We start from the raw sequence: 57671 nt of genomic DNA, 5'->3' as shown, positions 1-57671 counted from the left end.
ACGGGCGACGGCAATCTGGCCGCGCTGGATGCCAAGCTGAACTTTGATGACAACGCGTTGTTCCGTCACAAGGACATCGCTGCCATGGCCGATCCGACGCAGGAAGACGAGAAGGAGCTGGCGGCCGCCAAGCATGACCTCAACTACGTCACGCTGGATGGCGACATCGGCTGCATGGTCAATGGCGCGGGCTTGGCCATGGCGACCATGGACATCATCAAGCTGCACGGCGGGCAGCCTGCGAACTTCCTGGACGTGGGCGGCGGCGCGACGGCCGAGCGCGTCACCGAGGCCTTCAAGCTCATCACCTCCGGGGGTGACGTCAAGGCCATTCTGGTCAACATTTTCGGTGGCATCGTGCGCTGTGACCTGATCGCCGAAGGCATTATCGAGGCGGTTCGCCAGGTGGGGCTGACGATTCCTGTCGTCGCGCGTCTGGAAGGCACTAACGTCGAGCAGGGTCGCAAGCTGCTCGAAGAATCGGATTTCGAAATCATTCCCGCTGTGGATCTGACCGACGCGGCGACCAAGGTCGTGGCGGCTGCCAAGTAGAGCCCGGACCACACAAGGATTTATCAATGAGCATCTTGATTGACAAGAACACCAAGGTCGTCGTCCAGGGCTTCACGGGTCGCCAGGGCACGTTTCACTCCGAGCAGGCCATTGCCTACGGGACGCAGCTGGTCGGAGGCGTGACGCCGGGCCGCGGCGGTGAGACCCATCTGGACCGCCCCGTGTTCAACACGGTGGCCGATGCCGTGGCAGAAACCGGCGCCAATGCCAGCATGATCTACGTGCCCGCACCGTTTGCAGCAGACGCTGTGCTTGAGGCGATCGACGCAGGCATCAAGGTGATCGTCTGCATCACCGAGCATATTCCGGTGTTGGACATGGTGCGGGTGAAGTCCGCGCTCAGCGAGACCGATGCCGTGCTGATCGGGCCGAACTGCCCGGGTGTGATTACCCCCGGCGAATGCAAGATCGGCATCATGCCGGGGCATATCCACAAGCCGGGCAAGATCGGCATTGTGTCGCGTTCCGGCACCCTGACGTATGAAGCCGTGTTCCAGACCACGAACAACGGCCTGGGGCAATCCACCTGTGTCGGCATCGGCGGCGACCCGGTGCACGGGATGGGCTTTATCGATGTGATCTCCCGTTTCCAGGAAGACCCGCAGACCGAAGGCATCATCATGGTCGGCGAGATCGGTGGCTCCAAGGAAGAGGAGGCGGCCGAGTACATCAAGGCGCATGTCACCAAGCCCGTGGTGGCCTATATCGCGGGTGTGACGGCGCCTCCCGGCAAGCGCATGGGGCATGCGGGCGCGATTATTTCGGGCGGTAAGGGTACGGCCGACGACAAATTCGCCGCGCTGGAAGCAGCGGGTGTCACCACCGTGCGGTCACCGGCGGATCTCGGCGAGGCCATCGCCAAGGCCCTGGCCTGATCCGTCCTCACCCCGCGTCCTTCCGGGGATAAGACATGGCAAGAACGCTGCGGGTCTGTATGGCCCAGCTCAACCTGTGGGTGGGTGATGTCGAGGGCAACGTCGACAAGATGGTCCAGGCCGCCATCGAGGCCCGCGATACCCACCAGGCCGATCTCGTCGTGTTTCCGGAGCTGGCCGTGCTGGGCTATCCGCCTGACGATTTGCTGCTGCGGCGTGGTCTGCCCGGCAAGGTCAAGGATGGCTTGACCCGCATCCGGCGGGAGGTTTCTGGAATCGGGGTGATTGTCGGCTACCCGGAATACACGGACGGCGGCATTTACAACGCCGCTGACGTGTACCTGGGCGACAAGCGCGTGGCCAAGTACCGCAAGCAGAAGCTACCGAACTACGGTGTCTTCGACGAGGAACGGCATTTCGCGCAGGGCGATAAGACCTGCGTGTTCGAGATGGCCGGACTGACGATCGGCCTGACGATTTGCGAGGACATCTGGGAGCCGGGGCCGACGGCAGATGTTGCCAAGGCCGGCGCCAGCCTGCTGATCAACATCAACGCCTCGCCGTTCCACGAAACCAAGCACGAACAGCGCAATCAGGTGCTGGCGGAACGGGCGCGCGAAACCGGGCTGTCCATCGTCTACGTCAATTGCGTGGGCGGGCAGGACGAGTTGGTTTTCGACGGTGATTCGATGGCGGCGCGCTATGACGGGCAGATCATCGCCCGGGCGCCGACCTTCGAGGAAGGGGTGTTCTTGGCAGACGTGCCCATCGACCATGTGGCCAACGCCAAGCCGGCCAAGAAGACCGATAAGTCCATGGAGCAGCTCTGCTGGCAGGCGCTGACCATGTCAATTGCCGACTACGTCAATCGCAATCGCTTTGATGGCGTGCTGATCGGTTTGTCGGGCGGCATTGATTCTTCGCTGGTATTGGCGCTGGCAGTTGATGCGCTGGGCGCGGACCGCGTCTGGTGCGTGGCCATGCCTTCTCGCTATACCTCTGAACTCTCTCGCCGCGAGGCGCGTGCGCAGGCCGAACGCCTGGGTGTGCGCTTTTCCGACATCGGTATCGAACCGATGGTGGAGCAGTTCGGCGATGCCCTGGCCGCTGAGTTCGCTGGCTGCGAGGTGGACGTCACCGAGGAGAATATCCAGTCTCGTGTGCGCGGCACGCTGCTGATGGCCCTGTCCAACAAATTTCGCTATCTCGTGCTGGCAACGGGTAACAAGAGCGAACTGGCGACCGGTTATGCAACGCTTTACGGCGATATGGCTGGTGGCTTTGCGCCACTCAAGGATGTCTACAAGACATTGGTCTTCAAGCTGGCCAACTGGCGCAACGCCCAGGTGAAGTCGGGCGAGTCACCGGTCATACCGCAGGCTGTGATCGACCGACCGCCGTCTGCGGAACTGCGCGATGATCAGCAGGATTCCGATAGCCTGCCGCCGTACGAAACCCTCGATGCCATCATCCGCGCCTATGTCGAGGACCACGCAACCCTGGCTGAGATTGCGGAGCAGGGGTTCGATGGCGAACTGGTCAAGCGGGTGGCCCGCATGATTCGGCATAACGAATACAAGCGCCGGCAGGCACCGCCGGGGCCCAAGGTCACAGCCCGGGCCTTTGGCCGGGATCGCCGCTACCCGATTACCGCGGTCTACGAAGACATCTAGTCCGGTACGCAGGTCGGGCAGGGCGATCGATGCTGCGCGACGGTCGCCCCTGCCCATAGCGGACGACCGTGGCCACGCCAGCCGCTGCGCTAAGGCGCGCTGTCTTCCGATGCGTCGTCGCTGGTCACCGTTTCGGGGCCGGTTCGGTCGATGACCGGCGGCAGGCTGAGCTGCTCTGGCTTGGCGTGCGGACCCGACGTTTCGGTTGCTGGCGTGACAGGCGCGCCATAGTTGGCTTGCGCAAGTGACGCTGTGGCCTCGGCCAACTCGGTCAGCTCCAGCGACCGATAGGCGGATTCAAGCATGCCCAGGGTTTCCGGAATAACCGATGTGCCCTGGAACCGCTCCAGAATGTCTTCGGCACGGCGACTGGCGGCGACATAGGCCTTGCGCTTCATGTAATAGCGCGCGATCTCCAACTCATGCTGAGCCACGCGATCCCGTAGCAATACCATGCGCTGGCGGGCATCCGGTGCGTAGCGGCTGTCCGGATAGCGCTGGATGAGCTGTCCAAAGGCATCGAAGGCGCGACGTGCGTAGGTCGGGTCGTAGCTATGCGAGTCCGACCAGGGCAGCAGGTCGCCGTCGGCATTGGCGCGGCTGTAGTGGATCAGGCCGCGCAGGTAATACACGTATTCGATCTGGGGGTGCCGCGGGTGCTCGCGCAAAAACCGGTCCGCGTCGGCCAGCGCACTATCCGGTGCATAGGCCTTGTAGTTGGCGTAGATCAGTTCGAGCTGGGCCTGCGTCGCGTACTGCGAAAATGGAAAGCGCAGCAGAATGGCGCGGTACTGGCCGATGGCGCCGTCATAGTCGGCCGCATCCAGCGAACGGCGGGCCATCCGGTAGACCTGATCAGCCTGCAGGCGTAGCAAGCGCTTGGGCAGCTCGTCGCGAAACGGATTCGCGGGTGCCAGGGCATCATCGTCGCTGGCGCAGCCGCCAAGCACTAGACTCGCGCCGACCAGCAAGAGGGCCGGCAGTCGGATGGCTATCATTCGGGGTCGTGTTCTCAGAAGAGGCCGCAAGAGTATACCGATCGTGTCAACGAGTTCCGACATTCGAGTGTTTGAGGTTCCGGAAGTTCTCTCCGGCGCGCGCCTGGATCGTGCGCTGGCCGAACTGATGGTCGATGTTTCGCGCAGTCGTGTGCAGCGATGGATCCAGGACGGGCGCGTGCGTATCGACCAAGCGCTGATCACGAATCAGCGCGCTGCGGTGCAGACCGGTCAGCATATAGAGGTCGACCCAGTCTTCGAGGCAGCGGTGGAAACAGCGCCCGAAGCGATGCCGCTGGAAGTCGTGCATGAAGACGACGATTGTCTGGTAATCAATAAGCCGGCTGGGTTGGTCGTCCATCCCGGGGCGGGACAGCCCCGGGGCACCTTGCAGAACGCCCTGTTGCATCACGACCCGCAGCTGCAGCAACTGCCGCGCGCTGGTTTGATTCACCGGCTGGATAAGCTGACCAGCGGTCTGCTGATCATCGCGCGCCATCCGGAGGCGTACCACCGGCTCTCGCAGGCCATGCAGGCGCGGTCGATTCGGCGGCAGTACCAGGCCCTGGTCTGGGGGCGCGTGATTGCCGGCGACCGGATCGATGCCCCGCTGGGGCGTCACCCGCAGGATCGAACACGCTTTGCCGTCCGGCGTGACGGTCGGCATGCGGTTACTCATTACCGCGTGCGTTCCCGCTGGGCGCACCATAGCCTGCTGGACGTGCGTTTGGAGACGGGGCGCACGCATCAGATTCGGGTACATCTGCAAAGCAGGGGATTTCCGATCGTCGGTGATCCGCAGTACGGGCGACGCGGCAGTGGCCTGGCGGGGGCAACGGACAGCCTGCAAGCCGAGTTACATGGCTTTCGTCGCCAGGCGTTGCACGCGTTTGAGCTGGGTTTCGAGCAGCCCATGACGGGTGAGTCGATCCAGCTGCGTGCGCCGCTCCCCGCGGATTTTCAGGCGCTGGTTGCGGCGCTTGGTCCGCCGGAGTGAACGTCGAAGTCATCCAGCCGCAGTGGCCGGCGCCACCATGGGTGCGGGCGGCTGCCAGCACACGGTCGGGTGGCGGCAGTCGTGGCGCATACGCGTCGCTCAACCTGGCGCTGCACTGCGGTGACGATGACGCCGCCGTGCGCGCGAATCGACGCGCCTGGCAGGTCGCCTGTGGCATGCCAGCCCAGCCCGCGTGGATGCAACAAGTGCATGGCCGCAATGTGGCGCAGGAACCGGACGGACATGCAGTGCCGGTTGCCGATGCCGCCGTGTCGACCCAGCCGCGCAGACCGCTGGTCGTGATGACAGCCGATTGTCTTCCCATTCTGCTGGCGTGTCGTCGCCGGCGGTGGGTGGCGGTTGTTCATGCGGGTTGGCGGGGCTTGGCCGATGGGGTGATTGCGGCAGCCGCTGCACACGCGGCCGCTGACGCGGCGCTGGTCGCCTGGATCGGTCCCTGCATCCGCGCGGCGCACTACGAGGTCGATGCCAAGCTGCGTGATCGTTTGCTCGCGACCCCGACAGGATCGGCAGAGGATTTCGTCGAGACCCGGCCCGGACACTGGCAAGCCAACCTGCCGGCAATCGCCATGCGCCAGCTCGAAGCCCTTGATATTGCGGGATTTGATTCCCGCCTTGATACGTATTCCGACCCCGGGCGCTTTTATTCCTATCGCCGTGACAGGGGGCAAACGGGTCGCCAAGCCTGTGCGATTTGGATTGAGTAGATGCGCTAAGTGTTCGTTGCGGTGGGAATTTTTGTCTGCTTAAATACCGCCGAGAATATTAGGCGGGGCTGCAGAGGAGAGCAGGCAGCCCCTATGAAGCGTCCGGCCCGGTTGGGGTCCGCCAAGGAGAGGTGGAGCCGGGACAAGAAAACGCCTTTCGGGGGATGACGATCCATGGCGATGTTGAATGTTGTGCGTGCGACCAAGCGCGCTAAGTGGTGTATGCCGTCCGTGCGTAGTGCACTACTGGGCAGTGCGGCAGCGATGCTGGTGGGGGTGAGCTCCACGGCCACCGCAGTCCAGTTCGAGATCGGTCCGTTCGAGGGCAGTGTCGATAGCTTGCTGACCGCCGGCGCCGCTTGGCGTGTGCAGGATCGGGCGCAACACCTGATCGGCAAGTCCAACCTGAATCCCGGCCTTTGTGTTCGGACCAACCGAACCGGTAATCCGGACGCCGCCGGTCCGTTGACCTACGAACCCGGTGCGATCAACGGCGCCTGTTCGGCGACCGCAGAATCGAATGATCCCCGGTTCGCCGACGCCAACGAGGAATTCGTTGCTGCTCCGGGGTCGTTTTCGCCGAACTCGGACAACGGCAACCTGAACTACGACAAGGGCGATGTCGTGTCGGCTGCGGTGAAGCTGAACTCGGAGATCAGCTTTGACATGCCGTTCCCGATTGGTGGCTCGCTGAGCTTCTACGCCAACCCGATCTTTTTGTTCGACGCCGATTCCGTCAATTTCGACCAAACGCATCCGGATACGACCTTGCAGCCTGCCTCCACGCCGCGGCCGGCCGCCGTGGATCGTCTGGCAGGGTCCAGCTTCGATTGGTCGAGCTACCACGTCAGTGGTTACCTGCCGTTCTTTGGTGATCGCGAGATTCTCTTGCGCGTCGGCCGCCAGGGTGTGAACTGGGGTGAGTCCACCGCGCTGGTCTTCAACAGCATCAACGCGGTGAATCCGCCGCATGGCGTGCGTGCTCGCCTACCGGGCTTCCAGCTGGAAGAAGCGTTCCAGGCCGTGGGCATGGCTTTCATTAGCACCGACTTGACCGCCGACCTGTTCATGGAGGCCTTCTACCAGTACGAGTGGAAGCCGGCGATTGCCGACCCCGTGGGCACCTTCTTCTCGGTTAGCGATACCGTGGGCGCAGGCGGAACCTACGCCATGCTGTCCTTCTCTAAGGCGCCAGAAGATCCGGAGAATATTTATTCGTCTGCGGACAACAGCGCCAATGATTCGTCCGGCGCCTTGACCGATTCAGGCCGCACCGTGATGCGAGTCGATGACGTGCGTCCCAAGGACGATGGTCAGTATGGTGTGGCGCTGAAGTACTTCGCCAGCTGGCTGAACAACGGCACCGAACTGGCGTTGTATTACTCCAACTACCATGCCCGCATTCCAAGCGTGTCCGCCTATGCGGCGGACCCCACCTGCATCAGCGGCAGCAGCACCACGGCCTTGGAAGCGGCCATCGACTGCAACGGCTTCATTGCCGCTGGCGGCGACAGCGCCCTGCCGGTCGATACGCTGCAGCTGTTCGTGGAGTATCCGGAAGACATCAAGCTCTACGGTTTCTCGTTCAACACCACCGTGGGTGATCTGGCGTTCTCGGGCGAGTATTCCTTCCGCGAAAACCTGCCCACCCAGGTGCACTCGACCGATCTGGTCTACGCAGCCCTGCAGCCAGCCTTCCCGGAGAACTCGATCGAGATTCCGGGCGTGGCCACGGTGCCAGGTCGTCGTGCAGCGGTTCCGGACTTCGTGAACACGCTTTATCGTGATAATCCGGTGGATCCCGACGGCACCATGGATGGTGTGGAGAACTACTACATCCGCGGTTGGGAGCCCCAGAAGGTCCACCAGATGCAGTTCACACTGCTGAATACCTGGGGTGGTGCGAACTGGTTTGATGCCTCGCAGATCATCGGCATCTTCGAGTTCGGCGGGACGTTGTTCCCAGACATGCCAGAGCTGAGCGAATTGCAGTTCAATGGGGCCGAAGTGAATACCCACGCCTCGGTTGGTGCTGACAGCACGACGAACGGCTTCGATAGCGCCAACCTGGGTGTCTGTGACGATACGTGCCGACAGAACCCGACCGCTCAGCCGCTGGATCAATTCCCGACGCGTTTCTCATGGGGTATCCGCGCCGTGGCGTTGTTCCGCTACCAGAACGCCTTGTTCGGCGCCAACATCGAGCCGCTGCTGGGCTTCTTCTGGGACGTCAACGGCATCGCGCCGGGTCTGGGGCAGAACTTCGTCGAAGGCAACAAGCAGATCCTGACGGGGCTGCGCTTCGATTATCTGAACAAGTGGATCGGCGAAGTGCGGCTGACCACGTTCACCGGCGGGTCGGACTACAACTCGCGTCGAGACAGGGACAACGTGTCGGTTTATCTCGGTTACACGTTCTAGTCTCAATCGATATAACAACAGCGCCGCGGGCGCGATAAGGGGAGATTGCATGCGTCACTGGATCGCAGGCTTGGCCATGGGTGGCCTTAGCGTAGGGGCGGCGACTGCCGGCGTCTCCCAGGAAGAAGCCGACGAGCTTAGCAAGTCGCTGACACCGGTCGGTGCCGTCCAGGCGGGCGATGAGGCCCTGGGTTTGCCGCCTTGGGAGGGCGGGCTCCAGGAAGCTCCACGGTCATACAAGGGGGCGGGTCGTCGATACACCGACCCGTTCCCTGACGACAAGCCGCAGTTCGTCATCACCGCCGACAACCTCGACGAGTACCGAGACAAGCTGACGGTGGGCCAGCTCGCCCTGTTCGAGCGTTACCCGGAAACCTATGTCATGCCGGTGTACGAAACCCGGCGGACCTTCGCCAATCCGCAGTTCATCTACGACGCCACCAAGGAAAACGCGCTCAACGCGGAGTTAAGCGGCGGTGGCGATACGGTGACCGGCGCTGTGACCGGCGTGCCGTTTCCGATTCCCAAGAACGGCCATGAGGTCATCTGGAACCACAAGACGCGCTATCGCGACTTTTCCGTGCGCCGGTGGAACAATCAGGCGGCCGTGACATCCAGTGGTGCGTATAACCTCGTCAAGCTCCGTGAGGATGTGACCTTCCGGTACAGCCAGCCCGGTATCGAGCCGGAAGATCTGGATAACGTGTTGTTGTATTTCCTCCAGGTGACGACCGAGCCGCCGCGTCTGGCCGGTCAGATCCTGCTGGTGCACGAAACCATGGACCAGCTTAGGGAGCCGCGTGCTGCCTGGTTGTACAACCCGGGCCAGCGTCGTTTGCGACGTGCGCCCAACGTGGCTTACGACAATCCCGGCACTGGCTCTGACGGCCTGAGAACCAACGACCAGACGGACACCTTCAACGGTGCCATGGATCGTTACGACTGGAAGCTGGTGGGCAAGACTGAAATCTACGCGCCCTACAATAGCTACAAGATTCATTCGGACGAGTACGACTACGATGACATCATCCAGCGTGGGCATATCGATCAGGATTTGACGCGCTACGAGTTGCACCGCGTCTGGATTGTCGATGCCACGCTTAAGGCCGGTACCAGCCACATCTACAAGCGGCGCACGTTCTACGTGGACGAAGACTCGTGGCAGATTGTTGCGGTGGATATCTACGACAAGCGTGATGAGCTGTGGCGTGTTCAGGAAAGCCATACCGCAATGGCCTACGATGTGCCGTACTTGGCACCGGTGCTTGAATCGGTTTACGACCTGCTTGCGAATCGGTATCTGGTGCAGGCAATGAACAACGAAGACGACGAGACTTATTCGATCGACGTGGACTGGGAAACCTACTTCAACCCGTCCAACGTCAAGAAGCTCGCACGTCGTTAACACTTAGCTCGGTTTGCAGGATCGTGGGCGCAGTGCGGCGCACACGCGGACAAAGGAGACACACTATGGTGCGATGCACCGTTGCCCTGGCGGCCGTCTTGGCCGCAACCGGGCTGGCCAACGCCGCTGAGATTGACAATCACCCGGCGCAGATGATGCCGCTGGCCTCGGAAAGCCTGTTGCTCGATGCCGTTAACGCGGGCCCCCGGTTTGTCGCCGTCGGGGAACGTGGCCATGTGCTGGCCTCTTTGGATGGCCATGACTGGGTGCAGGCCGAGGTGCCGACACGGGCAACGCTAACCGCCGTCACCTTTGCGGATGACGAGCATGGCTGGGCCGTTGGCCACGATGCCGTCATCGTGCATACCGACGACGGCGGGCAGACTTGGTCCTTGCAAAACTTTGAACCTGAGTTGGAGCGCCCGTTTCTCGACGTGCTGTTCCTGACGCCGCAGCGCGGGTTTGCCATCGGCGCCTACAGCCTCTTTTACGAAACCTCGGATGGGGGGCAGACCTGGACAGAACACGAGACACCGGTGCGCGAAGACGAGTGGCATTTCAACGCCATCACCCGTCTCGATAATGGTCATCTGGTCATCGTTGGCGAAAGCGGTACGGTCGCCGTATCCAGTGACGCGGGTGAAACCTGGACCTCGGCGCCGTCGCCCTATGCGGGCTCGTACTTCGATGCCGTTCCCTTCGGTGATGCCGGCTTTATGATCATCGGTCTACGCGGCAATGCGTACTGGACGACCTCGGCTGAGGACATTGTCTGGACCCAGGTCGAGACAGGGACCGGTCAGACCCTGCTGGGCGGCGCTGCCCTGCCAGGCGGCGGTGCGGTCATCGTCGGTTTGAATGGCACGGTGCTGAAAACCGTCAACAACGGCCGTGCCATGGAGCGCCTGCCTAACGGCGTGGGTGTCAGCCTCAACAGCGTGCTCGTGAATAACGGGCGTCTTCTGGCCGTGGGTGACCGCGGCAGTCACATCATCGAGCTTCGCTAGTCGACGACGGCCAATCGGCGCGCCCTAAAGGAATTCCCCATGCGAATGATCACTACCGACGACATTCTTCGAGTCGTTGAACCCCTCGTCTACGCTCGTCGCGGCCTCGGCATGTTGGTGCTGGTGCTGCTCACGGCTTTCTTCGGTTATCAGGCGGCGCTGATCAAGCCAGACGCCGGTTTCGAGAAGTCGATCCCGCTTCAACATCCGTACATGAAGGTGCTGAAGCAGTACCAATCCGCCTTCGGAGGCGGCAACCTCATCAAGGTGGCGCTCATCCAGGAAGAGGGGGAGCTCTACAACGAAGAGTTCCTCGATACGCTGCGCAAGGTGACCGATGAGGTCTTCTTCATCCCGGGGGTGGATCGCTCTCGTGTGTCCTCGCTGTTCACGCCGGATGTGCGTTACACCGAGGTGGTCGAGGGCGGATTCGCGGGTGGCAACGTCATCCCGGCCGAATACCAGCCCAATGAGGAGATGTTCGACCTGATCAAGACCAATGTCGGCAAGGCCGGCATTATCGGACGTCTGGTGACGCAGGATCAGACCGGGGCGATGGTCAATGCCGAGCTGCTCGAGTTCGACCCGATTACCGGCGAGAAGCTCGACTACCGCAAGGTGTCGCACCAGCTTGAAGAGATCCGTAAAACCTACGAAACCGAGAACATCAAGATCCACATCATCGGTTTCGCCAAGGTGGTGGGCGATGTCACCGATGCAACGCTGGAAGTGGTGGGCTTCTTCCTGCTGACATTGCTGATGACGCTGGTGCTGCTGTGGTTCTACACCGGCTCGTTCAAGCTGGCGGTCCTGCCCTTGGTCTGTTCTATCGTGGCCGTGATCTGGGAGTTCGGTCTGCTCAGACTATTCGGCTACGGATTGGACCCGTTTGCGATTCTCGTGCCGTTCCTGGTGTTGTCGGTGTCGGTCTCGCATGGTGTGCAGTACGCCAACGCCTGGGTGGCAGAGGTCGCGCATAACGGACGTGACAGCTTTGATGCATCGCTGCAGACCTTCCGGCGCCTTGCGATTCCTGGCACCACCGCCCTGATCACCGATGTGGCGGGCTTTGCAACGATCTACCTGATTCCGATCGACATTATTCGTGAGATGTCGCTCAACGCCGCCTTTGGTGTGGCCGCGATCATCGTGACCAACAAGGTGATGATGCCGATCTGGCTGACCTGGATCAAAATCGGGAACGTCGAGGAGTTCAAGCGCAAGCAGGCCGTTCGTGATCGGTTTGGCGATGGCCTATGGCGCCTGATTGCCAAGAACACACGCCGTACCCCGGCGATCGTGACCCTGCTGATCTGCTCAATCCTGCTGGGGTGGTCGATCTGGAAGTACGACGACCTGCTGGTGGGTGATTCGCAGGCTGGCGTGCCGGAGTTGCGGCCGGATTCGCGCTATAACCAGGATTCACGGGCGATCGTCGATAATTTCTCCATCGGCGTGGATATCCTCAAAGTCATTGCCGAAACGGCCCCCGAAGCCTGTATTCGCTACGAGCAGATGGAAACCATCGACCGGTTCGCCTGGGAGATGAGCAATCTCACGGATGAGGTCCAGTCGGTTATCTCGCTGCCGCAGGTCGCCAAAATCATCAACGCGGGCTGGAATGAAGGCTCATTGGCCTGGCGGGTCTTGCCTCGCAACCGCTATGTCATCGTGCAGGCGATCACGCCGGTGGATACCTCGTCGGGCCTGCTGAACCCGGATTGCTCGGCCATGCCGGTGCTGATCTTCACCAAGGATCACAAGGCGACGACGATCCATACCATCACCGATGCGGTCAAAGCGTTTAACGAGGCCAATCGGGAGGCTTTCTACGAGGAGCATCCCGAGGTCACGCGCGAGTACTGTGCCGAGAAAAGCGCCAAGCGTGATCAGTTGGGCCGTATGCGCATGGAACGCGACAATCTCGCCGCATTGCAGACCGCGGAGCCCAACGCCACGCGCGCCGAGGAACTGGAAGCGCTGAACACGCGCTACGGGGAAGTCGAGGACGAGTTCGCCGCGATGGAGCAGTTCTGTCCGGTGAACTTTGCGCTGGCGTCCGGGAACGTCGGTGTGATGGCTGCCACCAATGAGGTGGTCGAAGCCCAGGAAATCCAGGTGGTGTTCTGGGTGTACGTCGTGGTCGTGACCTTCCTGTGGCTGTCGTTCCGATCGATCTCCGGCGTGCTTTGTGTCGTGCTGCCGCTGTCGCTCGTCTCGGTGATGGCCTATGCCGTGATGGCGCAGCTGGGTATCGGTCTGAAGGTGGCGACGCTGCCGGTGGTCGCGCTGGCCGTGGGGATTGGCGTGGACTACGGGATTTATGTCTACAGTCAGCTCGCCGATGGCGTGAATCGCGGTATGACGCTGGAAGAGTCGTTCTACCGGACGCTGTCACAGACCGGTAAGGCCGTGGTGTTTACCGGTGTCGCGCTGGGGCTGGGCGTGGGGACCTGGCTATTCTCCGCCCTGCAGTTCCAGGCCGATATGGGCATTCTGCTGGTCTTCATGTTCACCGCGAACATGTTCGGGGCCATTCTGGTGATGCCTGCGCTAGCCCATTTCCTTGTCACCAAGGAGAGCGCGGCCAAGACGGGGCTTACCAGTCACTAGCGCTTGCCGTTAGACCAACAACGCCCGGCTCGTCCGGGCGTTGTTGGTTCTAGTCGCCCGGTTGTCGGTGCAAAGGACAGGACACCGAGGCCAGGTGACCGTCTTCCAGGCGCAGTGCTGTGAGCGAGCCGCCCCAGACGCAGCCGGTATCCAGGCCAACGACGTTGTGCTCCGGCCAGCGGACCGTGCCTAGGGTTGACCAATGGCCGAACACGATTTGGGTGTCACGGCTGCGACGTCCCGCCACAGCAAACCATGGAACGGCAGACTGGTCTGTGCCGGGCTGTCCCTTGGCGGACAGGTCCAGGCGCCCGTCGGGGCGACAGAAGCGCATGCGCGTCAGACAATTCACGATGAGCCTCAGTCTGTCCGCCTCTTGATGCGCCGGGTCCCAGTGGTCTGGTTCGTTGCCGTACATGGCGGAGAGAAACGCTGAGCGGCCCTCCCCCAGCAATTGCGACTGCACTGTTCGGGCATGGGCGAGCACTTCGTCCACCGACCAGTCCCGGTACACACCGGCATGCACGATCAGGGTGTTAAAGGCGGGGAGGTGAATGGCGAGCGGTCGACTCGCCAGCCATTGCAGTAGCGCGTCGCCATCGGCCGCCTCCAGAATCGGAACCAGGTCGGGCTGGGCTTTGGGCGCAACGCCGAAGGCTTGCGCCAGCAAGTGCAGGTCGTGATTGCCCAGGACGCAGTCGACTTGCGCCCGTAGGTTGTAGACCGCCCGCAGGGTTTGCAGCGAGTCGGGGCCCCGATTCACGAGGTCACCTGCAATCCAAAGTCGGTCGCTGGCTGGATCAAATTGGATGTGTTCCAGCAGGCGCATGAAATCGTCGTAGCAACCCTGCAGATCCCCGACAATCCAATGACTCATCCGGTGCTTCCCTTTCTGCCATGAGTGATCACCGACAAGCGGTGGCAGCCAGCCGGCTCACCGTTGTTGCGGCCAACCGGCGCGGTGTTAACAATACCGTTACAAAAAATGATTCTCGCGTGTACGAGAAAGGAACCCCGCAATGCTCAGTTACGTCTTGACTCTCTACAAACTCTGGCGTGATGACGAGGCGGCCAGTGCGGTTGAATACGGATTGGTCATCGGACTGATTGCGGTGGCTCTCATCGTCATTCTTGGGTCGCTGGGCGAAGGCCTAGAGGCCTTGTTCAAGGAGGCCTGCGACGAGGTGGTCGACGGCGGTTGTTCCTCCGGCAGCTAACGCTGTCCGCTGGTGTCCGGCACGCTGCTCGCCTTGGCTTGGGCCGGCTGGGCAATACTCATTGCTTGGATCGACTGGCGCCATCGTCGCGTGAATAACCGCTGGTGGCTGGTCGCGTTGCCACTGGCCATACTGACGCCCTTCGCACTCCATGATGGATGGGCGTGGGCTGTGTTTCTCAGCCTGACGGGCTTGCTGCTGGCGCTGGTGCTGCACCTGGGCGTGTGGAGCCGAGGCTGGATTGGTGGCGCTGACGTGAAGGCCTATGCCATTGTCGGCTGGTCGTTCGGGGCGCTGGTTTGGCTGGAAGTGTTCGCGATTGCATCACTCATGCTGGCGGTCGCCGCATGCTTGCAGCGGCGACGGGCCGAACAGCGTCATCGGCGTATTCCCATGCTGCCGGCATTGTCCGCCAGTGTGCTGGCATGGATATTCACTGGCCCCTGGTGGGTTGGAGGACAAGGGTTTTGACCATCGGCCGCTTCAGCCCCGCCCGACCGCGTCAACGCGGCGCCACCGCGCTGGAGTTTGCGTTCGTATTCCCGCTGCTATTCCTGTTGATGTACGGCATTCTGGTTTATGCCTACATCTTCTTGCTGAAAGAGTCGTTGGCCTTTGTCGCGCAGGAGGCTGCGGAGTCAGCCGTGGCCGTCGACCCATTCGATAATCAGAATTACGTTGACCAGGTCCGCCAGCGTGCGCAACAAACCGCGTCGAGCCTGCTACAGTGGCTGCCAAACGACCAGCGAGAGTTGGTGGTTGGCTCGAATGGAGAACTGGTGGATGTCGACCTGGTTCCAAGTGGGGAGCAGCGGTTTGTCCGCGTACGGCTAGAATTCGTGGTGGGCGATTTGTTTCCGTCCATACCGCTCCCATTGGTTGGGCAGGCTCCACCGATGCCGGATGTGCTGAGAGCCGAGGCCTCTGCGCTGGTCGATGCCACCCGTGCCGAATCTGAGGGTGGGTGACGAAAACAGTCCTGGGTGCGGACACCGCCAGGCCGGCTATGAATAGCGAGATGAAACGAGTGGGGAGTTCAGCTTGAGCAGCTCAGCGATGAAGATCCTGGCCATCGTCATGCTGGTGATCGCCGGCTTGGCGGGGCTTGTGGCCTATCGCATCAGCGTGGAGTACGCCCGCACGCCCCAGCCTTTGCCGGAAGCGTCTGAGCAGGAAGAGGTCGCCCCCACCACGCTGGTTGTGGTGGCGTTGCAGCCGCTGGCGGCCAATGTCCAGATCCGGCGTGATGACGTCGCGCTGACGCCGGTTACGATTGCCCCCGCACATTACTTTGCCAATGTCGATGATGTCGTCGGGCGCGTACCGCTCGTGGATATCGACGCGGGTGCGCCCGTCACTCCGCGATACTTCCGTGACGCCAACGTGCTGGCCCGCATTATTCCCGCCGGCAGCAAGGCCATGTCACTGCAGATTGATGAGGTCGTCGCAGTCGGGGGCTTCGTGCGCCCAGGCGATACCGTGGATGTGCTGGTGTTCCTGCGAGGCAGCGGGACACAGGACGCCCAGGCGCGGTATTTGCTCAGGAGCGCGTTGGTATTGGGCTATGAAGAGCGCGTGATTGACCGACCCGAAGGCGTGGATGAGAGTAGCAGTACGCGGCGCCAGCGCATCCGTACCGCGGTAGTCGCCGTGCCGGAGGCCGACGTGACGCGTGTGATGCTCGGCGCCAATCTGGGCGAACTGCGCTTGGCCTTGCACGGTCAGGCGGCGACAGATGAGGGTGGCCAGACCACCGGACTGCCGCTGGCACCTGACGCGGTGAAGGCCGTTGCAGATCAAACCGCCGATGTGATCACCCGAGAGGAGCTGATTGGTATCGACAAGAAAACGCCCGCCACGGAGAGAAGGGTGCGACCACCGGTTTATGTCTACCGAGCCAACGAACTGGAGTCGGTGCGGCCATGATGATGCACAGGGGTCTGAGCATGGGGCGACTGGTCTTGGCGGTCATCTTCAGTCTGACGGCGGGACTGGCGGTCGCGTACCTGCCAGACAGCCAAGTCTTGCAGGTCGACAAAGGGACCCATGAATTGCTACGCCAGTCGGCAGATATCGAACGCGTGGCTGTTGGCGATCCCAGCGTGGCCGACGTCAATGTGATCAATCGCCGCGAAGTGCTGGTGACCGGCAAGGCGATGGGGATTACCAGTCTGTTGATCTGGGGGCGCAATGCAGGTGCGCCGCAAGAGTATCGGGTGATGGTGGGCCAACCCCCGAATCCTGCGGGTGAACTACCTGAGGATCCGGATCTCGCGCAGGCGCGCGTTGTGCCGGGTCAGGGGGTGGCGGGGCAGGTGCCCAGCCTGGGGGCCCATCGCAGGGCGCGCGCCCAGAGTGCGGAAGGCGACGCGGCCGAAGCGGTCGATGCGTCCACCGTCGCCGTGGATACCCAGGTGCATGCCGCGATCAAGATCGTCGAAGTCAGCCGCACCACGCTGGAGCAGTTTGGGTTCAACTTCATCAAGAACTCGCTGAACACCACGGTCACGGTGTCGCCACCGGGCGCCTTGTCGGGTATCGCGCAGAATCAGGAGCTGGGGAGCTTTGACCTGGCGTCGGGCTCCGGATTTCGGGCGGTTCAGGATGCGTTTCAGCTGGCGATCGGTGACGCGACCAACAGCGTATTGGGTGTCATCAGCCTGCTCGAACGCAGAGGGCTGGCTCGGACGCTGGCCGAACCCAGCCTGGTGGCGGCCAGTGGTCAGCAGGCCAGTTTCTTGGCCGGTGGCGAATTTCCAATCCCCGTGGTCCAGGGCAATAGCAATGCGGTATCCGTCGAGTTCAAGGAATTTGGCGTCCGGTTGACCATGAGTCCCACCGTATTGTCAGCGGACCGGATTGCACTGAAGGTGGCGCCGGAAGTCAGCGAATTGGATTTCAACTCCGGATTCCAGTCCGGTGGTGTTGCCGTCCCGGGGCTGGCTGTGCGTCGCACGGATACCACCATTGAACTGGGCGATGGCGAGAGCTTCGTGATCAGCGGCTTGATCAGCAACCGCCTGCAGTCCAGTGTCGACAAAATTCCCTTCCTGGGGGACGTCCCGATTCTTGGCGCTTTCTTCCGAAGCAGTCAGTACACGCGAGACGAGCGGGAGCTGATCATGGTCGTCACCCCGACGATCGTTCGTCCGTTGTCCGCCGGCGCGCAAACTCCGCCGTTGCCTGGCGCGGAACTCGACGGTTATCGCCCGGGTTTCGGAGAGTTGCTGCTGTTTGAGAACGGGCGGTTCGATACCGGCAGCGGATTCTCGGAGTAGGCCCGCTCATGAAGACGCAAGCCATACTTGTTGCGGCCGATCCGGTTTACGCCCACTGGTTGACTGAATCGCTGGGCGGCGGGGTCGAGGTGCACCTGGTCCGCGATCTAACCTCGCTGCCCGAAGTGGGGCATATCGGTCTTGCTTTTGTGGAGATCGACCCGGAGAACCCTTCCAGTGGTGCCCAGACGGTGGATCACCTGCTGGCCCGCCAGCCGGAATTGCCCGTGTTCGCAGTGGGGCTTGATTCATCCTCGGAGGCCGTGCTGAGTGCGGTGCGCGCCGGGGCACGCGATTATTTCGTACTCAACAAAGACAACGACAACCTGGCCGGATTGGTGGGCAAGGTTTTGCGCCGGGCCAGCTCGACGACCCGCGGGCAGGATCATGCACGTCTCTACACGCTGCTCAGCGCGTCGCCGAGCGACGGATTGGCGTTTCTTGGCGGACACCTCGCGCTGGCCCTGGCCGAACGCAGCGGGCCCAGCGAACGGGTGTTGCTAATCGACATGGCCAGTCCAGTCGGTGCCTCGTTGGTGTATTTCAACGTCAATCAAACCTACACGTTGGTTGATGCGCTGCATGATGTTTATCGCTGCGATCAGACCTTGATCGACACGGCCTTCGCGCGGCATGAGTCAGGCCTGTTCGTGCTGTCGCTCAGCGAGGAGACACTGGGTTTCCCAGAGCTGGATCAGCAGAATGTGGTCGCGCTCGTCGAGACCTTGCGCGCGCATTTTGGCGCCATCGTGCTGGCGGCCGATGCCCATACCTCGGTACCGGTATTGGGTACATTGGTGAGCCAGTCGACGCGTACCTTGCTGCTGTCGGATCAGTCCATTCTGCGGAGTCGCCAGAACAAGACGCTGTTGCAACGCCTGCGCGTCGAGGAGTGCGCGCTGGATCGCGCTGGACTGCTCATCGAAAACTACCGTGCGCGTCTGGGGCTGACCGCCGAAAACCTGTCCGAGCTGCTGGATCTGCCGATCTACGGCACCCTGGGCGGGCAACCCACCCAGCGCATCCATGCCATGAATGCGGGTGAACCCCTGTTTACGGTCGCGCCGCGAGATCCCTACGCACGGAGCGTGGTCGATCTTGCCGATCGTCTGGACCGATCCGGTGAAGCGGGTGAGTTGCAGCCGGCGTCCGGAGACAGCTGGGTTTCGCGACTCTTCACCAGCTAAGGGCTCTCATGAGTGCGCAGGACGACCAGCGTTTCCGCCTCAGCGAGCAGTACCAGACGCTGAAGTCGGCGATTCACCGCCATTTGATCGGGCTGATCGACGAGCGCAATCTGGATGTGGACCGATTGACTGCACAGCAGGTGCAGCAGCTCTGCCTCGATCAGGTCAGGCGCTACGTGCTCGACCAGAAGCTGCCGGTCAATCAACGCGAGGTGGAGATACTGTCTCGCGACGCGCGCCACGAACTCATCGGCTACGGGCCGATCCAGGAGCTGGTCGACGATGACGCCGTAGATGACATCGTGGTCAATGGCCCCGCTCAGGTCTTTGTTGAGCGGGCGGGCCGTCTGGCCGAGGTGCCGGTCCGGTTCATGGACGATGCCCATGTGGTGCGCGTGATTCAGCGCATCCTCGCGCCGTTGGGGCGGCGGGTCGACGAATCCACGCCGATGGTGGATGCGCGCTTGCCGGATGGCTCGCGTGTGAACGCCATCATTCCTCCGATCGCGCTCAACGGGCCCTGCGTCTCGATCCGAAAATTTCGCAAGCGACCGCTGACCAGCACGGAGCTGCTGGCCAACGGCACCGTCAGCGAGCCGGTGCTGGACTACCTGCAGATGCGCGTGCAAAACCGCGCGAATTTGCTGGTCGTGGGTGGCACAGGGTCGGGTAAGACCACGTTGTTGAATCTGCTGTCGGGCTGGATTCCCGATGCAGAGCGTGTCGTGACCATTGAGGACGCCGCCGAGCTGCGCCTAGACCATGCGCATACCGTGCGTCTGGAATCACGACCGCCCAACCTGGAGGGTGAACGGGCCGTCACCACGCGCGATCTGGTCCGCAACGCGCTGCGAATGCGACCGGACCGAATCATTGTTGGCGAGGTGCGCGGGGACGAGGTGCTCGACATGCTGCAGGCCATGAACACCGGGCATGACGGCTCCATGACCACCTTGCATGCCAACAGTTGTGCCGATGCTATCCACCGCTTGGAGCTGCTGGCAGGTTTCGCAGGGTTTACCGGAACCGAAGTGACGCTGCGCGGACAAGTGGTTAGCGCCATTGACTTGATGGTGCATGTTTCTCGCCTACCTGATGGCGCCCGGCGCCTGATGTCCATCACCGAAATTCGAGGCATCCAGGACGGCCACGTGGAGCTGGCCGATGTGTTTCGGTTCGATGCCGCCGCGGCGGCGCACATCGATTTGCGTGGGCAGTCCGCGTGATCGGTCTCATCGTCGGATTGGTGTTTGCGATCGTCTGCGTTGCCGCAGCCCTGTGGCTGTACGCTGCCGCAAGCCAGCGACAAGAGCGAGAGGACGTCTTGTTGCGGCTGCGTGCCATGGGCGCCGCGCCCGCTGAGGCACGGCGTCTGCGACTGCGCACGAGCGACATTCGAAACCCGCTATCGCGCTGGGTGCTGCATCAGTTCTGGCGGGCTGGCGTCCAGTTGGATCCTGCGCGGCTGCGTCTGGTCTGGATCGGCTTACCGTTGTCCGCCCTGTTAATCGCGCTGCTTTTCGGCGTTTCGATGATGCTGTTGGTGCTGATGATCGCCGGGCTGCTGTTGCATTTGTACCTGGGTCGTCGCGCTGCGGCTCGACGCAACGACATCATGGAACAGCTGCCTGATTTTCTGGATCAGATTCTCCGGGCCTTGTCCGCTGGCAACTCCCTGGAGGATGCATTGGCCGAATCGGCACGGGATGCGCGTAATCCCGTGCGCGAGGTTTTTCTGACCATTAGCCGACAGGTTCGTCTTGGCGCCCCCGTGGAGGAAGCGCTGGCCCGTCAGGCAGACATCCACGAATTAACCGATCTCCACGTCCTGGCCATGGCAGCCAGTGTGAATCGTCAATATGGCGGCAGTCTGCGTCGTATCGTCAAGAGCCTGGTGCATGCCATTCGCAGCAGGGACTCCGCGGCCCGCGAGCTGCGGGCCTTGACCGCCGAAACGCGTCTGTCGGCCACGGCGTTGGTGGTGATCACCGTGGGACTGACCCTCTACGTCTGGACCCAGAATCCTGACTACTACGCTGAGATGTGGTCCGGCTTCGGGACGCGGCTCATGCTGCTCGCCTCGGTGCTGCTTCAGGCATCGGGCATTGCCATCATCTACTCCATGGTCCGCTCATCCTGGGGGGCGGATTGATGTTCCCGACGCTGGTCATGATTGCGGTGGTCGGCTTGATGCTTGGCGCCGGCTTGCTTCTGCTGAGCGCGATCTCGGGGCGGCGCATGCAGCGGCTGGAGTCACGGGTCACCGGTCTGGCGCCCGCCGATGATGGTGAGGCCGGGCAGGGCGTTTTGCTGTCGCAGTTGGCCAGGGGCGGGCGCCGGGTCGAGCAGTGGATGGACACCCAGGAAGAAACGGCGCGGCTATTCGTGCAGGCAGGCTGGCGACGCCCCCAGTCCCGGGTGCTCTTCTACGCCACGCAGGCTGGCCTGCCGCTGGCAGCGGGCGCCGGTGTCATCGTGGCCTGGGCCAGTGGGGCGAGCGGCTGGTCACTGGGTGAATTCGCGATGGCCTTGTTTGCTGCGGTGGCGATCGCTTTGCTGCTGCCCAAGTATCTGCTCAAGCGTCGGGCCGAACGCCGGCGTCGCCGCATGCGGCACGAGGTGCCGATGTTTATTCACCTGCTCATGCTGCTGTTCGAAGCCGGACTGTCGACCCGCCAGGCGCTGCAAAGCCTGATTCGTGAGGCACAAGGCGTCTTGCCGGTGTTGAATGAGGAGATGGCGATTGTCCTTCGACAGATCGAGGCGGGCGGAGACACGGCACAGATTCTCAAACAGCTGGGCGCTACCATGGAGGTGGGTGAGCTCGAAACCGTCTTGTCGGTTCTCCGGCAAGCCGATCGCTATGGCGGCGAGCTACGCGAGCCATTGTCCGAGGCGCTGGCGGTAATGGAAGAGCGACGCGTGTTCGAGATGCGCGAGGCCGTCAACAGGCTGTCCGGCCGCATGACGGTGGTGATGGTCCTGTTTTTTCTCCCGGCCTTGTTGATCTTCGTCGCGGGCCCACCGTTTGTGTCCATCTTCCATGTGCTGGGGGCTGCGCAATGAGCCGTACCGGGCTTGTCTTGCTGGGCCTGGCCTGTCTTGTCGGTTGTCAGTCGACTCCCAAAACACCTGACGAGGCCGTGCGGGTCGCGAATCAGGACGACACCGAACAGGTCCATACTGAGCTGGTCCGGCAGATGATTGCGCAGCGCAAGTACTTTGCGGCTCGCGCACATGTCGACGCATTGGCGCTCGAGCATGGAGAGACGCCCGAAATCCGCCTGCTACGTGCGGATTGCATGCGCCATCTCGGGGAGTTCGAGGCGGCCCAAGCGGGCTATCAATCGCTACTGAACGGACCGTACGCGGCCGAGGCAGCGCACGGCATGGGCCTGTTGCTGGCGAGCCGTCACCTCACGGCGGCCATCTCCTATCTGCAACGTGCGGTGTTTCTCAGGCCGACGCACGCTGCCGCCCGCAATGACCTCGGTTATGCGATGATGCTCATGGGTCAATATGATAAGGCCCTGCGCGAGTTGTCGACGGCGCTTGAATTGGCGCCGGGCGATGACCGTCCGTTGCGCAACTTGGTGTTGCTCCACCATTTGCGGGGTGATCACGCCCGGGCCGCGACACTGGGGCACAACGGAGGCTTGTCGGACACGAGCCTCGCGCAACTGCGGCGTCAGGCCGAGGAGCTTGCGCTCGATCAGGCGCATGACGCGAATGGACAGTAGGCGGGAGGACAGCATGAACACTGTTCGAGGTTTCTGGATGGCGACGTTGCTCATGGCAGCGACGAGCGCCTATGCACAGCCCCCGGCGCCGGCGTCGGGCGAGGCCACCCGCGCCTGGCTTGATCTCCAAACGTCAGGTCGTCAGGCAACCCAGGCCGAGCGTCCCATGGAGGGCGAAGTGGCCGATCGCGTTTATCAGCGTTATCTCGACAGCTACACGCATCCCATCCCCTTGCAGTTTCCGCGGGAACAGTTCGCTGCGGAGAGTGGCGGGTCGTGATGAGCTGGCAGCGTCAGCGTGGCGCTGCAGCGGTGTTTGCAGCGCTTGCCATTGTGGCGGCTGTATCGGCGTTCAGTCTGGTGTTCCATGCCGCCCAGCTCTACCTGGCCAAGCGTGATTTGCAGCGCATGACCAACATGGCCGCCCTGGATGCCGCCATGGTCGTGGGTGGCTGTGTGGATGGCCGGCTTGAGGATGTTGCGGCGCTGGCCCGGGAGCAGGCGCGCCAGTCGGTTCTCCGCAACGGGAACCTCGCGGCCGTGAATTGGCTGCAAGATGGCGAAGTCGTCATCGGCGAGCTGACCCGGGAAGGCGGGCTGCGCAGCGTGACTTCGCCGCGTCGGAGCGATCGAACGCCCGCGGTCCGGGTGACGATGAGCCGTCCGCAGCCAGGCTTTCTGACCCAGGCCTTCGGCGAACCGTCGGGGGCCCGTGTCGTGGCCTCGGCCAGTGCGGTGGCCGGTCCGGCTGTGACCCCGCGTGTCGGCAGCTACGTGTTCCAGGCGGACAGTGGGGAGGAGTCCACGGTCGGCCGTTTTCTGTATGCGAGTTTTCTTGGTGGTGGCACCCGAGCCGAACTCAGCGTTGCAGGCTACCAGGGGTTGTTCGACACCCAGGTACAGGTCGGCCAGCTGGTGCGCAACGGAACGACCCTGCTGGATGGTGAGGACATCCTGACGTCCAACGTGGAGTTCTTGCTGGGCGACTTTGTCAACGCGGTGTACCAGACGGTGGCTGGCGAGCTGCCGGCCATGGTGGATCGGGTTCTCAGCGATATCGTCACCGGACTGGATCCGGCACTTACTGTCGTGCCGGCCGAGGTCTTCGACATTGTCGGTGACCCGAATGCGATCGACGATGCACTGTTCTTAAACGTGGGCAATATTGTCGAGACGGCTGTGTTGGTGGCGAACAGCAACATCCCGATTGACCTTGCGCCCATCCTCGGGCTGCCGGGTGTTGCGACCGTTGTCCCGCGGATTCGCGTGATCGATCCGGGGGCGGTGACGGTCGGTGGCGACTTGTTCTCCGAGGAAGGCGAGCCGCTGACGCGTGCCAGCACGGCGCAGGTCACCCTGGATGCCGACATCTCGCTGCTGGGGACCACGCCTGGCAATGCGCTGCTGGATCTGAAGTTGCATGCGGCGCTGGCGCGCGCGTCCGCGGCGGTCACCGACATCCGTTGTGCCACCACGGCCCGGCCGTACCACGAGGTCGATGTGGAGACCGTGTCAACGCTGGCGGCAGTTGAACTTCGTGATGTCAGCCTGAACCTACCGGCCTTGCTCGGCGGGGTGCAATCCCTTGGTGGGACCGTGGTCTCGGTCGATTCAACGCATACCGAGCCACTGACCTTCGGCGGCCCTGGTGTGACCTATCCGCAGACGCTGTCGGCACCGGCCGTCAGCGATGATCTGGTCCCGGCCGTTGGCGCTGCACTGGGCGATCTGGTTCGCCGTGCGGAGATACCGTTGCTACCCGGGCCGTTGCAGGGACAGTTGGAGGTCTTGCTCCGCGATGTCGTGGTCGGGCTGGCTGATGCGACCTTGGAGGATTCGCTCACACGGGCGTTCGGTGAGTTGGGTCTTCGGGTCGCGGGTGCGGATGTCACCATCGAGTCCGTCTCGGTGCAGCGGCCCACCTTGCTGACGCATCAGCAGCCCAGCTAGCCACAGGATTCATCAGCGCGTCAGGGTTGCGGCAGGCGACCAGCAGCAGAGGGAGAGGGACTATTACGGATCAACCCGTTGCGGCGGCAGGGGGCGAGCATCGCTGGGCCAGGTCCGGTCGTACGGAGCGTTCGGCAAGGCGAAGGTGGCGCGGCGCGCGCTGCTGTTGGGCTAAGGCCGGTCAGCTCCTTTGCGGGCGACCAGCCTGGCGCAGCATGAAACGGTCGGCTTAACCCGATGGCGTGGTTTCGTCTCACAGCGTTGGTACTGGCCGCTGCCCTGTTGCTGGTGATCTACCAGGCGATGGGCCAGCTGCAACAACTCCATGCCGAGCGCCTGAACCGGGTCGAAGCGCAGCTAACGGTGGCCGCTACCCGACTGAATCAACTGCTGAGCGTCGGTGACCAAAGTGCTGTTCAGGTCCGGCTCCATCGCCTGGTCGGTGGCAGCGAGGGTGCCGTGCTCGCCGCACGTGTCATCGATATCCGGGGGCGGCCGATCGCGCAGGTGCAGCCAGACGCTTCGCACCGGCCAAGCATCTGGCCCGCCTGGGCGGTCGAGCCGGTTCAGGATCAGTTACACGCTTGGCTGACGACGCCGAGGCGTTTGCGATTGGCGACGGCGGACAGCGGTCTTGGCTACCTGATTGCCGATGTCACCGACGCCTGGTTCTGGCCGCCGGGGCATCCGGTCGATCAATTGACCTATCTGCGGGCTGTTATTGCGGCACTGGTTGCCGCCGCGGCGGCCATCTGGTTGTTCCTGGCGGCGTGGTTGCCTGTTGGGAGCAAGGCGGGCGCGCGAACCCTGGAGGCGGCTCCGGGGTCGATGGAGAGCGCAGCATCCGACCCGATCATGCCCACCTCGCGCAGGCTGGCGCAGTGGTTCGAATTATTGGGCTACGCCGTGATTGTCACGGATACGCGCCACCGCGTGCGCTGGATGAACGAGCGGGCAACAACACTGACCGCATGGCGTCTGGAGGATGCGCGTCGACAGCTGGTGTATTCGGTGTTTCGTCCGGCTTCCGGCGAAGACGGGGTCGAGGCGACGCCGGGGGAGCTTGCCCTGCAAACAGGCCAGGATGTCGGTCGCCTAGTGATGGATATGATCGACCGGCAGGGGCAGGTGTTGTCGGTGGAGGCCGGGGCTTCGCGGCTGATGCAACAGGATCGCGTCATTGGCGTCGTGCTGTTTTTCCGCGAAGCCACGATGCGTGGGCAGCAAGCCCGCGTGGTTCAGGATACGCAGGATCTCATCCTGTCCCGATTGGGTGAGGGGGTCGTGACCGTCACCCGGGCCGGCACGGTGGATTATGCGAACCCGCATGCGGCCCGCATGTTCGGCTACGCGCCCGATGATTTGCCGGGGACCGCACTGAGTAAGCTGCTGCCGGTTCCGTTCCTCAATTCGCCCGACATCCAGCTGGAGCACTATGTCGGGACCGACGATGGCAGCCGTCCGCGTGTGGTGGGCTGGCGCAAGGACGCCACGACGTTTGCAATTGATCTCAGTGTCAGCCGGCTCCCCGCGTCAGGCGCTGCGCAGTACTTGCTGGTCTTGCGAGAACGGCCTGCGGATTCCGGTGCGGCGGAGCTATCTCAGCGGCTGGGTCGACTGTTCGACAGCGCTGGCGAAGAGGTCTACATCTTCGATGCCCAAACGCTTTACTTTCTCGATGCCAATCGGGGTGCCCGGGCAATGCTCGGGTATGACCGGGAGCGGCTGCTACGCATGACCCCGCTGGATCTCGCCCCCGGCCTGGACGAGCAGCAGTTCCATGCGCACCTATCCAGCCTGCAGTCTGGAGACGTGGAATCGGTGACCTACCAGACGGAGCATCGCCGTGCGGATGGTGCTAGCTACCCGGTGGAAATCACGTTGTCATACTCGCAGGGCGAGCAGCCGCCGGTGTTTCTTGCGATTGCCGAGGAGATCACGGCCCGCCGCGAAGCCGAAGCGCGACTGCAATTCATTGCCCACCATGATGTCTTGACCGAACTGCCCAACCGGCTCCTGTTCATGGATCGGCTCGACCAGGGCATGCGTCGTTGTGACCGCACGGGCCGGCTGCTGGCGCTGGTCTTCGTTGATCTTGATTTGTTCAAGCGGGTGAACGACACCCTCGGCCATGAAATCGGTGACGGCCTGCTGCATGCCGTCGGCCAGCGTTTGCTCGAGAACGTCCGGGTGACCGACACCGTGGCACGGCTGGCAGGCGACGAGTTCACGTTGCTGCTCAACGGGGTCGTCGATCAGGCCGATGTGGAGCGCATCGCCGACAAGTTGCTGCATGCCTTCGAAGCACCCTTCCAGATCGACCAGCACGCGATCACGATTGGCATCAGCATGGGCATTGCGATTTATCCGCTGGACCCGGTGGATGCCAAGACGCTACTGCGCCACGCGGACGAGGCCATGTATGCGGTCAAACGCGCCGGGCGCGGCAACTACCGCGTCTTTGACGCTGCGGTGACGCCGGATGCCGAGCGGACGCTGCACATCGAACAAGTCCTGCGTAATGCCATCGCCCTGGACGAGATCGAGATACTCGCCGAACCGGTGGTGCGGCTTGCCGACCGGCAACTGGCCGGGGTGCGCGTGCGGGTGGAGTGGACGCCGCCAGATATCGGCCGCGTCGAACAGGCCGAGCTCTACGATGCAGCCCAGCGCACGGGCGTGCTGGAACAACTGGAACTTCGGTTGTTACGTGGCGCATGCGAGTTGTACCAGGGCCTGAACCAGGACAGTCGCGCGGGGACCTGGCCGTTTCTGGTCAGCCTGTCGACCTGGCAACTGCGTAGACGAGACTTCGCCATCAAGGTTGCCGACCTCTTGCAGCGTCACGAGATGCCGGGCACGCGACTGGTGTTGGGACTGGAGGAGGGCGGGTTACTCGATGTGCTGGAGGGCGCGACCGGAGGGTTTTCCGTCTTGCGTGAACTGGGCGTCGAGTTCGATATTCTCTCGTTTGGCGCGGGCTACCAGCGTTTGGGGCGCATGGCCCAGTGCCCGATCCGCTTTGCGAGTTTGCCGGACGACGTGGTTCACGCACTGCCCGATCCTGCGGCCATGGCAACCGTCGGGACATTGCTGGCAACTGCGCGGGGCTTCGGTGCCGATGTGCTCGCCGGGGGCGTGTCGAGCGAGTCGGTCGTCGAACACCTGAGCACGGCAGGTGTGGTCCTGGGCCATGGGCCGGCACTGGCGCCCGTTGTGCGTGAGGCCGAGTTCCAGACCCTGGTCAAGGCGCTGCCCTCGGGATAAGGCGCCGCCGGGTATTGGTTAGTCGGTGGGCAGATGGACCGCCAGAATGTCGCAGGTCGCCGAGTGCAACACCCGGTCCTCGGTGCGACTGAACAACACCCCAATGCCGTGTCGTTCGTGGTTGCCGATTACGATGAGATCAGCCTGCTGCTCCTTCGCGACTTCCACAATCTCGTCTTGGGTGGCGCCGATCCGCACGATCTGGTGCTGGGGCTGGATCGACAGTTCCTCGCACAGCTCGGCCAGTCGACTTTCCGCCTGCTTGGCCAGTTCATCGGTCACTTCCATCGGGGTCGGAGACAACGTATCTCCGACCGGATCCAGCGGGAGATACTCCACCACATGCAACACCGTCATCCGCGCCTTATGTAGCGCTGCGGTGAACGCAGCCCGCTTCAGGACGATGTGGCTGTGCTGGCGCAGGTCGACTGGTACCAGAATGTGCGTGTACTCGCTCATGGGTCTCCTCTCCTCGACACCGTTGTTTCGACGTTAGCGTGTTTGCTCCGAGGCTGCCACCGCTGCACCCAGCGCGGCGAACTCGGCCGGTTCGATGGTCTCCGGGCGGGCAGACGGATTGACACCACAGGCCTCGATCTGGTCTCGAGTCAGCACGGACTTGAGGCCGTTGGCCAGTGTCTTGCGGCGTGCTGAGAAAGCCAGTCGCACCACGGTTTCGAAGGCGTCGGGGGCCGCGACGGGAAACGCCGGCTGTCGCGGCACCAAACGAACCACGGCGGAGTCGACCTTGGGCGGTGGTGAAAATGCGCCCGGCCCAATCTTCAATACGGACTGGGCCGACGCCTTGGCTGCACGCATGACGCTCAGGCGCCCATAAGCAGCCGTGCCTGCGGTGGCCGCCAGACGGTCCACCACCTCTTTTTGCAGCATGAAATGCATGTCGACCACGCCGGGCAGCGCCAGCAGCCGGAAGATCAACGGCGTGGAGATGTTGTAGGGCAGATTGCCGACCAGCCGGAGTGGCGTCGGCTGCAAACAATCCAGCGGTGCCTTGAGAACATCATCCTCGATCAGCGTAAATCGCGGATGTGCGGCGTATCGCGCCCGCAAGCTGGCAGCTAGGTCGCGGTCGATTTCCACCGCGGTGAGCTGCGCACCGGTCGCCAGCAAGGGCTCGGTAATCGCGCCCTGGCCCGGGCCGATCTCCACCAGGTGGTCGCCAGGTTCCGGCCGGATGGCGTCGACGATACGTGCGATGGTGTTGCGGTCGTGCAAAAAATGCTGACCGAATCGCTTACGGGCGCGATGGCTCATGGCGCCAGTGTGGCGGCCAGGCGCATGGCCACGCCCAGGCTGTGCGGGTCTGCCTTACCGGTACCGGCCACGTCCAGCGCGGTGCCGTGATCGACGGAGGTGCGGACAATCGGTAGACCCAGGGTGACGTTCACGACCTCTCCGAAATCCAACGCTTTGATCACCGGGAGCCCCTGGTCGTGATACATGGCCACGAATGCATCGGTATCGGCACGGTAATGGGTATTGAACAGCGTGTCGGCCGGGTAGGGCCCGGACACGTCCAGTCCCTGCTCACGGCAGGTTTCGATGGCAGGACGGATGATCGCATCATCCTCATGGCCCAGGTGGCCGTCTTCGCCTGCATGGGGATTGAGTCCGGCGACGCGGATACGCGGCGTGCTGATGCGGAATCGTGACTGCAAGTCCTCTGCGGTGATCCGAATCACGGCCTCCACAGATGCCGTCGTGATCGCGTCAGGCACCTGACGCAGGGGCAGATGGGTGGTGGCCAACGCCACACGCAGCGTGGGGCCCGCCAACATCATCACCGGCCGCATGCCGCCGAGCTGGCGCGCCACCGCTTCGGTGTGCCCCGTAAAGGCGATGCCCGCCTCGTTAATGATGCTTTTCTGAATGGGGCCCGTGACCACGCCGCCGCAACGCTGCTCAGCCGCCCAGGCCACCGCTTGCTCCAGCGCGCCTAGCACATGCCGTGCCGTGGCGGGGTTGGGGTGGCCTGGCGTCACGGGGGTGCCGGCACGACGGGGAAACACCTGTAACACGCCAGCCTCGGGCGCCGTGGCCTGCTCGGGCGCATCGATGAGCCGACAGCGCACGGGCAGTCCAATCTGCTCGGCGCGGGCGGTGAGTACTTCAGGGTCGGCGATCACGAACCAGGGGCGGCCCGGGTCTTCGCCACAGGCCGCCAGGGTCAGGACGATGTCTGGCCCGATCCCCGCCGGCTCGCCGGGTGTGACGACCAGAGGGCGCACAGCCAAATGGTCCGGGTTCAGGACGGCTGCGAGCTGGCCTCGGAGCGCTCGCCCAGATTCAGGTCGGGCGCACTGCGCAGTTCCACATAGGCCTCGGCCCGCTGGCGTCGCAGCCAGTCTTCGTATTCCTCGGCAATCTTGCGCTGGCGAATGGCCATGCGTGCCTGATTGCGGGCAATGTCTTCGGCGCTGTCACGGGTGCGGCGCTCCAGCAGCTGCACAATGTGGATGCCGAACTGCGTTTCGAAGGGCTCGCTGATCTCCTTGGCCTCCAACTCGGCCAGCCGCTGTTCAAACTCGGGCACAAAGCTACCCGGTCCCTGCCAGCCCAGGTCCCCGCCCTGGTTGGCCGAGCCTGAATCATCGGAGTACTCGCGGGCGGCTTCGGCGAAGTCGCGCCCGCCCTTCAGCTCATCCAACAGTTCGGCTGCACGTTCTCGCGTTTCGTACTCGTCCCGAATTGCGTTGGGCTGTAACAAGATATGCCGTGCGCGGGTTTCGGTAATCAGCTGTGCGGCCTGACCACCACGCTGGTCAGCCAGTCGAATCAGGTTGTAGCCGCTGCCTGTTTCGATCACCGGGCTGACGCTGCCGACGCTCATGTCGTCGACCTCGTCGGCAAACAGTGTCGGCAATGCGCCGGCCGTCCGCCAACCCAGGTCGCCACCGTCCAGGGCCGTGGTCGCGTCGGAACGACTGATCGCCATCTGCGAAAAGCTGGCCCCGTCGATCACGGCCTGACGAATTTGCTCGGCTTCCGCGCGGGCCGCGACCCGGACATCATCCGTGCTGCCGTCCGGAACGGCGATCAGGATGTGCTCCAGCCGGTACTCGGTGGCCTGGTCGTTCTTGCGGGTCTTGGCCAGAAACGCGTCGATTTCACGATCGGTCACGCTGACGCGGGCATCGATCTCGCGCTGGCGCAGACTATTGGTCAGCAACTCGTTGCGAACCTGCTCCCGCACCATCAGAAAGTCCACGCCCTCGCTGCGCAGCGCGCGTGCGAATTCGCGGAGGTTCATGCCGTTCTGACGGGCAATGCCCTCCAATGCCTGGTTCAGTTCCTCATCACCGATACGGATGCCGCGCTGGGCCGCGCGTTGCGACTGGATCTCCTGCATGATCAGACGTTCACGCATCTGCTCCCGCAGTTCCGTGTCCGTCGGTGGCGTATTCCCCGAAGCGCGGATCTGGCGCTTGATCGAGTCCACGGCCTCTTCGAGCTGGCTATTGAGAATGACGTCTTCGTTGACGACAGCGACGACATAGTCGACCAGCTGCGCGGCTCGGGCCGGTGTCGATAGCGCGATGGTCAGCGCCACTGCGCTCATCAGATATTTCATGGTCGTTCGACTCTTGGCGGATTGCACATTATAGAGGGTGGACCGCGGGATGAGCGGTCCGGTTCGCCTACTCAGGCAGGAACTCACGGATACCCGCACCAATTCGCGACAGGCCAGTCAGTTCGAGCTGCAGGTAGAGGCTGGTATTAAACTCGCCTCGGGTGTTGGCGATATAACGTCGCCAGGCGATACGGCCCGTCCAGCAGCAGGCCTTGTACTCGGCCCCGATGACGGCCTCTCGGGTGCTGGCATCATCCAGGGCATAGTTCCAGCGACCCACGACCGACCACGTCTGGTTCAGCGGGAGCTGGACCACCAAGTCGGTTTGTTCCAGCAGATCGCGACGGAAGCGGTACCCGAGATCGAATCGGTAGCCGGGAATGGGCCGGAACTTCACCGAAGTATTGGCGCGATTGAGCTGGGCGCGGGCCGGGTCCCACTGTGCGCCCACTGCCAAGCGTAACCAGTCCATGGGCAACCAGCGCATGGTACCGACAATGTCCGAGTTCTCGTCGCCGCTGGTCTGAGGCTGATCGGGTAGCGTCACCTCCGACGGTTGGAAGCGGTAAATCTGGCCCAGCGCGGCTTCGAACCGTGTCTTGCCTGTGCCCAGTTCCAGCATGCGTGTTGTGAACGCCGCCGTAATTTGATTGGCGTCGGCAATGCGGTCGCGGCCCGAGAAACGGTTGCGTGAAAACAGCTGGACGAAGCTGAAATCCGGGTCGTCAGTTTCGAATAGCGGGATGGCGTCCTGGTCACGATAGGGCGTGTACAGGTAATAAATCCGCGGTTCCAGGGTTTGCACCAGGCCCGGGCTGGCAATGCGGTCAAAGCGCAGGCCTGCGTCCAGGCTGGCCGACGGCAACTGGCGCGTGATACTGCGAGGGCGGCCGTCGTTCCGATTGCGCAAATCGTAGGCGGTGTAGCGATAGTCCACCTGGCTGGCCACAAACCAGCCCACGGCATCGTGTCGAAGCCGCAGGAACGGCTTCACATCCAGACGCGTTCCTTCGATGGCATTGTCCCGCTCGAAGTTGACGTACTCGGTCTCCAGGCCCACGCGCATCTGGTACCAGTCGTTGGGTGACAGCGCATGCAGCTGCAGGCGGGGGAGTCGGCGGTAGGGCTCATCCGAGCGGGCCACCGTCCGGTCGATGGTCTGATAATCCTCGATGGTTAGCGCGGTAGAGAACCAAGCCGGTGCTTGGTAGGCGATGCGCCCTTCCCGTTTCAGGTGGGAAATGGCCGCCAGATCCAGCGTCGTGCCCAGGTCCTCGAAGTATCCCCGGTCGCTAACCTCCGTGAAGTCAGCGGCGATTTCCCAGCGGTCGGACAACACCCCCTGGTGCTCAAACCCGAACAGGGTGCGCCGTAGCTGCGCGGATTCATCATTCGGCAGGTATTCGTACTGCAGCTCACCGCGGCCGTGATCGAGCAGATAGCGACCCTGGGTCTGTAGCTGGGCGCCGCGTCGCGCCATGTAGCGTGGCGTGATCAGCGCGTCGTACCACGAGGCGATGTTCCAGTAGAACGGGGTGGATACATCGAAGCCGGTTTCGGCCGAGTCCCCGATGTCCGGCATCAAAAAGCCGGTGCGCCGACGGTCATCAATCGGGAAGTAGAAGTACGGCGCGTAAAGGATGGGCATGCCGAGAAAGTTCAGCCGGGCATGGCTGGCGGTGCCGAGGCCGGCCTCCGGGTCCAGCGTGATCTCCGATGCCTTCATCGTCCAGCCCTGGGCGGGCTGGGCACAGGTGGTGTACTCGACCCCCGTCATGGCGACACTGAGGTCGGCATCTAGATCGATCCGCTCCGCCTGGCCGCGGGCTCCGCGCTCGTACACGGTGAACTCGGCCTGCTCAAAGCGGGCCGTGGACTGGTCGATGTCCACCGATGCGTGCTCCGCGCCGATGGCATACTCGCTGTTCGCAAACTCGGCACCGCCTTCGGTCCGGGCCTCGCCTGTGCTGCGATCGTACTCGACGGCTGGCGCGCGAATGCGCTTGTCCTGAAAGCGCAGCGTGACATTGCCCTCCAACCGCGTGGTGCCGTCGGTACGCGCATCCAGCTGGTCGGCGCTGAGTTGCACGGTTGGTTCCGCGCGCAGTTCCGGCGCGGAGTCGGCGAAAATGGGACATCCCTCGGGAGCGGCATTCGCCGAGCCGGCTAACACGAGCCATCCGATGGCAATAAGTCTGGAGGGAGCCAATGAAACGGGCCAAGTGCCGGGGCAACGGGCTGCACAGTATACGGAGTGCTTGGAGTGAGTGACGACACGCAGGACAGGCGGCTGGCCGCACTGCGGACCTGGCTGCAGACGATTCGACCCAATCGAGAGTGGTCGATCTCTGTGGCCTCGGCCGATGCAAGCTTCCGCCGCTACTTTCGCGCGCAAGCGCAGCGGCAGCGGTTCATCGTCATGGATGCGCCCCCGGACAAGGAGCCGGTGCAGGACTTTGTCCGCGTAGCGGGTTGGCTGGCGGACTGGGGCGTGGCAGCCCCGCGGGTGCATGCCGTCGATGCCCAGTCCGGATTCGTGTTGCTGGATGACCTGGGCGATACGGTTTTGCTGGACCGGGTCGGTGCTGACGATGCCGTGCCGTTGCTGGAGCAATCCATCGATGCCCTGGTGCAGCTCCAGGCTCGGGCGGCCGGCAGTCGCCAGCTTGATGCGCTACCCGCCTATGACGTGTCGTTTCTGGCCGATGAGATGGCGCTTTGTCCGCAGTGGTTTCTGCAGGTCCATTTCGGCGTGTCACTCAGTGGCGATCAACAGACCATGATCGCGCAGCAGTTCGAGCTGATTACCCGTGCGGTGGCGGCCCAGCCACGCGGTTTTGTACACCGCGACTACCACTCCCGCAATTTGATGGTGGGCGAAGGTCGCTTGCGAGGCATGCTGGATTTTCAGGATGCCATGCACGGGCCGCTGAGCTACGACATCGTCTCCTTGCTGCGGGACTGCTACGTGATCTGGCCGGAGCATGTGCAGCGCAATGGTCTGGAGCGTTGGGCGACGGGTCTGGCGGATGCTGGCGTTTGGGCTGCGGTGCCAGGGGATTTGCAGCGCTGGTTCGATTTCACCGGCATGCAACGTCACCTCAAGGTGTTGGGCATCTTCTGCCGCCTGCATCATCGTGACGGCAAGGCGGGTTACCTACCGGATCTGCCCCGCGTCATGGATCACCTGCTGACCGTCATGGCGCGCTACTCCGAGCTGGATGCGCTGCGCGCGCTGCTAACACCCTTCCGGTCCCGACTACAGGCGGAGGTCGATTCTTGATCCGCCACGCCGTCATCCTGGCTGCCGGCCGCGGACAGCGACTGCGACCCCTGACCGATCGCCTACCCAAGCCGCTGGTTCAGGTTCGTGGACGGGCGCTGATTGACTGGCGACTCCAGGCACTGGCCGATGCGGGCATTGAGCAGGTCGTGATCAACCTGGCGTGGTTGGGTGAGCAGATCCGGACGGCCGTCGGGAATGGAGACCGCTGGGGACTACGGATCCGATACTCCGATGAGGGTGATTCGGCGTTGGAAACGGGCGGTGGCCTGGCGCGGGCGCGGGCCCTGCTGCCGGCCGATCAGCCGTTTGTGGTCTGTAATGCGGATGTCTGGAGCGATTATTCGCTACGCGCGCTGGTTGAGCGGCCTTGGGCAGACGGCCAGCTTGCGCATTTGGTGCTGGTTCCACCGCCTGCCGGCATGCGCGGAGACTTTGCGCTGGCGGGTGACCGGGTGGTCGATCGGCCCCGGCTCACGTTCAGCGGTATCAGCCTGATTCACCCGGATCTGGTCGAGCCGCGAGGCCAGACTGCATTCGCGTTAGCTCCGCGGTTACGTGAGGCGATGGCGCAGCAACGGGTCACTGGAGAGTGCTACCACGGAGTGTGGAGCGACATCGGAACGCCCGAGCGGCTGGCGGCGGCCAACGGGGAGGGAGCACGCGCCGAAGAGCCGGCGTCGGGCTTAGGTCGATAGTCGATGGCGGGGTAAGGCGGGCGCGCGGTCCGGCAATAACTCGGGCGGATTCAGCGCCAAACGCTCGTCGATGGCACGTTGCGCATCCTTGGCGACGGCGCTGCGATCTGCCGCGACGGTAGGTACTGGCTCCAGAAACCAGACATCGACGATGATTCGGGGCCGCTGCAGCATGCGCAGCAGATGCGGCACGAACACGTCATCGCCGACGTAGGGTGCCAGCGTCGCTGTTTCGGGGTCTGGGCCATAGCGCAGCAACACGGGTACCACCGGACGACGCGATTCAATGGCCGCTGCAAACAGGCGGGGCTGGAATCGCCGCGTCGTCGCCCCGAGGGTTGTGGTGCCTTCTGGAAACACGGTGACGGACTGACCGTTTTCAAGATGGCCGGTCAGCCGGGCAATGAGTTTGCGCGTGCCCTGACTGCCACCTCCGCGGCGATGAAATTCGGTGCCGCCCGCGCGGGCCAGCCGCCCGATTAGTGGCCAGTCGGCGACCTCGGATTTGGAGACAAAGCGCGTGGCCACGAGCGCGCCCAGCACGGGGATATCCAGCCAGGACACATGGTTGCTCACCAGCATTACCGGCGCCTTGGGTGCTGTGCCATGCACGCGCAATTCCACGCGCATGCAACGGCACAGCTGCCGGTGCCACCAGCGAACAATGCGCTCGCGGGATGGCCCGATGGCGGCCAGCAGGTCGATAACGAGACTGAGTAGGGCGCCGAGCAACAAATGGGCGGCGACCAGCAGGCCCCTATACGTGGGTCGGAAGATGGTCGTCCCTCTGCGTCACGGTTGGTGTCGATGGCAGAAAGCGACGGGCATAGCGGGGCGCCAACTCGTCGATGTCCAGCAGCATCAGCACGTCACAGCAGTTGAAAGCCTGATCCCAAAACGGTGCACCGCAGGCCTTGGCACCCAGGCTGACATACGCCTTGAGCAGTGGTGGCATGCGCATGGCAATTTCTGCAGGGGGGCGCTGCGCCGGGTAGGGACGGCGTGGCGTAACATGGAGGGTTTCCGCAGCCATATAGCGCCGAGCAATCTTGTCCAGAATCGCGCTCGCCTGAGCGCCGCCATCCTCCAGGCCAATGCTGGCGCAACCGAAGAGGTAGCGGTAGTTGTGATTTGTCACAAAGGCCGTCAAGCCCTGCCACAGCTTGCTGATCACCGCGCCGGAGCGAAATGCGGCATCGACACAGGTCCGTCCGACTTCCACCTTGCGGTCCGGCAAGCGGGCGATCGTACCCATGTCGAATTCGCCCGCCGAGTAGAACCCACCCGCCTGTGCTGCCGCCTCGCAGGTCAGCAGGCGCGTGCAGGCGATGATCCGATCCTGTTCGGTATCGCGCACCACAAGGTGGTGGCAGTAGGCGTCAAAGCGATCGATATCCAGCCTTTCGGGGCCGCCGTCAATCTGTGCGCCCATCTCCTCGGCGAAGATGCGGTAACGCAGTTGCTGGCAGGCCTTGATGTCAGCCTCGGTTACGGCAAACGCATGAACAAACCGTCCGCTCGGTTCGTTGGCTTGCTGGGTTTCTCGCGATGTTACGGCCATGCGTCACCTGCCGGCTTATAGAGTGGTCTCAGGCTAGGACCGGTCTATTGTCACGACATTAACGCATCGTGAAGCTTCTATGACAGGACGTCGGTCACGGAAGCGTCCGTCGTGCCGCCGGTCGCGGCTTCGAAAATCGGTTGGAACTGGTTGACGATCTGGCAGAACAGGTCGGCAGTCTGCTCGGTGTCATAGCGCGCTGAGTGCGCGGCCGCGTCATCGTAGCTCAGGCCAGCAGCCAGCAAGGCGCGCTTGAGTACGGTCTGGCCATAGGCCACCCCGCCCAGCGTTGCGGTGTCGAACGCCGAAAACGGGTGAAAGGGATTGCGCTTGATGCCGGTGCGCTGGACCGCGGCATTCAGAAATCCGAGGTCAAAATGCGCGTTATGCCCGACCAGAACCGCCTTGGTGCAGCCGGTTGCCCGGATTTCTGCCCGGACTTCCTTGAATAGGCGAGACAACGCGTCGGCCTCGCCCAGCGCCGGGCGCAGCGGGTGGTAGGGGTCGATGCCATTGACCTCCAGCGAGGCCGGTTCCATGTTGGCGCCTTCGAACGGCTTGACGTGATAGGCCGCCGTCTCGTGCCGGTAAAGACGGCCCGCATCGTCCATGCGAACCAGCACGATCGCAATTTCTAGCAAGGCGTCGGTGGCGGCGTTGAACCCGCCTGTTTCGACATCGACCACGACAGGTAGAAAGCCACGAAAGCGCTTGGCAATGGCAGGGTTCGCGGCAGGGGTTTCGGACACGGTGCGACCAGTAGCGGCTGAAGAGCGGGGAGTCTATCAGGCTATACTCTCGCGCCTTTGGCCCGGCCCGTAGTGGGTCGACGACACCGAGCAAGGACATGAGTCAACCCAGCAAGATCGTACTCGCGTATTCCGGCGGTCTGGACACGTCGGTGATTCTCAAATGGCTGCAGGATCGCTACCAGTGCCCGGTCGTGACCTTTACGGCAGACCTCGGTCAGGGCGAGGAGGTTGAATCGGTACGGCCCAAGGCAGAGGCCCTGGGCGTCGAGGAGATCTTCATCGAAGACCTGCGCGAGACCTTCGTGCGCGATTACGTATTCCCGATGTTCCGCGCCAATGCGATTTACGAGGGCGAGTATCTGCTGGGGACTTCGATTGCCCGCCCATTGATCGCGCGTCGGTTGGTCGAGATTGCCGAGCAGACCGGTGGTGATGCCATTTCGCATGGCGCAACCGGCAAGGGCAACGACCAGGTGCGCTTCGAGCTGGGTGCTTACGCGCTCAAGCCGGACATCCAGGTCATTGCGCCGTGGCGGTTCTGGGATCTGAACTCGCGCGAAAAGCTCATCGCCTATGCCGAGTCCAATGGCATTCCGATCACACGCAAGCAGGACGGTGGTTCGCCGTACTCCATGGATGCCAACGCACTGCACATCTCCTATGAGGGCGGTGAGCTGGAAGATCCCTGGGCCGAGCCCGAAGCGGCGATGTGGCGCTGGACACGTGACCCGCGCGAAGCGCCGGATACGCCGCTGGAGCTGACGCTCACCTTCGCGCATGGCGACGTGGTGGCCATCGACGGGGAGGCCATGACGCCTTACCAGGTGCTGGCGCGGCTGAACGCGGTCGGCGGTGAGCACGGTATTGGCCGCATCGACATCGTCGAAAACCGCTACGTGGGGATCAAGTCACGCGGTTGCTACGAAACGCCTGGGGGCACGATTTTGCTCAAGGCGCATCGCGCCATTGAGTCCATCACGCTGGACCGCGAGGTTGCCCACCTCAAGGACGAGTTGATGCCCCGCTATGCCAAGCTGATCTACAACGGCTACTGGTTCGCGCCGGAGCGCAAGCTGCTGCAGAAGGTCATCGACGATAGCCAGCGGCCGGTGAACGGCGAGGTCCGCCTGCGGCTGTACAAGGGGAACGTCGAGGTTCTGGGCCGCCGCTCGGAGTTCGACAGCCTGTTTGATCCCCGCATTGCCACCTTCGAGGACGATGCCGGTGCTTATTCCCAGGCGGATGCGGCCGGCTTTATCAAGCTCAATGCACTGCGCCTGCGCCTTGGCGCCCATCTGACGGGGCGCGACTAGGATGCAGTGAGGACGCTCTGCCGCGCAGTTGCCGCCTGAATAAAGGCGAGGCAAGGCGTGAGCAGAACGGTGCCGTTGTACCAAATGCACGCCGCATGGCCATCGGGAAACGCCGATGGCCATGCGGTGCAGCGAGCTAGCTGGCCGCGACCTCGGCTGCGGGAGCCTCGCTCACCAGATGCACGGTCCGTTGGGGGAACGGAATCTCGATGTCGTGCTCGTCGAAGCTCAGCTTGATGCGTTCGACCAGGTCGCAGCGGGTGGCCCACCAGTCGGCTGAGGCCGCCCAGCCACGCACCGCAAAATCCACCGAGTTATCCCCCAGATTGGAGACCACAACACTTGGCGCCGGATCGTCGAGGATCCGGGGCTCGTCCTTTAGCATTGCGACCAGAAGCTCTTTGGCCTTCTTCAGGTCGGAGCCATAACCAATGCCGATGGTCAGGTCGACGCGGCGTGTCGGCAGGGCGCTGAAGTTGGTGATCTTGTTACCCCAAACACTGGAGTTCGGCAGCCAGACCAATTGATTGTCGAAGGTCTTGAGAATCGTCGAGGTGATCTTGATCTCCTCGACAATGCCCATCTGGCCACCAATGTCGACGACATTGCCCTTGGCGAAGGGGCGGAACAAGATCAGCATGACACCGGCTGCGAACGAGGACAGCTGGTTTTGCAGGGCCAGGCCAATGGCCAGTGCAGCACCACCGAGCAACGCAGCGGCGGACGTTGTGTCCACGCCGAGTTGGCCCAGTGCCGAGATAATGACCATCGCGAGCAGCAAGCCGTAGCCCACATTGCCCAGGAAGGCGATCAGGGTTTCATCCAGCTTGGCCTTGGTCATGGCCTTCTTGGCGAGTCCAATGACCAGCTGCGCGACCCAGCGGCCGATGAAGAAGATCGCCACGGCAGACACGACGGCCTTGATCAGTGGAACAATGAGCGTCCACAACGCCATGGGATCGCTCAGCAGTTCGTTGATTAGCTCCATAAACCGGCTATTCCTCGTGAAGTGAGCGTGAACCGTACCGCCTTGCACGTCAGAATTCCGTGAAAACCACTGGTGAACAGATGATTCGATGCTGTCTACTCGCTCTGCTGGGTGGGCCGCTGGTGGCCCTGGCAGCCCCGGCTGGCGCGGACTCGGCGCCACCGGCGCCGGCCGAGATCGATGCCTGCGTGCAAGACCTCGTGCTTGCCGCGGATGCCGACCTGGAGGTTGGCCTGTTGCGCACTGCCTGCATCGAACAGCTGGCCAGCGGACTGCCGACAGCCGCCATCACCGAAGCCGAGCGGCGGGACGCTGCCACCGCCTTGCGTCGCCGCTTGCGTCTGGAGCGAGTGACGCAGTCCAACCCGTTCGTCCTCACCCCATACCGGCCGAACTACGTGCTGCCGCTGGCGTACCAGGACAGCCCCAATCTGACGAGCACACAGGGCAATGGCCTCGCGCAGCGCATGGAGGTGAAGTTTCAACTGAGCTTCAGGATTCCGCTGCTACAGGATGTCCTGGGGACCGAGGCCGATCTGTCCATCGCCTACACCGGCAAGTCGTTCTGGCAGGCCTACGATGCTTCACGGTCGCGTCCATTTCGCGAAACCAACCACGAACCGGAAATCTTTCTGAGCGTCCCGGTGGACTGGCCATGGTGGGGCACGCGGCTGGACCGGGTGCTGCTGGGTGTCAATCACCAGTCCAACGGCCAGGATCTGCCGACATCGCGGAGCTGGAACCGTGTCTACGCCACATTCATCTGGGAAGTGCAGGACATGCTGGTCTCCCTGCAGCCCTGGTGGCGTATTCCCGAGGAGCCCAAGAGCGGGCCTGACGACCCGCGCGGCGATGACAACCCCGATATCGAACGCTACGCGGGCCAATTTGAGCTGGTCGTCGCCTGGCGCAACGACAACGACACGTATTCGGCCGTCTGGCGTAACAATGCACGGGCGGACAACCGGGGCAGCCTGGAGCTGGGCTGGAGCTTCCCCATGACCGGCCGTGCCCGTGGTTATGTCCAGTATTTCACGGGGTATGCGGAGAGTTTGATCGACTACCAGGATCACCACAATCGCATCAGTATCGGCATTCTGATGACCGATTGGTTGTGAAGGTGTGAGGTGTGAGGCCATCCGGGGTGTCCTCGGCCGGGCCGCAACATTTTCCCGGTTTGATGGTCGGACTTTAAGGGCGGAGGACAGGTCGCGGGATGCGGCCAATCGACGACAGGGAGTCGCCATGCAGGTCCACATGTCGCCAGTACGGGGTTTTGGCGGGCTTCGATCCCGAAACCGCAGCCTGCCCCGCGCGGGGCGGATGCTCCGTGTGATGGTTGCGTGGGCGATCTGGCTGCTGGTGGCGGGTTGCGCGTCTACCCCGGTGGATCCAGGGGACGCTTCGTCCACGCCATCCGTCATCGCCGAAACCCAGCCCGACGGCACGCCGGTGCCGGAGACGGCCAAGGCCATCGAGCCCACGGTGGTCAGCTTCGAGCCCCCATCCGATCCGCTGATGGGGTTTAATCGGGCGGTCTTTGCGTTCAATGACGTGACCTATCGGTACGCTTTTGCGCCGCTATCCCGGGGCTATGAAGCGGCCGTGCCGCAACCGGTTCGACAAAGCATCGGCAATGCGTTCGACAACATCAAAATGCCGATCCGCACCGTTAATTTCCTGCTCCAGGGTAAGTTTCGTAGCGCCGGCATTGATACTGCACGGTTTGTTGTGAATTCCACCTTAGGTCTGGCGGGGTTGTTCGATCCGGCGGCGTCTCTATTCGGCCTGGAGGCACAGCAGACCGGGTTTGCTCAGACCTTGCAGCGCTATGGCAGCGGACAGGGCACCTTTATCGTGCTGCCGTTCTACGGGCCGTCGGATCTACGAAGCGGATCCGGGCTGTTGGTGGACTATCTGCTCAATCCGATTCCGTATCTGGTCGATCAGCCCGAGGCCACGGCGCTCAACGTGTTCGACGCCTTTCAAGACAACGGGCCGCGCGTACAGCAGTACGTGAAGCTGCGGGAGCAGGCGGAAGATCCCTACCTGTTCATGCGGGATCTCTACTGGCAAGGCGAACTTCGAAACGCCGCCTATCCAGAAGAGGCGCAGCCGTGAGCGTTGCCGAGCAGCTCGTGCACCGCCGTGGTTGGGTGGTGGGGGCCTTCGCGGTGTTGGCAGCAGTGCTGCTGGTCTTCGTGCCCCGCTTTGAGATCAATGCCTCAGCTGACACCTTGTTGTCCGAAGGGAACCGTGACTACCTGCAGGCACGGCTGGTGCAACAGCGCTTTCCGTCAGAGGCATTCGTGCTGGTGGCCTATGCGCCCCGCGATCATGGCCTGTTCGATGCCCGGTCCATACGCGATATCCGATCGCTGACAGACGAGCTGGCCGAGTTGCCATCCGTGGCTTCGGTGCGATCCCTGGTCAACGTCCCGTTGATCCCGGCTGACGCCAGCGCGCGATTGCGTGACGATTTCGATCCGGATGCCTGGCTGCTCGATCGTCGGGACAGCAGCCCGGCGGCACTGCGTCAGACGCTGGATCACCACCCCATCTACGAAGGACTCCTGGTGAACCAGGAGCTGACCGCCACCGCACTGCAGGTGCTGTTTCGGAGCGACCCGCGCTTGGACCGACTGCAGGCCGAGCAAGTCCGCATCGAGGCCAAGCGACTCGATGGCGAGCTGTCACCCGACCAAGAGCAGGCGTTGGCGCGTCTGCGTGCCCAGGCCCGCCCATTGGAGCAGGCACAGCGTCGACAGCGGGTGGCGGATATCGCGCAGATGCGAAAGCTCGCCGACCCATACCGTGATCACGCCGATGTCTACCTGGGCGGCGCCGAAGTGCTCGGTGTGGATTTGATCCGCATGGTGCGTAGCGATCTACAGGTCTTCGGTCTGGCGGTGCTGGGCATGATTAGCCTGGTCCTGCTGCTGGTGTTCCGCCGCCTGCGCTGGGTGGTGCTGCCCTTGCTGTGCTGCGCGGTCAGCGTCGGCATGACCATGGGGCTGTTCGGCCTGTTGGGTCTCAAGGCGACGGTCATCTCGGCCAATTTCATCGCTCTGCAGCTCGTGTTGACGCTGGCGGTTGTGGTGCACCTGGTGGTCCAGTACCGCGAGGAAGCCCAGGCCGACGCCCAAGCCGACCAAGCTGCGTTGGTCGCCCGGACGCTGCGGGCCAAGCTTGCGCCTTGCCTGTATGCCGGGCTGACGACGTCGGTGGGGTTTGCGTCGCTGACGCTGACGGACATCGAGCCGGTCCGTGCGTTTGGCTGGATGATGATGCTGGCCATGGGGATCTCGATACTGACCAGCCTGGTGTTGTTCCCGGCGGTGCTCCTGATGATGCGCCGCGGATCAGCCCAGGCCGACCCGCGCTGGGTTCGCGGGCTGGTCGAGAGGCTCGGCTCGCTGGCCACACGAGGCGGCGGGTGGGTGTTGCTCGCCGCTGTGCTGGTGATGACGGTGGTGGTCGTCGGCACCCTGCGACTGGATGTCGAGAACAGTTTTATCGATTACTTCGCAGACGACACGCGCATTCACCAGGAACTGCGCTTTATCGATCGGCAGTTCGGCGGCTCCACGCCGCTGGATGTGGTGTACCGCATCCCCGGCGGTGGCCCCGCCTCCGGCAACCGGGTCATCCGGGCCGAAACCGTGCAACAGCTGCAGCGTATGCAGGCCGTCATGGAGGACCAGCCCGCGATGGGAACGGTCCTGTCACTGGTGAATTTCACCGAGCTGGCTCGGGCGCTGAACAGCCATCGACCCCTGACCGAAACCGAGCTCACAGCCGTCTACTGGCTGCTGGATGAGTCCATGCGCAAGAATCTGGTGCGCAGCTATTTCTCGGAATCTGCAGGGGAGTTACGGCTGTCGGCCCGCATCATCGATACCACCGCTGATCTGGATCGTGGCGACCTGCTCGCCCGGCTGCATGCGGGCTTTGCCGACCAGGGGCTGACACGCGACGACTATTTGCTCACGGGCCTGTTCGTGCTCTACCAGGATCTATTGGAGCAGCTCTTCACGTCCCAGGCCCTGACGCTGGCAGTGGTGTTCGTGGTCCTCGGGCTGGCCTTCGCGGTCATTTTCCGCTCCCTGCGTATCGCGCTGATCGCCTTGGTGCCGAACCTGTTGTGCGCCTTTTCGGTGCTGGGCGTCATGGGCTGGTTGGGCATTTCCCTGGATTTCATGACCATCACCATCGCCTCCGTGGCCATGGGCATCGCAGTGGATGACACCATCCACTACGTCCACCGGTTTCGCGAGCAGGATCAGTCGGGTGCCGCGGTGGACCAAGCCATTGCCCACAGTCACCGGACCGTCGGGGCGGCATTGGTCTATACCACGCTGATCATCGTCTGCGGCTTTAGCCTGTTGGCATTCTCCGACTTTGTGCCCAGCGTGCTGTTCGGCCTGCTATCAGCCTTGGCCATGCTGGTCGCGCTGATCACCGATTTGACGCTGCTGCCGGCCATGCTTCGGCGTTGGGCGCCGGCGTCAAACCGCTGATCGTCGCAGGTCCAGCGTGGTCGGATAATCCGGCGAAGCGCCACCACCGCTCCACTCGAATCGGCCGGGTGTATGACCCTGCGGTTCGAAACGGGACAGGCGCCGTGATTCGGCCTCATACGCATTGACCGGGAAGCTGTCGTAATTGCGGCCCGCCGGATGCGCGACATGGTAGGTCAGGCCGCCCACCGACCGCTGGTTCCAGGTGTCGACCAGATCGAAGACCAGTGGCGAGTCGGCCTCCAGGGTCGGGTGTAGCGCAGACCAGGGCTTCCAGGCCCGGAAACGGACGCCGGCGACGGCTTCGCCAGCCACCCCGGTGGGCGTCAGCGGAACCTGTTGGCCGTTGCAGGCCAGTGCATAGCGGTGACCACTGAGACCCTGCAGCTTGACCTGAACGCGCTCGGTGGAGGAATCCACGTAGCGTGCAGTGCCGCCGCCACCGGGTTCCTCGCCCAGCGTGATCCAGGGTTCCAGGGCATGGCGCAGTTCCAGATGGACGCCGCGGTAGGTCACGCTGCCATGGGCCGGGAAACGGAACTCGAAGTGGGGGGCAAACCAGTCATCTTCAAACTCGAAGCCGGCGGCGCGCAAATCCCCCAGCACGTCGAGAAAATCGTTCCAACAAAATTCCGGCAGCAGGAATCGGTCATGCAGCGTGGTGCCGAAACGGTTGAGCGGCGCCTCGTAGGGGGCGTCCCAGAACCAGGCGATCAGGGCTCTCAACAACAGTTGTTGCACCAGACTCATCTGCGCGTGCGGCGGCATTTCGAATCCGCGGAACTCGACCAGGCCCAACCGGCCGGTGGCCGAGTCCGGGGAGTAGAGTTTGTCGATGCAGATTTCGCTGCGGTGCGTGTTGCCGGTGAGATCGGTGAGCAGGTGACGCAGGATGCGGTCCACCAGCCAGGGTGGGGCGCTGTCGCCCTGACGGGGTAGCTGGGATAGGGCGATCTCGAGTTCATAGAGGGCGTCATCGCGCGCCTCATCCACCCGCGGAGACTGCGAGGTGGGGCCAATGAACAACCCGGAGAATAGGTAAGACAGGCTTGGATGGTTCTGCCAGTAGCGAATCAGACTGCCCAGCAGGTCGGGGCGTCGTATGAACGGGCTGTCCTGGGTTGTCGGCCCGCCCAGGACCATGTGATTGCCACCGCCGGTTCCCACGGCCCGGCCATCGATGAGGAATTTTTCGGTCCCCAGCCGGCATTGCCTTGCGTCCTCGTAGAGCCCGAAGGTTTGCGCCTTCATGTCCTGCCAGTTGGCCACCGGCTGCACGTTGACCTCGATGACACCCGGATCCGGGGTCACGGATAGCTTGTCCAGGCGCGGGTCAGACGGGGGCGGGTAGCCCTCGATGCGGACGGGCACATCCAGCGCCCGAGCGGTGGATTCCACCGCGCGGACCAGGTCCAGGTAGTCCTGAGCGTTCTGCGTCGGTGGCATGAAAATTTGCAGGCGGCCGTCGCGTGGCTCGATGGTCAGCGCCGTACGCACAGGCCCGGTTTCACGGGCTGCCGGCTGCGGGCTGGGTTCCGCGCTGCGTTCTTCAACACGCCGGCCAGGCTGGACGGGCTGCCGGGCGTCGGTGAGTGGCGGCTTCTCGGCCGTCGGGTCATCCGGCGTGACATGCGGGTAATCGTCTTCCGGGACCCACGGCAGGGATTGCAGGGGCAGCCGGAATCCGGCCGGCGAATCACCCGGCAACAGGAACAAATGGCGGGTGCGCGTCTTCCAGAGCTCGGAGATCCACGGTTTCCCCGCCCGGCTGTTCTGGCGCTGAATCGGCAAGACATAGCCTGTTGGCGTGCCCAGGCCACGTTCGAAGACCCGGGTGAGCCGTCGTCGCGCCTCGGGGTCATCGAGTTTGGGGTCGCTCGGATCGAGGTTCTCGGGCAGGTTGCGCTCCTGCTCAAGGTAGTGCCACGGGTCTTCGTACAGTGGTTGCGCGTACTCGGGGTTTAGCGCCAGCGCTTCGGCCAGCTGGGCACCGAATGCCTGCGCTTTGCCGACCCACTCGGACTCGGGCAGGTCCGCGGGTGTATCCGACAGCCCGGCGTCCAGAATGGCTTGGCCATCGCGTCGCAGGTACAGCGAGTAGGCCCAGCGCGGGAGCGATTCGCCCGGATACCACTTGCCCTGCCCGAAGGTCATCAGGCCACCGGGGGCGATGCGCTCGGCCAGGCGACCGATGAGTTCGCGAGCCCGGCCCTGCTTGGTCGGGCCGACGGCGGCCGTGTTCCACTCCGGCGCCTCGAAATCGTCGATCGACACAAAGGTCGGTTCGCCACCCTGGGTCAGTCGTACATCGCCGGCATCCAGGATGGAGTCCAGCTTGCCGCCCAGCGCATCGATGGCCGACCACTGGGATTCGGTATACGGCTTGGTGACGCGAGGGGTCTCCAGCATGCGCTGGATCGACATGTCGTGCTCGAATTCGACCTCGCAGGGGTCTACACCGCCGGTGACCGGGGCTGCTGCCGAGGGTTCCGGCGTGGCGGTTAAGGGGATATGCCCCTCGCCGCAGAACAGGCCGGAGGTGGAATCCAGGCCCACCCAACCGGCGCCGGGGATATACACCTCGCACCAGGCATGCAGGTCGGTGAAGTCCACATCGGTGCCACTGGGCCCGTCCAACGACTTGACGTCGGGCTTGAGCTGGATCAGGTACCCCGAGCAGAAGCGGGTGGCGTAGCCCATGTGACGTAACAGCTGCGCCAACAGCCAGGCGGAGTCACGGCAAGACCCTCGGCCCTTGGCCAGCGTCTCCTCCGGTGTTTGGACGCCCGGCTCCATGCGAATCACATAGTCGATCTCATTGGCGATGTGCTGGTTCAGGCCAACCAGAAAATCGATGGTGCGCACGGGCTTGCGCGGCTCCATCGCATTGAGCAGGCCGGCAAACCGGCGGCCCAGGTGTGAGGCGGGCAGCGGCGTTTCCAGGTAGGGCGCCAGGTCCTCGGCCAGCCCGTCCGGGTAGACGAAGGGAACGTCTTCGGCCCAGTCCTCAATAAAGAAGTCGAAGGGATTGAAGACTGCGAGGTCGGCGTGGAGGTCGACCTCGATCTCGAAGTGCCTGACCTGTTCGGGAAAGACGACCCGCGCCTGCCAGTTGTTATGCGGATCCTGTTGCCAGTTCAGGAAATGCGGCTCCGGCCGAATCTTCAGCGAGTAACTCTGGATGGCCGTGCGCGTATGCGGCGCGGGGCGGAGCCGAATGATTTGCGGGGTCAGCGAAACGGGTCGGTCGTATCGGTACGTGGTGCGGTGATTCAGCGCAACAACGATGCTCATGAACGATCCAGTCTGTAGGCGGCGAGGAATATGGTCTACGAAGCCTCAACATGATGCACAATTTGCACCTATGCAAACCTTCCACTGTGTCTGCGGCAATACGATCTTCTTCAAGAACACGCGCTGCGAGTCGTGTCAGCGGCGTTTGGCCTTTCTGCCAGACCAGCGTCGGATGTCCGCAGTGGAGAGCGTCGGGGGCGGCCGATGGAAATCACCGGATGGCGCCCTGTACCGGCGCTGCCGCAACTATCGCCGCCATGACATCTGTAACTGGATGGTCCCGGCCGCGGAGTCTGACCCGTACTGCCTGTCCTGCCGGCTGACCGAGCAGGCGCCGGATCTGAACGATCCCCGGCAAAGCCTGTATGTCTACAGGCTGGAATCCGCCAAGCGACATCTGCTGTACACCATTCTTCAGCTGGGTCTGCCGGTGCGCACCAAGGCGGATGACCCCGACTGGGGCCTGGCGTTTCGTTTCGAAACCGATCGTGATCCCGATACGGAGTTCGTCCATCCGGTCGAGGATGCCGAAACCGTCTGGACCGGCCACGCCAACGGCACGATCACAATCAATCTGGCCGAGGCCGACCACGTGGCACGCGAGCGCATGCGCGTGCAAATGAAAGAGCGGTACCGCACGCTGCTAGGTCATTTTCGACACGAGGTGGGACACTACTACTGGGCCTTGCTGGTGGATGGCACGGATCTGCACGCCTCGTATCGCGAACTGTTCGGCGATGAGCGTCAGGACTATGGCAAGACGCTTGCGCGCTACTACAAGCGCGGAGCGCCGCGTGACTGGAACAACCGTTTCATCAGCCCCTATGCCAGTTCTCACCCTTGGGAAGACTGGGCGGAGACGTTTGCCCACTATCTGCACATGATCGACACCCTCGGAACTGCCAACGACTTCGGGTTCGTCGTGCAGGGACGGCAGATACCGCCGGCGCCGTATCCCGACACGGTGCTGGCCGAGGTGCCCTTTGATGAGATTCTGGACCTGTTCATTCACCTGAGCATCGGGCTGAACGCAATCAGCCGCTCCATGGGCGTGGCGGATCTCTATCCCTTTGTGCTGTGTCAGCCAGCCAAGGACAAGCTGCGCTTTGTGCACGAAGTCATCCATGCACGATCCAGTCATCGCGGTGTCGATCAAATGTCGTTGTTCGACGCCCGGAATGCGCTGGACAAGGCGGTCGCCGAGGCCTGAATGCTGTTCAAATTCGTCGAAGATCCCGCTCAGAACCTGGCGTTGAACATGATCAACACCGCCAGCCGTTCGATTGCGCAGGGGATCGAGGCGACGCTGCTCAAGTACAAATGGGAGCAGGCCGGTTTTGACGACGAATCCTTATCGGTCGCATTGGCCGAACTCCTGGCGGACGACCTGCTGGAGATTCACCATGCCGGGGACACGCCGATGCTGCGATTCTCGGCGCAGGCCTACGAGTCATTCGTCCGCGCCAACGTCTATGGTGCGCTGGAACAGGCCGCGCAACTCCCCGACCGACCCCACGAACCCAGCGCCCGGCCGCTCACCGAACATGAACTGCGGCTGGCCGTGCTGGAGATCTACCGCGAGTTGTCGCTCGGCCAGCAGGGGCTGATTCCATCGTCCACGCTGGCTCGCTTCTGGCGGGAAGCCGAGCGTCGCGCCGAGGATCTGCGCCTGGCCGTGGATATCCTGCTTCGGGATCGTTTCCTGGAGATCGTGCGCCGCGAGTTCGATCCACAGTTCCGTCTCACCGCGGCCGGCGCCGCCTATCTGGCGGGTCCCAGTGCGCCCGCGGCGCTGATTGATCGGCTCGGCCCGGCGGATAAGGGGGTGAGCCGCTGCGACCGGTTGTCCGATCGCTCGCTGACCCGCCACCTGATCACGCTGGTCGACGCCCCGGAGACCGACTACCCCTACGCCTTGCTCGCCCAGCGTTGGCAAGACAGCGGTTTGCATGGCGATTGGCTGGTATTGGGCTGCGACCTGTTGCTGAAGCGCGGCTACCTGGTGCTGGAAAGCGAGACACCGCTGCGGCTGCGGCTGACCCCCAGAGGACAGGATTTTCGCGAGCATGCCGGCAAGCGATTGCGGCGGCTGGGGACGCGGCTGGCCGTGCGTGAATCAGCCGATGCGCTGCGCAAGCTGCGGGCACGCTCGTAGGGCTTGACACCCATGCGATAATCCGCGGCCGTTTTTGCTCCCGGTGCAGGCGCTATGTCCGTGTTTGACCATCCCGAATTCGACCAGCACGAATGCGTGCATTTCGTCCAGGACGAGCGTTCGGGCCTGCGGGCGATTATCGCGGTTCACAACACGGTGCGTGGACCGGCGCTGGGCGGCTGCCGAATGTGGCCTTACGCCTCCAGTGCCGATGCCCTCACCGATGTGTTGCGTCTGTCACGAGGCATGACCTACAAATCGGCGATGGCCAACATCGATCTGGGTGGTGGCAAGTCGGTCATCATCGGTGATCCGCGGCAGGTCAAGACCGATGCGCTGATCCGCGCTATGGGTCAGGCCGTGGACCGGCTCGGCGGCCTGTATGTGGCGGCAGAAGATTCGGGCACGTCGGTTGACGATTTGCGGCGCATGGGTGAGGTCACCAGTCATGTCGGTGGCGTGATCGAGCGTCCCGGGCCCGGCGGCGAGCCGCACAGCGGCGACCCCTCACCGGCCACCGCGCTGGGCGTGTTCCACGGACTGGCCGCGGCCGTTCGTTTTCAGCTGGACCGTGATGACCTGCAGGGCGTGCGCGTGGCGATTCAGGGCGTGGGCAACGTCGGCTATCGGCTGGCCGGACACCTGCACGCGGCCGGGGCCGAGTTGGTGGTGGCGGATATCCATGCGCCCAATGTCGAACGCGCGGTGCAGGCGTTCGGCGCCCAGGCCGTCCCGGTTGCAGACATCGATGCCCAGGATGTGGACGTGTTTGCACCCTGCGCACTGGGGTCGGCCATCAATGCATCGACGCTGCCGCGGCTCAAGGCCAAGGTGGTGGCCGGCGCGGCGAACAACCAGTTGGATCGCACCGCCTATGATGCCGCGCTCATGGAGCGGGGCATTCTTTATGCCCCGGATTACGTGATTAATGCCGGCGGCATCATCGACATCTTCTACGAGCGCACCGGGTACACCTGGGAGAAAGTCGAGCGCCATCTCAAGGGGATTGGCGACACGGTGACGCAGGTCTTCGAGCGCGCCCGCAGCGAGGGCCTGCCAACAGGGCAGGTGGCGGATCTCATCGCCGAGTCGCGCTTTCGGCGCGCCTGAGGCTGATGCGCCTGCAGGTCGCCGACGCGAGGTGACCGCGTGGGGCGGTGAACCACCCCGTTGCGGCTAGGGTCGGAGAGCCGTCGGCGCGACTTTTAGCACCTCGTCGAGGCTGGTCTGCCCTTCAGCGACCTTGACCGCGCCGCTCATGCGCAGCGGCCGCGTGCCCCTGCGAATGGCCAGGGCGCGCAGTTGCTCCAGGTCCATGTCATCGCGAATGGCTTCGGTCAGCGCCTCGTCCATTTCCATGACCTCGTACAGACCCACGCGGCCCTGGTAGCCGGTTTTACGGCATTCGGGACAGCCCACGGGCTCGAAGACCTGATCCGGCATGGCCAGGCGCTGGCCGCCGGCCAAGGCATCCCACTTGCGTGGGTCGGGTTCGGCGGGGCGCTTGCATTCCGGACAGAGTTGACGGGCCAGTCGTTGGGCCACAACGCCGAGCAGGGTCGCGCGGATCAGATATGCCGGAATTCCGAGCTCGGTCAGTCGGGTGACCGCGGAGGGTGCGTCGTTGGTATGCAGTGTTGAGAGCACCAAGTGCCCGGTCAAGGCAGCCTGGATCGCGATTTCTGCGGTCTCGAGGTCTCGAATCTCGCCAACCATGACGATATCCGGGTCTTGGCGAAGCACGGTGCGCACGCCAGAGGCGAAGGTCACATCGATCTTCGGCTGGACCTGCATTTGATTGAAGCTGGGCTCGACCAGCTCGATCGGGTCCTCGATGGTGCAGATGTTCACCTCAGGCGTGGCCAGGTGCTTGAGGGTGGAATAAAGCGTCGTGGTCTTGCCCGAGCCGGTGGGGCCGGTCACCAGCACGATGCCGTTCGGGCGAGTCGTCATCCGCTGCCAGGCGGCCTGGTCGTCTGGCTCGAACCCCAGCGCATCGAAGTCGCGGACCAGGATGTCCGGATCGAACACCCGCATCACCAATTTCTCGCCGAACGCCGTCGGCATTGTGGACAGTCGCAGCTCGACCTCGCGGCCTTCGGGGCTGCGGGTCTTAATGCGACCATCCTGCGGCCGGCGCTTCTCGGCGACGTTCATGCGGCCCAGAATCTTGACCCGGCTGGTCACCGCAGTCATAACCGATGGCGGAATCTCGTAAACCGCATGCAGTACGCCGTCGATCCGAAAGCGAATGCGGCCACCGCTGCGCCGCGGCTCCATATGGATGTCACTGGCGCGTTGCTCGAAGGCGTATTGGAGCAGCCAGTCGACAATGTTGACGACATGGCTATCGTTGGCATCGAGCTGGCCCCGACGGCCCAGGTCCATGAGCTGTTCGAGACTGTGGAAGGCCGGATTGCTGCCCTGGCCTGAGCGTTCTTGTTCACTGGCGGTGACCGAGTGGGAGAGGGCGTAGAACTCGACCAAATAGCGGTCGATATCCTCGGGATTGGCGACAACCCGTCGGACCCGCCGCCCGGACACCTTCGCCAGGTCGGATTCCCAGTCTCGGACGCTGGGGTCAGCCGTGGCGACCGTGATCTGCTCATCATCCACCCGCAGCGGCAGAATGCCGGCGCGCGCGGCGTAGGCATAGGGCACCACCGACGTGACCTGCCGGCTGTCGATGCGCAGCGGGTCAATTCGGTAGTACTCGAGGTCGTAGCGGTCGGCAGTCCAGTGAGTCAGCGCTTCCAGTGTCAGCAAGCGTTCCGGGTCGTCATGTCGTTGCAGGTTGGCCTGAGCGATGAGCGACAGGGGGTGCTGCGTGCCGGGTTCGGAGGCCTGATCATGCAAGATTTGCTCGGCATCGTCGCGCGTGACGATGCCGTCATCGACCAGTGCCCGTAGCGTGGCCTGCAGGCTCGTGCGGTCGGTGCGCGTGCGGCGAGCGACAGAAGAGTTCATGTCGCAACGCTACCATTGCTGCCGCTGTCTGCCTACGCTGCGCAATATCCATGGACGCAGTGGATTCGCGCCCTGATTCCACGGGTTCCGGGTGGAATTCGGCAGGCGTGTCGGGTACCGTTTTCCCATGCTTGGGAAATCGTCTGGTGCCTTCATTCGTGCGGCCGCGTCGCTGTGCCTGTTGCTGTCTGCAGCCGGGTGCGGCCTGATGAAAACCGTACCCGAACCTGAGGACGTCCGTATCTCGGAGGTCCGGCGGTCCATTCACTGTGGCACCGAGCAGCGACATGCCGCCTTGTCGTATTTCCCCACGCCCGAAGATTGGTTGGGTTGGCAGGCAGATCGCGGGCTGCAAATCGTGTCGGCCGACAAGTTGCCTGACGGGCCACTGTTGTTGCTGGAGATGGGGCAGCGTCGCACAGGCGGGTACTTCATCGAGCCGAAACCGGATGCCACGATCGATCGGGATCGGGTGATGTGGCTGGCGGGGGAATGGACCCGCCCCGGCAAGGATCGAATGGTCACCCAGATGCTGACCAGTCCCTGTGTCTTGTTGTCGATACCGCCACGCGATTACCGCGGGTTCCGAATCATCGATCAGAATGAGGAACTGCGCTCCAGTCTGGATCTGAGTTAAGCGCAGGCCAACTGGCATTATCAGCGGTCCGGCGCGTCAGCAGTCAGCTGCGCCATCCGCATGGGGAAGGCGAGGAGTCCCGAATGAATCGAATCCTGGGTCCGGTGAGGGGCGTGTTGCTCGCCCTGTTGGTGTGTCTGCACACCCTGTTCTTCGGCGCCATCATCTTCGCCATCATGCCGCTGAAGTTCCTCACCTGGGGGCGCGTGCGCTCCCGCGTGGTGCAGGCCATGGAGTGGGTCGCCCACCGCTGTTGGTGTGCCTTTAACGGTTGGTTGCTCCGACACCTGACGCCCACACGCTGGACGATTCGTGGAACGGACAACCTGCGCCGGGATCGCAGCTATCTGCTGATCGCAAACCATCTGAGCTGGAATGACCTCTTTGCCATGATGGTGGCCTTTACCGACCGCGTGCCGCCCTACAAGATTTTCATCAAGCAACAGCTGATCTGGTTGCCCGTTGTCGGACAGGTGGTCTGGGCTATCGATTTCCCCTTCATGAAGCGTTACACCCGGGAGCAAATCGCAGCGGATCCCAGCCTGGTGGGTCGCGATGTGGAGACGACGCGACGGATGTTCGCACGCTACGGCGACCGTCAGGTCACGATCTTCAACTTTGTCGAAGGCACGCGGCGTACACCGGCCAAGCACGCAGCGCAGCAGTCCCCCTACAAGCATCTGCTCAAGCCGCGTGCCGGCGGCGTTTCCTACGCCATTCGCGCCATCGGCGAAAAGCTCGATGCCGTGCTCGATGTGACCTTCTACTACGTTAATGGTCCCTGGACCACCTGGGATTTATTCTGCGGTCGCATTCCGGAAATCATTGTCGATGCCCGTGAACTGCAGGCGCCGGAGGCGTTGGCGGCGGGTGATTACAGCAGCGACCTGGGTACGCGCAAGGCGGCCCAGCGCTGGGTGGCTGCGATCTGGGAGGAGAAGGACGCCCTGATCGACACGCTGGAGCAGCAGACGCGCGGCCAGCGTTAGTCGCAGTGGTGATCCGCGATCTGGCGGGTCGCCCGAGCCAGGCGTTCCGCCTGGATGCTGTTGAGATTGCGATAGACCAGTGCAGCCACCCGAGGGTGACGCTGGCGTAGGCGCTCGAGATCGTCGGTATCGAAATCCAGAACCCGGAGATTCGTCTCGGCCGTGACGCTGGCTGTGCGCCGCGACGCGAAGTAGCCCGTTTCGCCCAGTGTCGTGCCGCGAGCCACGGTGTTGATGGTCACCGCTTCACCCTGGCGATCGACCCAAACCCGTGCGCGCCCTTCCACGATGACGTAGATGTCATGCGCCAGATCCCCTTCTCGGATGAACTGGGTGCCCGCGGGGATGGTGCGTAGATTCGACAACAAGGCGAACAGGCGGGCCTGGCGCGGCGACATGCCGTCGAGTAGCGGGATGCTGTCCTGCGGGGCCTTGCCGAGGTCGACACGCAGCACATCCCACAGCGTGACCAGGTCGGCGCGCAGCCCGACGGCAGGTGCCACGGTCAGATCGCAAAGCCAGGCAATGGCCAGGGTCGCGGCCGCCAGCCAGCCGAACAGCACCTGAGACTCGAAGGGGCTGATGCTGAGGGTCAGAAAGCCGAGGCAGGTGGCCACCGTGGTCAGGGTGATCGGTCGGATCACGTCGCGCAGCGTTTGTTGTGTGGCGTCGCGGGCATCCGCCATTTCACGCGCCCGCTCGTTGAAGCGCACCAGGTAGTGCAGCGTATCGTCGACCGCGATCCCCAGCACGATGCAGGCCACGAGCGCCGTGGTGGGGCCGAGTGGCAGCCCCATCCAGCCGATGAGGCCGAAGAACAAGGCGACCGGCACGATATTGGGCAGGATGGCAAAGGCCGCGGCTCGCGCTGAGGCAAAGACCACGGCAAGAATCACGAAGATCGCCGCAAACGCGGCGAGAAACGACACCGCCTGCCCGCCCGTGAGCTTGTTAACCGTCCGCGAAAACGTGATGGGCGTGCCTGTTAGCTGCGCATCCAGGCCGGCTGGCAGCGCTGCCAGGCGACGCTCGATGCGCTCCACCAACGCCGTGATCTGACGCGTGTTCTGAACGGCGGTACCGATGTGCAGGCGCGAGGTCGAGAACTTCAGATTGGTGTAGTCGTACACATCGTCCGGGGCTGCTGCGATCAGCAATTGCTTGGCGAGTATCGGGTTGTCGGGCAATGCGTTGGTCTGTCCACTGAACAACCCATTGAGCTCGCGGAGAATATTGGTCAGGCCGTAGCTGCCATCGATTTCGGGCTGGGTTGCCAGCCATTGCTGCAGGGCGTCCAGCGCTTGCAGCAGGTCGGGTTGGAGCGCGGCCCCGGGTGTGGCGCTGCGCACTTGCAGCGAGAAGCCATGCGTACTCCACAGCGCCTGGGTGACGGTGGCGAACTCTTGCCGGACTGGATTATCTGCCGGCAGGTCGTCCACCAGGTTGGCTTCGGTTCGCAGTTGCAGCGCCCCGGCCGCGCCGAAGATCACAGACAGCACCGCAATCCGGAGGATCCAGCGGCCGTGGCGTGCGCTCCAGCCTGCCGTGGTCTTGGCGAGGGCCTCCAGCCACTGATCCAGCAGGCCTTGGCTGCGCGGGCAGGCACCCAGGGCGGAGAGCGCCTGGGGCGACCAGTACCGCGTGATCAATGCGCTGGCGAGCACGCCCATGGCCGAGGCCAGCGCAAAGGATCGAATGGCTGGCGTCGGATGGACGGCCAGGGCCAGGAGCCCGAGCGCCGTGGTGAGCGCGGTGACCAGCAGCGGCAGGGCGATGGCCCGCGCTGCCTGTTGCGGCGAGGCGTGTGCTTCGGCCGCTGACAGCAAATGCATCTGGTAGGCCACGGTCAATGTGGCGATAAGCGGAACAATGAGCGTGGTGACCAGATTCAACGTGCCACCGATGGCCGCCAGCGCGGCAAGGCCGGCTATTACGGCCAGTGCAACCGACCCGACCGCGACCAGCACCAGGCGGATGCAGCGAAAGGCCAGCAGCAACACCGCCACAAAAGCCAGTGCCAGCAGCGGCAGGCTTTGCTGAAGCTGTAAGCGGAGCCCGTCGGTGACGGCGGCGGCGATCAGCGGCGTACCGGTCGCGGCGAAGCCCAGGCCCGTCGCCTCAGTGGCCCGACGCGCCGTGTCGACCAGCCGTGCGGCCTCATCGCGCGCCTCGCTAGGGGACAGCTCGCTCGCCAGCGTCACCAGCACACCCGCAGATTGTTGGTTCTCGGAGACCAGGCGTCCGACGACCAGCGGGTGGGTCAGAAGCGCATCGAGTGCGATGCGAGCCTGAATGGGTGGGGACGTCAGCCAGTCGCGAATGGACACCAGCTCCACGCTATCGGCCAGGTCAACGGGGATCTGCACCGTGGTCAGGGCGCGGACCTGGGCCTGCTGACCCGCCGCCTCGATCTGCCGGGTGATCTGATCGATGGCGGTGAGCTGCTCCCGGTGCAGTCCGCTGTCGGCCGACAGCAACATCATCAACTCTTCTGCAGCCGGTCCGTCAGCCTGCAGGTCCTCCGGTGCGATGAGCGCATCGGTGCTCGGGTCGAAATGAAGTCCCCCGGGGCCCATGCCGAGCCAGATCGCCACCGCTAAGGCCACCAGCGCCCCGAACGCGGCGGGCAGCAGGCCTTGGCCCGCGGGCATGGCGGGTGACGCAAGCGGTCTGTTCAATCCACCGACTCGTAACCGCGGGGATGAAAGGCGCGACGGGGGATGGACTCGTCAAATTCCACGCGTGATAGCTCCACCCGAGTCCGGCTCTGAGTCTGCCGGTTGTACATGGTCATACGACGGGCGAAATGCCGCTCTCCGGCCTGCTCGATACTAGTCGGGTCGACTTCCAGTTCCCGGATCACGGCATCTGCATGGTTGATGAATCGGACATGTACGGGGACGCAGTTCGCTGGCTCCAGCGCCATGATGATGCGTGCGTAATCGACCTCGGCTGTTGCGGCAGGCACCAGATCCAGAACATGGACCGGCTCG

General features: G+C 63.3%; 48 protein-coding genes (2 of these 48 cut by a window edge). 33 read left to right on the top strand and 15 right to left on the bottom strand.

Annotated features, from left to right (window positions below):
• The 3 genes in view from sucC to DEH80_RS00520 are tightly spaced (at most 35 nt apart) and all read left to right on the top strand, a layout consistent with a single transcriptional unit that may run on beyond the window.
• Positions 1–552, top strand: partial view of an ADP-forming succinate--CoA ligase subunit beta gene (sucC, locus tag DEH80_RS00530; protein WP_109718517.1) — the end only. The gene continues 609 nt to the left of window position 1, outside the view; the window shows 552 of its 1161 coding nt (coding positions 610–1161); its start codon lies beyond the left edge, outside the window; it ends in the stop codon at positions 550–552.
• A gap of 26 nt (positions 553–578) precedes the next feature.
• Entirely contained in the window at positions 579–1448 is an 870-nt protein-coding gene (sucD, locus tag DEH80_RS00525; protein WP_109718516.1) for a succinate--CoA ligase subunit alpha, read from the top strand.
• Between the two features lie 35 nt (positions 1449–1483).
• A complete protein-coding gene (locus DEH80_RS00520; RefSeq protein WP_109718515.1) occupies positions 1484–3121 on the top strand; it encodes an NAD+ synthase in 1638 nt (545 codons plus the stop codon).
• Between the two features lie 89 nt (positions 3122–3210).
• Here the strand turns inward: DEH80_RS00520 and DEH80_RS00515 are convergent, their stop codons facing one another.
• Positions 3211–4119, bottom strand: coding sequence for an outer membrane protein assembly factor BamD (locus tag DEH80_RS00515; RefSeq protein WP_165831199.1), 909 nt, complete (start codon positions 4117–4119; stop codon positions 3211–3213).
• A 43-nt stretch (positions 4120–4162) separates the two neighbouring features.
• Here DEH80_RS00515 and DEH80_RS00510 point away from each other — a divergent pair, with 43 nt between their 5' ends.
• The 6 genes from DEH80_RS00510 (at position 4163) to DEH80_RS00485 (ending at position 13290) form a co-directional block, all read left to right on the top strand.
• Positions 4163–5116 (top strand): RluA family pseudouridine synthase, encoded by a 954-nt coding sequence (locus DEH80_RS00510; RefSeq protein WP_207774353.1) that lies wholly within the window; start codon positions 4163–4165, stop codon positions 5114–5116.
• The gene (pgeF, locus tag DEH80_RS00505; RefSeq protein WP_109718513.1) at positions 5113–5844 is read left to right on the top strand and encodes a peptidoglycan editing factor PgeF; all 732 of its coding nucleotides are present in this window, start codon (positions 5113–5115) and stop codon (positions 5842–5844) included. Before DEH80_RS00510 ends, pgeF begins: the two co-directional genes overlap by 4 nt.
• Before the next feature lie 174 nt (positions 5845–6018).
• Positions 6019–8265, top strand: a complete 2247-nt coding sequence (locus tag DEH80_RS00500; protein ID WP_109718512.1) for a DUF1302 domain-containing protein — start codon at positions 6019–6021, stop codon at positions 8263–8265.
• A 49-nt stretch (positions 8266–8314) separates the two neighbouring features.
• The gene (locus DEH80_RS00495) at positions 8315–9670 is read left to right on the top strand and encodes a DUF1329 domain-containing protein (protein WP_109718511.1); all 1356 of its coding nucleotides are present in this window, start codon (positions 8315–8317) and stop codon (positions 9668–9670) included.
• Between the two features lie 65 nt (positions 9671–9735).
• Complete coding sequence (locus tag DEH80_RS00490) at positions 9736–10677, top strand: WD40/YVTN/BNR-like repeat-containing protein (protein ID WP_109718510.1); 942 nt, start codon at positions 9736–9738, stop codon at positions 10675–10677.
• Positions 10678–10716: 39 nt separating this feature from the next.
• Positions 10717–13290, top strand: coding sequence for an efflux RND transporter permease subunit (locus tag DEH80_RS00485; protein WP_109718509.1), 2574 nt, complete (start codon positions 10717–10719; stop codon positions 13288–13290).
• 49 nt (positions 13291–13339) lie between these two features.
• Here DEH80_RS00485 and DEH80_RS00480 read toward each other — a convergent pair whose 3' ends face one another.
• Positions 13340–14167, bottom strand: coding sequence for a symmetrical bis(5'-nucleosyl)-tetraphosphatase (locus tag DEH80_RS00480; protein WP_109718508.1), 828 nt, complete (start codon positions 14165–14167; stop codon positions 13340–13342).
• A gap of 142 nt (positions 14168–14309) precedes the next feature.
• Here DEH80_RS00480 and DEH80_RS00475 point away from each other — a divergent pair, with 142 nt between their 5' ends.
• The 13 genes from DEH80_RS00475 to DEH80_RS00415 all read left to right on the top strand — a co-directional run bounded on the left by DEH80_RS00475 (position 14310) and on the right by DEH80_RS00415 (position 27929).
• Positions 14310–14507 (top strand): Flp family type IVb pilin, encoded by a 198-nt coding sequence (locus DEH80_RS00475; protein ID WP_109718507.1) that lies wholly within the window; start codon positions 14310–14312, stop codon positions 14505–14507.
• Between the two features lie 12 nt (positions 14508–14519).
• Entirely contained in the window at positions 14520–14978 is a 459-nt protein-coding gene (locus tag DEH80_RS00470) for a prepilin peptidase (RefSeq protein WP_165831198.1), read from the top strand.
• Positions 14975–15475, top strand: a complete 501-nt coding sequence (locus DEH80_RS00465; protein WP_165831197.1) for a TadE/TadG family type IV pilus assembly protein — start codon at positions 14975–14977, stop codon at positions 15473–15475. The genes DEH80_RS00470 and DEH80_RS00465 overlap by 4 nt, the downstream gene beginning before the upstream one ends.
• 73 nt (positions 15476–15548) lie before the next feature.
• Positions 15549–16433, top strand: coding sequence for a Flp pilus assembly protein CpaB (cpaB, locus tag DEH80_RS00460; protein ID WP_133249064.1), 885 nt, complete (start codon positions 15549–15551; stop codon positions 16431–16433).
• Complete coding sequence (locus tag DEH80_RS00455) at positions 16430–17785, top strand: type II and III secretion system protein family protein (protein WP_109718503.1); 1356 nt, start codon at positions 16430–16432, stop codon at positions 17783–17785. The genes cpaB and DEH80_RS00455 overlap by 4 nt, the downstream gene beginning before the upstream one ends.
• Before the next feature lie 8 nt (positions 17786–17793).
• A complete protein-coding gene (locus tag DEH80_RS00450) occupies positions 17794–18972 on the top strand; it encodes a CpaE/TadZ family protein (protein ID WP_109718502.1) in 1179 nt (392 codons plus the stop codon).
• 8 nt (positions 18973–18980) lie between these two features.
• Positions 18981–20198: a TadA family conjugal transfer-associated ATPase gene (locus DEH80_RS00445; RefSeq protein ID WP_109718501.1), complete on the top strand. Its 1218-nt coding sequence runs from the start codon at positions 18981–18983 to the stop codon at positions 20196–20198.
• Positions 20195–21124, top strand: coding sequence for a type II secretion system F family protein (locus DEH80_RS00440; RefSeq protein ID WP_109718500.1), 930 nt, complete (start codon positions 20195–20197; stop codon positions 21122–21124). The genes DEH80_RS00445 and DEH80_RS00440 overlap by 4 nt, the downstream gene beginning before the upstream one ends.
• Positions 21124–22038, top strand: coding sequence for a type II secretion system F family protein (locus tag DEH80_RS00435; RefSeq protein ID WP_109718499.1), 915 nt, complete (start codon positions 21124–21126; stop codon positions 22036–22038). Before DEH80_RS00440 ends, DEH80_RS00435 begins: the two co-directional genes overlap by 1 nt.
• Positions 22035–22712 carry a tetratricopeptide repeat protein gene (locus DEH80_RS00430; RefSeq protein ID WP_109718498.1) on the top strand — a complete coding sequence of 226 codons (678 nt, stop codon included), beginning with the start codon at positions 22035–22037 and terminating at the stop codon, positions 22710–22712. Before DEH80_RS00435 ends, DEH80_RS00430 begins: the two co-directional genes overlap by 4 nt.
• A gap of 13 nt (positions 22713–22725) precedes the next feature.
• A complete protein-coding gene (locus DEH80_RS17260) occupies positions 22726–22992 on the top strand; it encodes a DUF3613 domain-containing protein (protein ID WP_165831196.1) in 267 nt (88 codons plus the stop codon).
• On the top strand, positions 22992–24662 hold the full coding sequence (locus DEH80_RS00420; protein ID WP_109718496.1) for a TadG family pilus assembly protein: 1671 nt from the start codon (positions 22992–22994) through the stop codon (positions 24660–24662). Before DEH80_RS17260 ends, DEH80_RS00420 begins: the two co-directional genes overlap by 1 nt.
• Positions 24663–24899: 237 nt before the next feature.
• Positions 24900–27929 carry a sensor domain-containing protein gene (locus DEH80_RS00415; protein ID WP_109718495.1) on the top strand — a complete coding sequence of 1010 codons (3030 nt, stop codon included), beginning with the start codon at positions 24900–24902 and terminating at the stop codon, positions 27927–27929.
• A gap of 18 nt (positions 27930–27947) precedes the next feature.
• Here the strand turns inward: DEH80_RS00415 and DEH80_RS00410 are convergent, their stop codons facing one another.
• From DEH80_RS00410 to DEH80_RS00390, 5 genes are read right to left on the bottom strand one after another with little or no spacing between them, the layout of a single operon-like run.
• A complete protein-coding gene (locus DEH80_RS00410; protein ID WP_109718494.1) occupies positions 27948–28388 on the bottom strand; it encodes a universal stress protein in 441 nt (146 codons plus the stop codon).
• Between the two features lie 33 nt (positions 28389–28421).
• Entirely contained in the window at positions 28422–29204 is a 783-nt protein-coding gene (gene rsmA, locus DEH80_RS00405; protein WP_109718493.1) for a 16S rRNA (adenine(1518)-N(6)/adenine(1519)-N(6))-dimethyltransferase RsmA, read from the bottom strand.
• Entirely contained in the window at positions 29201–30184 is a 984-nt protein-coding gene (pdxA, locus tag DEH80_RS00400) for a 4-hydroxythreonine-4-phosphate dehydrogenase PdxA (RefSeq protein ID WP_109718492.1), read from the bottom strand. Before pdxA ends, rsmA begins: the two co-directional genes overlap by 4 nt.
• Positions 30185–30195: 11 nt before the next feature.
• Positions 30196–31548 (bottom strand): peptidylprolyl isomerase, encoded by a 1353-nt coding sequence (locus tag DEH80_RS00395; RefSeq protein WP_279323107.1) that lies wholly within the window; start codon positions 31546–31548, stop codon positions 30196–30198.
• Between the two features lie 40 nt (positions 31549–31588).
• The gene (locus tag DEH80_RS00390; RefSeq protein ID WP_165831195.1) at positions 31589–33610 is read right to left on the bottom strand and encodes an LPS-assembly protein LptD; all 2022 of its coding nucleotides are present in this window, start codon (positions 33608–33610) and stop codon (positions 31589–31591) included.
• A 174-nt stretch (positions 33611–33784) separates the two neighbouring features.
• On the opposite strand from DEH80_RS00390, the gene DEH80_RS00385 reads away from it, so the two are divergent.
• Both DEH80_RS00385 and murU read left to right on the top strand, forming a co-directional pair.
• Positions 33785–34804, top strand: coding sequence for an aminoglycoside phosphotransferase family protein (locus DEH80_RS00385; protein ID WP_165831194.1), 1020 nt, complete (start codon positions 33785–33787; stop codon positions 34802–34804).
• Positions 34801–35502 carry an N-acetylmuramate alpha-1-phosphate uridylyltransferase MurU gene (murU, locus tag DEH80_RS00380; protein WP_109718489.1) on the top strand — a complete coding sequence of 234 codons (702 nt, stop codon included), beginning with the start codon at positions 34801–34803 and terminating at the stop codon, positions 35500–35502. The genes DEH80_RS00385 and murU overlap by 4 nt, the downstream gene beginning before the upstream one ends.
• Here the strand turns inward: murU and DEH80_RS00375 are convergent.
• From DEH80_RS00375 to rnt, 3 genes are all read right to left on the bottom strand, one after another.
• Complete coding sequence (locus tag DEH80_RS00375) at positions 35491–36234, bottom strand: lysophospholipid acyltransferase family protein (RefSeq protein ID WP_133249061.1); 744 nt, start codon at positions 36232–36234, stop codon at positions 35491–35493. The two genes, murU and DEH80_RS00375, sit on opposite strands and share 12 nt — an antisense overlap.
• A 25-nt stretch (positions 36235–36259) precedes the next feature.
• Positions 36260–37063 (bottom strand): GNAT family N-acetyltransferase, encoded by an 804-nt coding sequence (locus DEH80_RS00370; RefSeq protein WP_109718487.1) that lies wholly within the window; start codon positions 37061–37063, stop codon positions 36260–36262.
• A 77-nt stretch (positions 37064–37140) separates the two neighbouring features.
• Positions 37141–37812 carry a ribonuclease T gene (gene rnt, locus DEH80_RS00365; RefSeq protein WP_109718486.1) on the bottom strand — a complete coding sequence of 224 codons (672 nt, stop codon included), beginning with the start codon at positions 37810–37812 and terminating at the stop codon, positions 37141–37143.
• A 98-nt stretch (positions 37813–37910) separates the two neighbouring features.
• Between rnt and DEH80_RS00360 the strand changes: the two genes are divergently transcribed.
• Entirely contained in the window at positions 37911–39128 is a 1218-nt protein-coding gene (locus tag DEH80_RS00360) for an argininosuccinate synthase (RefSeq protein ID WP_109718485.1), read from the top strand.
• Between the two features lie 136 nt (positions 39129–39264).
• On the opposite strand, the gene DEH80_RS00355 is transcribed toward DEH80_RS00360, so the two are convergent.
• Complete coding sequence (locus DEH80_RS00355) at positions 39265–40116, bottom strand: mechanosensitive ion channel family protein (protein WP_207774351.1); 852 nt, start codon at positions 40114–40116, stop codon at positions 39265–39267.
• Positions 40117–40196: 80 nt separating this feature from the next.
• Between DEH80_RS00355 and DEH80_RS00350 the strand changes: the two genes are divergently transcribed.
• From DEH80_RS00350 to DEH80_RS00340, 3 genes are all read left to right on the top strand, one after another.
• Positions 40197–41234 (top strand): phospholipase A, encoded by a 1038-nt coding sequence (locus DEH80_RS00350; RefSeq protein WP_109718484.1) that lies wholly within the window; start codon positions 40197–40199, stop codon positions 41232–41234.
• Between the two features lie 139 nt (positions 41235–41373).
• Positions 41374–42237, top strand: coding sequence for an MlaA family lipoprotein (locus DEH80_RS00345; protein ID WP_165831193.1), 864 nt, complete (start codon positions 41374–41376; stop codon positions 42235–42237).
• The gene (locus tag DEH80_RS00340) at positions 42234–44636 is read left to right on the top strand and encodes an efflux RND transporter permease subunit (RefSeq protein WP_109718482.1); all 2403 of its coding nucleotides are present in this window, start codon (positions 42234–42236) and stop codon (positions 44634–44636) included. Before DEH80_RS00345 ends, DEH80_RS00340 begins: the two co-directional genes overlap by 4 nt.
• Here the strand turns inward: DEH80_RS00340 and DEH80_RS00335 are convergent.
• Entirely contained in the window at positions 44625–47930 is a 3306-nt protein-coding gene (locus tag DEH80_RS00335; RefSeq protein ID WP_109718481.1) for a transglutaminase family protein, read from the bottom strand. The genes DEH80_RS00340 and DEH80_RS00335 overlap by 12 nt on opposite strands.
• Positions 47931–48000: 70 nt before the next feature.
• On the opposite strand from DEH80_RS00335, the gene DEH80_RS00330 reads away from it, so the two are divergent.
• The 3 genes from DEH80_RS00330 to DEH80_RS00320 are packed head-to-tail and all read left to right on the top strand — an operon-like array spanning position 48001 to position 51195.
• Complete coding sequence (locus DEH80_RS00330) at positions 48001–49140, top strand: zinc-binding metallopeptidase family protein (protein WP_109718480.1); 1140 nt, start codon at positions 48001–48003, stop codon at positions 49138–49140.
• Positions 49141–50085: a hypothetical protein gene (locus tag DEH80_RS00325; RefSeq protein ID WP_109718479.1), complete on the top strand. Its 945-nt coding sequence runs from the start codon at positions 49141–49143 to the stop codon at positions 50083–50085.
• 54 nt (positions 50086–50139) lie between these two features.
• Positions 50140–51195 (top strand): Glu/Leu/Phe/Val dehydrogenase dimerization domain-containing protein, encoded by a 1056-nt coding sequence (locus tag DEH80_RS00320; RefSeq protein WP_109718478.1) that lies wholly within the window; start codon positions 50140–50142, stop codon positions 51193–51195.
• Positions 51196–51261: 66 nt separating this feature from the next.
• Here DEH80_RS00320 and tfpB read toward each other — a convergent pair whose 3' ends face one another.
• Positions 51262–53052: a type IV pilus assembly ATPase TfpB gene (gene tfpB, locus DEH80_RS00315; protein WP_109718477.1), complete on the bottom strand. Its 1791-nt coding sequence runs from the start codon at positions 53050–53052 to the stop codon at positions 51262–51264.
• Positions 53053–53260: 208 nt separating this feature from the next.
• Between tfpB and DEH80_RS00310 the strand changes: the two genes are divergently transcribed.
• Both DEH80_RS00310 and yihG read left to right on the top strand, forming a co-directional pair.
• Positions 53261–53689 (top strand): protease complex subunit PrcB family protein, encoded by a 429-nt coding sequence (locus tag DEH80_RS00310; RefSeq protein ID WP_165831192.1) that lies wholly within the window; start codon positions 53261–53263, stop codon positions 53687–53689.
• An 83-nt stretch (positions 53690–53772) separates the two neighbouring features.
• Entirely contained in the window at positions 53773–54678 is a 906-nt protein-coding gene (gene yihG / locus DEH80_RS00305) for a 1-acylglycerol-3-phosphate O-acyltransferase, YihG family (RefSeq protein ID WP_109718475.1), read from the top strand.
• Here yihG and DEH80_RS00300 read toward each other — a convergent pair.
• Together DEH80_RS00300 and DEH80_RS00295 are read right to left on the bottom strand one after the other, a co-directional pair.
• Positions 54675–57356 (bottom strand): efflux RND transporter permease subunit, encoded by a 2682-nt coding sequence (locus DEH80_RS00300; protein ID WP_133249059.1) that lies wholly within the window; start codon positions 57354–57356, stop codon positions 54675–54677. The genes yihG and DEH80_RS00300 overlap by 4 nt on opposite strands.
• Positions 57353–57671, bottom strand: partial view of an outer membrane lipoprotein-sorting protein gene (locus tag DEH80_RS00295; protein ID WP_109718473.1) — the 3' end only. It continues 485 nt past the right edge of the window; only the last 319 of its 804 coding nucleotides appear in the window; the start codon falls outside the window, past its right edge; the stop codon is at positions 57353–57355. The genes DEH80_RS00300 and DEH80_RS00295 overlap by 4 nt, the downstream gene beginning before the upstream one ends.

The sequence above is a fragment of the Abyssibacter profundi genome (assembly GCF_003151135.1).
In the GTDB taxonomy this organism is placed as follows: Bacteria; Pseudomonadota; Gammaproteobacteria; order Nevskiales; family OUC007; genus Abyssibacter; species Abyssibacter profundi.
Note: the sequence above shows the minus strand (reverse complement) of the source record. Positions and strands in the feature narration are given on the sequence as shown.

Coding starts and splice junctions, on each gene's coding strand:
- sucD (WP_109718516.1), top strand. CDS start 579: ATGAGCATCTTGATTGACAAGAACACCAAGGTCGTCGTCCAGGGCTTC.
- DEH80_RS00520 (WP_109718515.1), top strand. CDS start 1,484: ATGGCAAGAACGCTGCGGGTCTGTATGGCCCAGCTCAACCTGTGGGTG.
- DEH80_RS00515 (WP_165831199.1), bottom strand. CDS start 4,119: ATGATAGCCATCCGACTGCCGGCCCTCTTGCTGGTCGGCGCGAGTCTA.
- DEH80_RS00500 (WP_109718512.1), top strand. CDS start 6,019: ATGGCGATGTTGAATGTTGTGCGTGCGACCAAGCGCGCTAAGTGGTGT.
- DEH80_RS00495 (WP_109718511.1), top strand. CDS start 8,315: ATGCGTCACTGGATCGCAGGCTTGGCCATGGGTGGCCTTAGCGTAGGG.
- DEH80_RS00490 (WP_109718510.1), top strand. CDS start 9,736: ATGGTGCGATGCACCGTTGCCCTGGCGGCCGTCTTGGCCGCAACCGGG.
- DEH80_RS00485 (WP_109718509.1), top strand. CDS start 10,717: ATGCGAATGATCACTACCGACGACATTCTTCGAGTCGTTGAACCCCTC.
- DEH80_RS00480 (WP_109718508.1), bottom strand. CDS start 14,167: ATGAGTCATTGGATTGTCGGGGATCTGCAGGGTTGCTACGACGATTTC.
- DEH80_RS00475 (WP_109718507.1), top strand. CDS start 14,310: ATGCTCAGTTACGTCTTGACTCTCTACAAACTCTGGCGTGATGACGAG.
- DEH80_RS00455 (WP_109718503.1), top strand. CDS start 16,430: ATGATGATGCACAGGGGTCTGAGCATGGGGCGACTGGTCTTGGCGGTC.
- DEH80_RS00450 (WP_109718502.1), top strand. CDS start 17,794: ATGAAGACGCAAGCCATACTTGTTGCGGCCGATCCGGTTTACGCCCAC.
- DEH80_RS00445 (WP_109718501.1), top strand. CDS start 18,981: ATGAGTGCGCAGGACGACCAGCGTTTCCGCCTCAGCGAGCAGTACCAG.
- DEH80_RS00435 (WP_109718499.1), top strand. CDS start 21,124: ATGTTCCCGACGCTGGTCATGATTGCGGTGGTCGGCTTGATGCTTGGC.
- DEH80_RS00430 (WP_109718498.1), top strand. CDS start 22,035: ATGAGCCGTACCGGGCTTGTCTTGCTGGGCCTGGCCTGTCTTGTCGGT.
- DEH80_RS17260 (WP_165831196.1), top strand. CDS start 22,726: ATGAACACTGTTCGAGGTTTCTGGATGGCGACGTTGCTCATGGCAGCG.
- DEH80_RS00420 (WP_109718496.1), top strand. CDS start 22,992: ATGAGCTGGCAGCGTCAGCGTGGCGCTGCAGCGGTGTTTGCAGCGCTT.
- DEH80_RS00415 (WP_109718495.1), top strand. CDS start 24,900: ATGGCGTGGTTTCGTCTCACAGCGTTGGTACTGGCCGCTGCCCTGTTG.
- DEH80_RS00410 (WP_109718494.1), bottom strand. CDS start 28,388: ATGAGCGAGTACACGCACATTCTGGTACCAGTCGACCTGCGCCAGCAC.
- rsmA (WP_109718493.1), bottom strand. CDS start 29,204: ATGAGCCATCGCGCCCGTAAGCGATTCGGTCAGCATTTTTTGCACGAC.
- DEH80_RS00370 (WP_109718487.1), bottom strand. CDS start 37,063: ATGGCCGTAACATCGCGAGAAACCCAGCAAGCCAACGAACCGAGCGGA.
- DEH80_RS00360 (WP_109718485.1), top strand. CDS start 37,911: ATGAGTCAACCCAGCAAGATCGTACTCGCGTATTCCGGCGGTCTGGAC.
- DEH80_RS00355 (WP_207774351.1), bottom strand. CDS start 40,116: ATGGAGCTAATCAACGAACTGCTGAGCGATCCCATGGCGTTGTGGACG.
- DEH80_RS00350 (WP_109718484.1), top strand. CDS start 40,197: ATGATTCGATGCTGTCTACTCGCTCTGCTGGGTGGGCCGCTGGTGGCC.
- DEH80_RS00345 (WP_165831193.1), top strand. CDS start 41,374: ATGTCGCCAGTACGGGGTTTTGGCGGGCTTCGATCCCGAAACCGCAGC.
- DEH80_RS00335 (WP_109718481.1), bottom strand. CDS start 47,930: ATGAGCATCGTTGTTGCGCTGAATCACCGCACCACGTACCGATACGAC.
- DEH80_RS00330 (WP_109718480.1), top strand. CDS start 48,001: ATGCAAACCTTCCACTGTGTCTGCGGCAATACGATCTTCTTCAAGAAC.
- DEH80_RS00325 (WP_109718479.1), top strand. CDS start 49,141: ATGCTGTTCAAATTCGTCGAAGATCCCGCTCAGAACCTGGCGTTGAAC.
- DEH80_RS00320 (WP_109718478.1), top strand. CDS start 50,140: ATGTCCGTGTTTGACCATCCCGAATTCGACCAGCACGAATGCGTGCAT.
- tfpB (WP_109718477.1), bottom strand. CDS start 53,052: ATGAACTCTTCTGTCGCTCGCCGCACGCGCACCGACCGCACGAGCCTG.
- DEH80_RS00310 (WP_165831192.1), top strand. CDS start 53,261: ATGAAAACCGTACCCGAACCTGAGGACGTCCGTATCTCGGAGGTCCGG.
- yihG (WP_109718475.1), top strand. CDS start 53,773: ATGAATCGAATCCTGGGTCCGGTGAGGGGCGTGTTGCTCGCCCTGTTG.